This is a genomic window from Vibrio sp. 10N.239.312.C11 (assembly GCF_041466065.1).
Classification (GTDB): domain Bacteria; phylum Pseudomonadota; class Gammaproteobacteria; order Enterobacterales; family Vibrionaceae; genus Vibrio; species Vibrio tasmaniensis_A.
On record NZ_JBFSRZ010000037.1, the window covers coordinates 1 to 47,404 of the forward strand.

Consider the following 47,404-nt stretch of genomic DNA (forward strand, 5'->3'; position numbering starts at 1 on the left):
AAATACGCGAAACGGGGTTGTTCTATCTTTAAATTTAATTACGCAACAAAGCCCTGACCTGTACGTAATTTCGCCGCACTGATAGCGCGGATATTTCCGGTGTTTTCAAACGCGACAATAACGGTATAGGTATTATAATACTCAACTACTGTCACATAGCCGTGTCTATTTGTTTTGAATCTAGCTCCATTGTTCATGTCGTGTGGAGCTTCCATTTTCTTCACGTGTTTCCTCTCTTAGTCTCAATGGCTGTTATATCTAATCAGCTCTTCTCGTTTTATAGATAATGAATGGGTGAGATAATGCAAAGTATATACGCATCTAAACTTAAGATGAATCTTGAAGTCATAGTAAATGAGGGAGAACACAGAAAAGTGGTAATAATCACACAGAATTAACCGAGAGGTTACGCTCATACGCTTAAGGACTTAACATTCCAAATTCAACCTTATACAGATTGTTTACAGTTTTTGAAGAACGAAAATGACGATAAACACTGCGTTTTGTTTAATCCTTGACCGCGCGATCGTTTGCGTTGAAAAATGTGATGAAAGTCTCACTTAACTGTTTATACTTCTTTTCCGGTTTTAAGCCGGTGCTTAGCCAATACAAGCCGTCACATGGATATGTGAATGACCCCACGGACCGGACCAGCTACGTTCCACTGCTTGTATAAGGTGATTTTTACATGAACAACTCGTTGTTACATTCGCTAACCCTGTTAGTTCCTTCATCGCGTAGCGTTTTGCTTGCGGTTCTTTGTCCTATTCCTTTGATGTCATTCGTTTGGCTCATGTTCACTCTTTAAGGATTACTAGGACATATTATGAATATTCTATTTGGTTTTGTCGGTGTTCTTGCACTGATTGCTTGTGCGTACCTGCTATCTGAAAGTCGTTCTTCGATTAACTGGAAAACAGTCTCTCGTGCACTATTACTTCAAATCGGCTTCGCGGCTTTGGTGTTATATTTCCCATGGGGACAATTGGCGCTAACGAGCCTAAGTAATGGCGTTTCTAGCCTGCTTGGTTTTGCAGACGCTGGTATCGCATTCCTTTTCGGCGACCTTGCAACTGAAGGTTTCATTTTCGCGATACGCGTACTTCCAATCATTATCTTCTTCAGTGCTCTGATTTCTGCACTTTACTACCTCGGCATCATGCAAAAAGTGATTCAAATCTTGGGTGGAGCTGTGCAAAAACTGCTGGGCACCAGTAAAGCTGAATCCTTGGTAGCAACAGGTAATATCTTCCTTTCTCAGGGTGAGTCTCCTCTTCTTATTCGTCCGTTTTTAAAGTCTATGACTCGTTCGGAACTGTTTGCTGTAATGGCAGGTGGTATGGCGTCCGTAGCGGGCAGTGTGCTTGGTGGTTATGCTGGTTTAGGTGTTGAACTTAAATACCTTATCGCAGCAAGTTTCATGGCAGCTCCGGGTAGTCTGTTAATGGCGAAGATTATCGTTCCTGAGCGCAGCACACCAAGTGACTACGACCATATCGAACTCGATAAAGCTGACCAAAGCAACGTGATCGATGCACTGGCAAGCGGCGCGATGAACGGTATGAAAGTCGCGGTGGCTGTCGGTACTATGTTGATTGCATTCGTGAGTGTAATTGCGATGGTGAACACTGGCCTAGAAAGCTTAGGTGAGACGTTCGGTTTTGCCGGTATTACGCTGCAAGCTATCTTTGGTTACCTGTTCTCACCACTAGCATGGCTGATCGGTATCCCGAGTGATGAAGTATTGATGGCGGGTTCTTACATTGGTCAGAAGATCGTAATGAACGAGTTTGTTGCTTTCATCGATTTCGTTGAGAACAAAGCGCTGCTATCTGAACACAGCCAAGTCATCGTGACGTTTGCTCTATGTGGTTTTGCTAACATTGGCTCTATCGCAATTCAGCTAGGTTCAATCGGTGTTATGGCACCAGAGCGTCGTGCTGAAGTGGCAAACTTAGGCTTGAAAGCAGTCGCTGCTGGTACGCTTGCAAACCTAATGAGTGCGTGTTTAGCGGGTATCTTCATCCTGCTTTAAGCGAGATTCAGTTCAAGCGCCTAAATTCAGTTGAAGCGGGCACCTTTCTTGCGGATTTAACGTGAGAAGGGTGTCCGCTTTTTTGTGCCTGCTCGTTAAGTTGATTCAGATTTTGAACCACCACTTTTATTGCTATGCGGTGTATAAGGCTCACTCGGAAGAGTAATAGAGCAAGCCTGTTTTATCCGATATACTTGAATATCATTAGGTTGCGATTAATAGCATTCGGCTTCAATTAAGAAAATCCGGTTTCTATTAAGAACACTCGGTTCCGAATAAGAATATTCCGTTCCGACTAAGAATACGGCAACCAAGCTCAAATTTATCAAGGGTTTCTCTATGAACATGCGCGTTCTCATCGGTCTTATTGCTACCTTCATTGGCTTGTTTGCGATGGTTTATCTTATTGCTGGTGGTACTCAGTTTCCTATCTATCAGTGGCCGCAAGAAGCGTATCTCGGTTTGGTGTTTAGCGTAGTATGGGGCACTGGCGTCGCAGCATCGGTGGCTTATGTCTTTTCAGCTTTGGTGTTTGTGACTGTCGCCGTGGTTTGTTATGCGGTCGGTTATAAAATCGGTGGGCTCTTTTCTTCAAATTCTGACGTCTAAGTTTATTGAGGCGTACTTATGTTCATTGAAGTGAGATTTGTTTGAATGCACTGGCTCGATCGTTGGAAAGTGTATCGCTATCATCGCAAACAGGCTAACCGCTCGAATGGCGACAAGGCTAAAGCTTTAGGGTGGACCAGCGAAGAGAGCCAATTATGTCGCTTTGAAGTGATTGCTCGTTCGGCTGACTTCGAAAAGAAGAGTATTTTAGATTTAGGTTGTGGCTATGGCGAGCTGTTTGAGCTGCTCGATAGCATCTATCGCATTCAATCTTACACCGGCGTTGACCAACACGCAGGCTTTTTAAAGAAGGCGAAGCAGAGCTATACAGAAGATCGTTGTCGGTTTTTGTCGGGTGATATGAGCCAAATGAGCCTTGAGGTACACGATGTAGTTATCGCCAGTGGCTCATTGAATTACATCTCTCGCGACTCGGATTATCTGACTAACATGATTACTCGCATGTTTGGACTAGCGAATCAGACGGTGATTTTTAATCTGCTCAATTCAAGCCAATATCCTTCACGCAATACCTTGATGAGTTATCACCCTCAAGGCGTATATCGATTTTGTAAAATACTCTGTGACGATGTCTCCTTGATAGAAGGATACGCAGAAGGGGATTTCACGATAGTGATGAACAAAATCTGCCCCTGAACTTAAACATAAGACTAAGCTTGAGTGAAGTGATTGTTTGATAAGAGTTAAAAAGCCGCAGACCTTGAGAGGTTTGCGGCTTTTTTTTGGATCCAAAATCAACTTAAGTATTACTTCTAGTGTTTCAGCGGTTGATTTTCAACTAGTCCGTAAGGGATGTTAGTAAAGACTTTTGGGTTACCTTCATAAGTCGGTGCTTCGTTCACTTGCTGCCAATCGAGTAGCATGATAGCGAGTACGTTGCGGTGCTCTCCATACTTGAGATCAAAATCACCGGTGACCGAAGGGATCATGCCTTTTGTCTTATCGATAGATGCCTGGATTGCAAGCCTAGTTTTCTCTACAACCGGGTCATTCTCTAGACCGGCTAGTAAGAAAGTCAACCCAACCTCAGCAATCACATCCTCTTTAGCTCGTAGCAGGATCGTATCGATGTTTTCTCTGAAGTAATCGTAGACCCATTGGTGTTCTTGCTCGCTTACTTGGTGCTGGTAATACTCAGAATCTCCAAAGATCACATGTGTCATACCATAGATCTTATTGCCGTATTGCTGGCTTGAAAGCTTCTTGTCGTTATCGTCTGGGTAGGCTTTTTTGAAGGTATCGACAAATTCATCAACGACATCTTGTTCACCCAATTGGCGTAGCCAGTAAACTTGATTAGCGAGTTGGGCTGCCCACGCTTTCACCATATCTTCATTGGTCACGTATCGTGAAAAGTCATAACGACGAATAATCTCGCGCAGTTTGACATCGTTCTTGTGTTCTAAACCGTACTCATTGGCGCGCGCCATAGAGCCGAGAAGGTCAACACCAAGATATAGATATTCTGGCATGTGCTTGGTGATGTTGTAGCGTCGAACACTGCGTTCATCGCTATCGCCAACATAGGAAGCAACACGCTTTTCTGAGTACAGTACGATTTGTTCCATGGTGTGAACATCATTCGACAAGCGGCTGAGCTTACTTGCGACACGTGCCATGTCACTCCATACCGCGGCAGAATATTTGTCGTCTAATGTTTGTCGATACATACGCAAACCATAGTGACCCTCTTTGAATGCAGGCAGAGTGTAAAGTTGGCTTTCGTAGGTTGTGCGAATCAGATCGGCGGATTGTTTAAAAGATTGCTCTTGAGAGTCGAGAACACCAGCTTGTAATTGAATACTTGGTACGCTTGTTGCTTGTATGTTAACAGGCTCTTGTATAGTAACAGTCTGTTGTGTGTCAAAAGCCGTTAGCGTATCTGAAGTAGCTTGTGCGTGAACCGCAACCGCAACCGCAACTGAGATTGATAACAATGTGCACAGAGTCAGCGTTTTTAGCTTCATGTTCGTAAGGTACCAAGCTGATTAATTGTGAATATAAAATAACACTCATGAATCTTTCAATGTAAGGTTTTGGTCAATACATTGTAATCTTTAATAAGATTGATCCGATATTTGGTTCAGTAATCAATGTGTCTAATGGACTTTAAGTGATGAATGACTCAATAATGAAATGAGCACTAGGCTAAGTGTATGTATTTAAATAGCTTAACGGCATACTTAAAGAGTTAGTCTGATATGAGCAAATTTAAGAACAAAAAGGTTTAGGGGGTCTGAATGCCAAGTGGTTCTAGCAAGCAATGGCCTGCCAAATTATTATCTTTACTGTTTTTTTTAGTGGTAATGAGTGCTATCGAGTTTTTTCACTCTAAAGAGTTATCCTACCTGAAAGATGAATCCTACTCTGAGGCAAAAAAGCAGCTATCGATCATTCGTTCTCGAATCGAAGCCGCGATCGTGTCAGATATGTATATCCTCAATAATTTTTCGACCTTAGTGACCATAAACCCTGATGGTGAGGTGAAAAATTGGGACAAGATTGCTGAAAGTATTATTAAAGATGGTTTCCATATTCGTCTTATTGGGCTAGCCAAAGACGACATTCTAAACTTTGTTTACCCTATGGAAGGCAATGAGCAGATTCTCGGTATTAATTATCGTGATTATCCAGACCAATGGGAGTCTGTTGAGATAGCCCGTAATCTTGGCAACACCTTTATTGCTGGTCCTTTTGAGCTGTTTCAAGGTGGCCAAGCTATCATTACGCGAACTCCGATCTTTCGAGACCCGCCTTTTAACGAAGACTATTGGGGTGTATCCAGTGCCGTTATTAGTTTAGATGAGCTGTTTGAAGATGTCGGAATTGGGATACTCGAAAACAAGTATAAACTCGCGATTCGCGGTGTAAACAGTTCGGGTAAAGATGGCGCGGTCTTTTATGGCTCTCAGGACGTATTTGATAATGCTTTTGTGACTGAACAGGTGAGCTTTCCATACGGTGGTTGGTACCTTGCTCTCTCTGGTAATGAGCATGTGTTGATGGATGTGCAGTGGTATCGAATTCAAGCAGTAAGGTTGGTGGGTTACACCATAATGTTAGTGCTGGCGTTTGCCTTCTTTACTATTTATCGCCTGTACCGAATTGCAGATAGTCGCTCTATGCATGATGAACTCACCATGCTACCTAATCGTCGATACTTTATGTACAGCCTAAAGCAGGCGTTCAAAGTCACCCAAAAGCAGAGAGCAAGAACCTTTGCTGTGGTAAATATCGATCTTGATGGCTTTAAAGCGATCAATGATACTTTTGGGCATGCGGCTGGCGATCAGGTGCTTATTGAGTGTGCTAATCGCATTAAGAGTGAGTTACGTGGTTCAGATATCGTTGCGAGAATCGGTGGTGATGAGTTCTTAGTTTTGTTACCACGCATCATTGATGATCAACATGTCTCTTCGATTGTAGCTAAACTTCGAAGAGCGATATGTAGCACACCTGTTGTTTATGATACGCACTCGATTTATCTTCGAATTAGCGTTGGTTGGGTAATTCACAACAATAACTACAGTGGTGTCGATGCACTACTCAAAGCGGCTGATGAAAAAATGTACGAACAGAAACGACAAATTTTATAGGTTGGATTGGATCTGTTATTAGAATTTAGTTGCTGAATGTGGGGAAAAGCCTCAGAATACCGCGCTTTGCTCTTTATCAATCCTATTGATGAGCGAAAGCTGTAGCAACGACTTCTTTCTGCGCGTTGCTCATACTAAATGTTATTCAACTGAGAAAATAATCTATGAGTTTTACCTCCCTTGGCCTTTCTGAACCGATCCTTAAAGCTATTGAAGCACAAGGTTACGATAAGCCATCACCAATCCAAGAGAAAGCCGTACCAGCTGTCCTAACGGGCAAAGATGTAATGGCCGCTGCTCAAACAGGTACAGGTAAAACTGCTGGCTTCACGCTACCTATTCTTGAAATGTTATCAAAAGGCCCTCGCGTACGTCAGAACCAAGTTCGTGCATTAGTGCTAACACCTACCCGTGAACTTGCTGCGCAAGTGAATGGCAGCGTAGTTAAATACGGTATTAACTTACCGCTTACTTCTACGGTCGTGTTTGGTGGCGTGAAAATCAACCCTCAGATGCAAAAACTTCGTAAAGGCAGTGATGTGTTGGTGGCAACACCGGGTCGTCTACTTGACCTATACAACCAAAATGCAGTGCGTTTTGATCAGCTAGAGATTCTAGTATTAGATGAAGCTGATCGCATGTTAGACATGGGTTTCATCCGCGACATCCGTAAGATCTTGGCTTTTCTACCTAAGAAGCGTCAGAACTTACTGTTCTCTGCAACGTTCTCTGATGATATTCGTAGCTTGGCTAAAGGCTTAGTAAATAACCCAGTTGAAATCTCGGTAAGCCCTGCAAACTCAACAGCACCCACTGTTGAACAAAGTATTTATCCAGTAGATAAAAAGAAAAAAGCGCCAATGCTAGCTAAGCTGATCAAAGATAATGATTGGCGACAAGTGTTGGTGTTCAGCAAAACAAAACACGGTGCAAACAAGCTTGCTCGTTTCCTTGAAGAGCAAGACATCACTTCTGCTCCTATCCATGGTAACAAGAGCCAAGGCGCGCGTACTAAAGCCTTAGAGAACTTTAAAACCGGTAAGGTACGAGTACTCGTAGCGACCGATATCGCTGCTCGTGGTATTGATATCCCACAACTTCCTCAAGTGGTTAACTTCGACCTTCCAAACGTATCAGAAGATTACGTTCACCGTATTGGTCGTACTGGCCGTGCTGGTGAAGTGGGTAAAGCAATTTCATTGGTTTGTGCTGATGAAGTGGGTGAGCTATTCGGTATTGAACGCCTTATTCAACAAGTACTGGAGCGTCGTGAACTTGAAGGTTTTGCACCCGTAAACAAGTTACCAGAATCTCGCTTGGATTCGCGTCCGATTAAGCCTAAGAAACCGAAAAAGACACGCGAACACTCGGATGGCCAACGTTCTGGTGAGAATGCTCGCGGCCATAAGCCAGCAGGTAAGAACAAGCGTCATGTAGCAGGTAATGGATCTGCTCCAAAGCGTAAGCCTAACTCAGGCAACAAAGCTTCAGACAGCAACTCTGCAGCTGCTGGTGATGATAAGTCTTTAAGAAATAATGGCAGCAACTATAAGCGCGGTAATAAGCCTTCTACGAATAGTTCTGGCAAGCCAGGTGGTGCAGGTAAACCTAAAAAGTCAGGTTTCGGTGGAAGTAATGGTTCGAGCAAACCGTCTAACAAGTCAGCAGGTAATAAGCCTACAGGTAACAAACCTTCGCCATCTAGAAGCCGTTCTAAGCCTGCATCTCAGAAATAGTAGCTCTTTGGTAGACAGAACGTTGAGCAGATAGCTTTGCAAAGATTATGTAACGAGATCGCTTCGTAAGAGGGTTCTCGTTCATTGACGATTTCCTGCTATCGAACTCGAACAAGCGCGAATATTGAATTTCAATGTTCGCGTTTTTTTATGGGTGTAATTAAGCAAACAAGAAGAGGTTTCTTCAGAGTTGAAGCTATCGAATTTATTGAAAAGTAGGTATTTATAGGAAGAGAAATTAATCTTTAATGATCTATTAATAACAACATAATCACTAGCGATTTGTTGGGTTTTGCAATTTGCAATTTCAGTTTGCAAAACAAACAAGCATTTATGGCGAATACGTGTTCAGATGCGTAGTAAATACGTATATTTAAAGTTGGCACGTATAGTGCATTAGTAATAGTGACCCTTCTTAAGCCGAGGGTCACCTAGCCAACTGACGTTGTTAGTGAACCCATATTGTTCACACAAAATATATGACCAATCACCCTTTTGTGATTGGTTTTTTTTTGCCTGAATTTTGAGTTCTACTTGTTGGTATTACTTTTTATTAATTGTTATTACTACACTTATTATTAAGTGCAGTTAGCTCAAGCAAAACAAGCAGAGCACGACAATTTACTAATCATGCTCATACCATTCTTGCGCTAACACTCACCACACTTTGAGTAACAGCTTGGTTGGCGCGGGCATTCTCCACCTCGGGAGCAGATAAGCCTAGCCTCTGTCTCAATCCCACGTTCAATCCAATTTATATTTAGAATCTTGGCTATTGTCGTGAGATCTTTCTTGATGTTACGCGGGATTACCACCGAGCCACCATTGTTAACGCATGATGCTTTAAGTTGCTCTGCAATGTCTCTTGAATTACCGCCTTGTGCATCAATTGCAGGGTTAAGGTCTATGCCTGCACACAATACGCGATTGTTACCTGCAGGGTCCGTCATATTGATGGATTCACAGCAGTAGATTCTTGGTTCATCACCCACATTTAAAATAGATATTTGAGCCGAACTCCCTGCGCGAGGTTCTGACAATCGACGGAACACAGCCCAATGTTGACATGGGTCGGCAACAGTTCTCATATTTCCCCAAGGCAGTGGAATCCCGTTCCCGCGGTACACCGCCTTGAGTTTCCCTGGCCCATAAGCATCAAAGTAGTGCCAGTGAGGGTAGGGCGATACTACCGTCATTCGACGCATAGCAACAGAGGGGGAAACCCCCGCTCTTTTGTGAACGTCGATTTCGTAACCAGTGCGGTCAAGCAACTGTCTAAATGGAACTTTCGGGCAAAGAAGTGCGCCAGCAAAGAAGCTAGATTCAAAGTCTCGCCATGCTTGAAGAATATCTTGAGAATTAAGTTGCGAAGAGCCTGAAACCTGGTTGTCGTCCCATGTGTTGTTGTTGCCGACCGACAACACACTCTTTAAGCCTTCTTTGCTATGCAGAATACAATGGCCAATATAGACCGATAAATCGTATTTCAGACGAGTGGGGTACTCTTTCAGGATTTCATTTAAGAAGATTGTGCTAGGAGGTTCAAAGAACGAAGTGACTAGCTGTTTGGCATTAATTCCGAGTTCATCAACAACGTCTTTCGGTGTGCGTGTTACCCAACGGATGTTAATTCCTAGGCTTCTAGCGATGTCTATAAGGTCTTCTACGCTGAGGTTAAGACGTTTCAAGCCAACTTCTTCCGCTGCGCGCTCAAGGTCAGGGAAGTGGTTTTGATTGCTTTCTTGGTGTGCTCGAATCAAGAGGTGTGCAAACTGGCGGCCTGAGATCCCCGTTTGCGATAGCATCTCTGGAATTGCAATTTGCAGGATGTCGTTGGAGAAAAGAAAGCTAGGCTCGAGTGCCATGCCACTTATCCCACCACGATTCCCTTTATCAGGAGCAATGGCTTGTTGTTCAGATTCGTCGTCAAGGAACCAGGTTGGGTTCTTCTGAAAGACCTGCGCGATTACTTCTAGCATATCGATGCTTGGGACGCGCTTTCCACGTTCAATCATGGAAAGGTAAGAAACGGAAGGTGCGTATTCTGGGTTGATTCTAATACAACGCGCAGACAGATCTTCCATCGTTAAATGGTTACGTTTTCTTAGGTTACGTATTTTCGTACCTAGGAAATGAGACTGACGAACTAAACTTTTTGACAAGGCCATATTTGTAAAATTCACATTGTAAAATTTTTGTTGTGAAATTGTAGGCAAAAAAGCGCTAGTCTACAAACTAAGCAATTCACAAAATGACAAATAAGTTAAACGTTAGTTTGGAATAATTGCTCTAGGACACATTTTTGCTATAAAAATCGGTGAATGTTCACCGGGTTGGTCAAGAGGGAAAGACTATGAATATGCTTACATTCGATAAAACAGAAATCCAAAAACAAACAAAACCATTTATCGCTGAAGCTGTCTTTGCCGTGGAGACTATCAGTGCCAAACAGCAAACTGAGAAGCAACTCAAAGCGAAGCAACTGCTAGACAGATTGTTCCCATTAGAGAACGGCTCACATCAAGATGTAACGAGCTACGTAGTTGATTACCGCCATATCATGGCTTATTTCAAAGATGGCCAACACAGCGGTCTAAAGCATCCTAAGCAGTTTGTAGCTTACATGGGTGAGAAGTGTGACCCAGACTCAATCTTGTTCCGAGATAGCAGTGGAAGCCATTTAGAAGTGATGTTTGGTTGTCATAAAGGGACGGGGTGCATTGAATTGGTCGATATCGATGATATTCAGTTAGAGTCGTGCACCACGTTTGGCCAGTCGCCAATGGAAGCGGTACAAACGAATACTGAGCGTCAAGGAATCACTACAGCAATACGTCACTGGATCAGCCTAGTTCAAGGTGATGAGAAGGGTAAACCAAAAGCATGCAGCGAAGACAAAGAGTTCCGAGCTAAGAGCGGTGAGGATTACTGTCTTAACTATTGCTACGCCCTTTAATGTCACAGCTACATCTTTGGTATTTATGAAAGATGTAGAACCAGTGTAGTGTTAAATACTCTGAATGTATTTAGCATTAAACACTGACGACTATGCATAAACGACAAAGCCCCAACCATTAACCTACTGGTTATTGATTGGGGCTTTTTGCTTTCGATGTTAATTACGAGTCTATTTTTGAGCCTGAGCCTGAGCCTGAGCCTGAGCCTTGAGCCTAGTTAGTACGTCGTTTAACTGTAAATTTGTTTAGATGATTGCAGACTACAGCGGCATCACTCTATTTCGACCAAGTGACTTCGCTTCGTAAAGTAGCTTATCAGCGCGTTCGATCAGTGATTGTGCCGATTCACTGGGTTCAAGCTCAGCAACACCAAACGATGCGGTGATGCTACCTACCTGTTGCCCGCTACGACGATCTTTAATCGATAGCTTTTCTAGAGAGCGGCGGTTGGTGTCAGCAAGCTGGCGTGCAATGCGTAATGATTTGTTTGGCACGATTATCGCGAACTCTTCACCACCAAATCGGTAAGCAGAAATACCTTCACGGCACATTTGTTTTAATTTGCGCGCAATGCCTTTAAGAACCATGTCACCAAATAGGTGGCCATAAGTGTCGTTGAAGTTTTTAAAATGATCGATATCGAGAAGAATCAAACACAGAGGTTGTTTCGCTTCACACAGGGTTTCTATATCACGGTCGAAAGAGCGACGGTTATAGAGTGTCGTTGTGCTGTCAAAGAGTGCATCTTTCTGCACTTCTACCAGCTGAGATTTTAGCTTAGTGATTTCTGATGTTGCAGAATTCAACTGAGAATTTAAAAATTGAGTAGAGTGACGAATATGACGAGATTCAGAAACTAACTGACGAACTAAAGACATGACTTCATCGATCGATAAACTTTCATTGTCAACGCGGGCCAAATCCTCGAAGCTTTTATCAATCATCTCAGAAAAAGCAGAGGTATCGGTCAGTGTGTCATTCATCGAATTCGAAACTTCCGAGACCAACAACTCTAAATTAGCGCGGAGGTCATTGATATTCGTTTCAGACTTGCTAGCAACATAATTATTGTAAAGCTGCTCACCAACGGCTGGAGGACAAATGCCATAGTATTCCAAGATACCATCCATGTCTTTAGTCAGCTGTGGGATAGCATTGTCAACATAGGTGTACCAAAGTGCGTAATTTGCAGGTGTAGTAGACACCCGGTTCTTCATCATAAGAGGCACCGCTTTTTTTAGATTTGCGGTGGATTTTTGAAATTCGTCTTTTTTCATGATTTTTACTGCAGATACCAAACTAACTAAGCCACTGCGACCAAGATTAGCGGATTTTACCGATCTTTGCTTTAAAAATTATATAATTAATGGATGAGGATTGGGTAAACAACTCATTTTCATTATGGAAATCGATTGCATATTTATATCGAATAATAAATAGGGTGTTATTTGACCAAAGAGGAGTGGTCCGGTTGGGTGGGGGCGGCTGTTGGTGATGGGGGCTGTAATACCAATCGCGGTCAATAATGGGTTAGCCAAGCTTGTTCAAACACTGAGCTTGTTAAATTTAAAGCATTTGGTCTGTTAAAATGCCTAGTTTGTTAAAATACGCTGCCGAAAAATGGGTAATACGGGTGAGTGTGGAAGCGATAGTAACTCAGTGGAAGTTTATTTCAGGCATAAAAAAGCGCCGATAAAAATCAGCGCTTTAAAATTCTTTTTAGCTAAAAGCTAATTATTGAGCAACAACGTTTGCTGCTTGTAGGCCTTTTTGACCGTTTTCAACTTCGAAAGAAACCTTTTGGCCTTCTTTCAGAGTTTTGAAACCTTCAGAAGCGATAGCACGGAAGTGTACGAATACGTCAGCGCCGCCGTTGTCTTGAGAAATGAAACCGAAACCTTTCTCTTCGTTAAACCATTTTACAGTGCCAGTATTTGTGTTAGACATAATTTGTCCCTTATTCATAAATTTTCTAAATTGTTGATTGCATTACTGCAATGCGCTGATAATTGAATTATTTAATATTGCTAAGAAATAAGGAAAAACTACTTACAAAAACGGGTAACGATTTTACATGTCATTTTTTACTATTCATCTAACTTAAATAACTCCGGCTAACAGAGCGAGTGCATGTTAACACAGTCTTTCGGGTTGTACACTCATTGATTGATAAATCAGCGAGTTTTTTTGTCATGTTGCGCTCGTTAACAAAAACTACCTACAACAGCTGATAGGTTTATAAAGTTACACACCATGACAAAGTAAAAAGGAAGCCTAAGCCTCCTTTTCTTCGTTAGTATAGACGATATTATCGTTTGAAGTTGATATCTTCAGTCTTATCTAAATTAATTTTAGTCTTAGCTGGTTGAGTCTCTGCGATTATTTTTCCGTGGCGAATCGAGTACTGCACCGGAACTTGGCGACGTACCGCATCAAAGCCATCGTCTGCAGGAAGAATTAGTAAGCTTCCTGGCTTACCTTCTTCAATGCCGTAGTTGTCTTGGATATGCAGTGTGCGTGCTGAGTTCTTGCTGATCAAATCAAGTGAGGTGTTGATTTGGTCGTAGCCCATCACTTGCGTTACGTGCAGTCCCATGTGCAGAACTTGAAGCATATTCGCTGTACCTAGTGGGTACCATGGGTCAAACACATCATCGTGGCCGAAACACACATTGATATTTGCTGCTAGCATTTCTTTAACACGCGTTACGCCACGACGTTTCGGGTAGTCGTCAAAGCGACCCTGTAAGTGAATATTCACTAACGGGTTAGCCACGAAGTTAATACCAGACATCTTCAATAGACGGAACAAGCGAGATGCGTAAGCACCGTTATAAGACCCCATTGCTGTGGTATGGCTTGCCGTTACCTTCTCACCCATTTCGAATTTGTGCGCAAGGGCTGCCAGCGTTTCAACAAAGCGAGATTGTTCATCGTCAATCTCATCACAGTGAACATCGATCAGGCAGTCGTACTTGCGTGCAAGATCGAACACGTAATGCAGAGATTCAACACCGTATTCACGAGTGAATTCAAAGTGAGGGATAGCACCGATAACGTCAGCGCCGATCTTCACTGCTTCTTCAAGCAACTCTTTGCCGTTAGGGTATGAAAGAATGCCTTCTTGAGGGAATGCAACGATCTGGATGTCGACCCACTCTTTCATCTCTTCACGAACTTCAACCATCGCTCTTAACGCAACGAGTGTTGGGTCTGACACATCAACGTGTGTACGAACGTGTTGAACACCGTTAGCTATCTGCCATTTCAGTGTTTGCTTGGCACGAGACTTTACGTCTTCGATTGATAGCAGTTCTTTACGCTCAGCCCAACGCTCAATACCTTCAAACAAAGTGCCAGAGATGTTCCAGTTAGGCTCACCAGCAGTTTGAGTAGTATCTAGGTGGATGTGCGGTTCACAGAAAGGAGTAACTGCAATGCCACCTTCAGCATCAAGGGTGTCGCCTTGATGATTGATTTGCGCGTCATTATCGAGAATGCGAGAAAATTGACCATTTTCAATCAGAATCTGTTTCAAGCCCTCTTGGTCTTGAAGTTTCGCGTTCTTGATTAATAAGGTTGTCATAGTGTGTCCTTAAGCGGCCTGAGATTTCAGAGCGTTTTTATTCAATAGAGGGTTAAGCACGAGGTAACTGATTGCACCACCAAACACGGCATTTAAAGGAACGATGCCCGGAAGGAAGTGACCAGCGGCTACGCCTGTTGCTACTGCGATAATGCCAGCCCAGTTAACGGTTTGGAACTCTGCTTTTGCAAAATCTTTGTAACGTTTACGGTTCGCAAAGAAGTCGGCGATGATTACGCCACCAATGGGTGGAATGGCCAGCGAAAGGAAGGTTAACCAGCCGACGAAGTTGTTGTACAACCAAAGCGCGAAAATCGTACCTACGATACCGTTAATGATAGACATTGTAGTACTTGAGCGACCTGTGATGTTAGATAAACCAAGACCTGACGCATAAAGTGCATTTTCATTGGTTGTCCAGATGTTCAAGCCTAGAACGATGATGGCTGGAAGAAGTAGTCCTTGCGCAATCATCACATCTGAAATGTCAGAGAGCCCCGTCGCTGCTGCACCTGCCGCGCCAAAGATAAACATCAGTGAGTTACCGATGAAGAACGCGACCATGGTAATTAACACTGCGCTCGCTGGCTTTTTACCAAAGCGAACGAAATCGGCAGTTAAAGTACCTGCACTCACGAATGAACCGACAACCATTGCTAACGCCATGGAGAAGTCCATTGGTGTTTCCGGGTCAATCAGTTGTAGCTGTTCTAGCCCGCCAACACTGTCTACCGCGGTCAATACTGAGTAACCACCTAGAATCGCAATCGCAGGAACCGCAATCGCTGAAAGCACCATGAGTGCTTTAATACCGAAGTACACCGTACCTGTCATCAACAAGCCTGATACAACAATCAAGGTGTTGGTATCAATGCCCGTGGCTTTTTGTACCGGAATCGCAAACATGGCAACGCCCACACCAAACCAACCGACTTGTGTACCGCCAAGTAGAGCAGAAGGAAGCCATGAGCCTTTAGTACCGAAAGAGAAACGAGCAAGGAGGTGAGTAGAAAGGCCAGTAGATGAGCCGATGTAGCCAAGAAAAGAAGTGTAAATACCGAGGATTAGGTTACCGATGAGAACGGCGAGGAAGAAATCGTTGAATGAAAGACCTGTCCCGAGTGAACCACCTGTCCACATACTTGCAGAGAAGAAAGTGAGTCCAAGCATTACCATGGTGAGTGAAGCGACTCCTTTCCTAGCCGATGTAGGAACCGGCCCAAGACTGTAGTTATTATCAGCAGCCATTTTTTACCTCCGCAAATGATCAAAATTAAATTTAACGGTCGCCGTATTGCAGGCAAACGTGCGCATTATGGTGATATAAATCACGTAGTCAATGCTAATTTTGTCAATAAAAGCGGTATGGAATCAGTTATTGAACTAAAAACAATATAAAACATAAGGTTATATTTTGTATTTTTTTAATTAAAATAAATAGAAAACGTTTTCTATAACGCATCAGGTATCTGTTGTTCATAGTTGGCTATGAATGTTGATTATTATATTTATGAATGGGTGTCTGTATATTGGGCGGGCGATGTTTCTTAAATGACAGGCAAAAAAATGGCCAATCGCAATATTCGCAATTGGCCTATATATATCGTGAACAACAAAGGTTCACTAACAACGTCAGTTGGCTAGGTGACCCTCGGCTTAAGAAGGGTCAATGTATACATTGCAGTTAGTGTGCCAACTTTTAAAACGACGTAAAATGGGTGTTTTATAGCAATTTGGTGCGTATTTAAGCTAATTTTTTGCGTTTTAAAATTGTAATTTCGCAAAACGAAAATGCATTATGCAAATGTGGATGAGTTGTCTAAGCTGTGTAATAAGAACTATTTTGTATTTTATGCCGACAGCTAGTACTAACTCGTCTTTGTTCTTCCCCAAAAAAAGCCAGCATGCTTTAAGGGCATACTGGCTTTGTATTGATTGACTTGGTACTTAAGTTAGATTGAGTAAAAGAAGTACAACTGAGATTTCATTCGAATGATAATCCCGCGTATTACGTCTAGGAAGCCCATAAAGCCAATTGGCTTTTCACCGCTTACCCAAGCTAATCCAACGGAGCCGACAGGAATATCGTAACCTTCCGTTTCGTCAATTTTTAAGCGGACAAAGTGGTGTTTGTTTTGGAGGTTTCTGCCTGTGGTAACGCGAACCTGTTCATCAATACCTAATAAGCTAGCTTGTGCCTCACCCGTCGCTTCAACAATGCCTTCTACGGTTGCAGAGAATATTTTCCCCGGGTATACCGCGGTCGAAAATTCTGCTGGCTGACCCACCTTAACATTGCGAATCGCTTGGTGATTGACTCGCATCAATACGTACTTCTCTTCGGTATACATCTGGATACGAGGCATCATTGAAACGCGTTGACCCTCACGAAGGATAAAGTTCGTTACAAAGCCGTCAGTCGGTGCCGTGACTTTGGTACTGTTCAAGTCCCATTGTGCTTGTGCCAATGTTGCTTTTGCTGAATCGACCTCAGTCTGCTTCTTGCTTACATTGGTTTCAGCTTTGTGGATGTTTAATTTCGCATTCTCGGCATCGACTTCTTTCTTGCTAAGCTGAGATTCCAATGTGGTAACGTTATACGTCGCTAAGTCTACCTTTGCTGTTTGTTGGTCGATGTCAGTTTCTGTAATCGTATGTTCTACGACACTGTTTTGTTTCTGGTAACGGTCAAGGGTCTTAGATTGCAACACTAGATCGGTCTTTGCTGACTCTATCTGTGCAATAGATGTTTTGATGTCTTCTAGCGCCGACTGATAGCTAATTTTAGTAATGCTGACTTCTTGGCGAGCGGTATCTAAAGCGACTTTTGTTGACTCAAGTTGAACGCCTGCTTTGTCTCTCGCAATCACATACTTAGTGTCATCAATTTCATAAAGAAGTTGCCCTTCAACCACATCTTGGTTTGGGCTGATGTGAACCTTTGTGGTTTTTCCTGTGACCGCTGTTGAGTCCGGACGTAATTGAATATGTGGAGACTGAACAACCGATCCTCCAGATAAGTCCATCGGAGTAAAGTTGATTAATCCAACCCATACGAACATCAACCAAGATGTACCACCTAAGTAAGCAAACGCTTTGGTGCCTTTATTCCAAGGCATACCGACCAGTCTCAGTAAATAAATGAACAGCGCCCAAATAGCTAAACCTTCTAACATACTGGGTTCTCCTCATTTTTATCATTTTGTTCCGGCGGTAGATCAGACTTTGGCGGCGCTTTCCAGGTGTCTCTCAGATTGATGATGGCTTTTTCCATATCAACAAAGGCCAAGATGACGGCGAGTACCCATACCCAGTGCCAGATAAAACCAATCCAAGTTAATGCGGTGATCAAACCGAGTTGTTGGTGCTCTTTGCTGTGAGCTTTATTGATTGGTAATTCATGCACACGCCAGAACCCGTAACATGCAGCAGCGATAGTTGCGATCAATACAACGCCTGCTACAACGTGTAGAGCGGTATCGGCGCCGGTGCCGACAAATGGGACACTCACTAAACTCATTGATAAACCCTAGGTTAAATTGAGCACAGAGTGTGATTGATATCAGATTTAGAGGTTGAAAATTTACCAATTACTTTAATAATGATGCCAATATGATTTGATCAGTAATAGTGACTTCTAGGTATGGTAGCTAATGAACAATTGTAACTTCTTAAGAGCATTGGGAATTCTGGGTATTTACCAACACGCAACGACCAATAAGTTCGTGAATGTAGAGCAATTAGGTATCCCCAAGTCGGTATTTAACAACCCGATGAGCCTTATTCCCGTTAGCGAAGTGGACAAATGGTATGGCTTGCTTGAACAACAAACAGGCGATTCCGATATTATCTTGAAGCTTGCTGATAGGGTGGATATTGAAAGGCTAGGTCCTCTCTCGAACTGGTTTTTCTCTGGGCACGATCTGGCTTCTTCTATTCGTCGAGTTAACATTGGCCTGCACTGTTTGCAATCTGGTGCTTTTCTCTATGGCGCTCAAGTCGGTAAACTCATCAAGTGGTGTTACGACAACCCTGCGTATTCTGAGACTGGTAAAGTTCATGACTCGATTCGAGTTGCCATCTTTATGATGAAGATATTGAGACGATACTTGGGAGACGATTTTACCCCTGCAGCCGTATCTATCGCTGGTTATCGTGAAAATACTCAACTTTATCAGGAGTACTTTGGGTGCAATATTCAGTGGGGCCAACCACGGACTGAGATTTGGATACCTAGCCACTTGAGGTTGTCGATCAACCAATCACCTTCTGTCGGCAAGATGAGTTTGGCGATGAACTTCCATGACTTGGATAACTATCTAAACATGCCAGATGCTGGTGATGAACATAAGGTCACCTATGAGATGATCAACTACAGTCGCCACTTTGGTTTACCAACCCTTCACAAGGTTTCCAGTTTATTAGGGCTCTCTGAGCAGCAGTTTCAACGCCGTTTGCATAAATCGGGCATCAATTTTTCTACCATTATGGGGTATGCGTTAAGTAACGTGGCGGTAGAGCTACTGATGTATTCAGTGCCAGTGGAAGAGGTCTCGAAGAGGTTAGGTTATACCAACGTCGCGAGCTTTAATCGGATGTTTAAGAAACATCGAGGTTTGACGCCTAAGCAGTATATTGAGCGTTTTGATAGTCAATACTGATCATCATTAGTCTTCATCTAGCTTTTTAAAATGAGTGGATAGGTAAACGATTATCCAAGTGCTAAGGACAAAAGGCGCGGTCAGTGGTAGCAGTGACCGTTCATGAAAACCAAGTGTGATGAGACAGCTCAACAGCATGCCTAATAGGATTAACGGCCAAGGGATTCGCGGATAGAGCACCAGTGCTAGAGTGGCAAGAATGGCGTTGTACCCGTAAAGACCTTGGGCAACCAATTCGTTAGAAGCACCGATCATCTTACTAAAAATGGTGCTAATTATTACTGCTAGCACAACCCAAATGGCATGCTTTAGGTTGTTAAGTGCGATGGCGATTAAGATAACGAGCCCCGACAACGCATTTTCGATGAAGCTGACTTGGCTGATCCCTTTCAATAACGGGAGCACCGCTGTTGGTAAGCTGAACCACGAGCCTACCTCAAGACTGATTAGTGGCCTCAGTGCGGAGTCAGGTGCCGAAAACGCCGATAGCCCCAAGGTTGATTGGATAGCATAAATCAGCCAAGAGGTGAGGATAAAGGCACTTGTGTAACCGTGATACTTCTTAAAGCTAAACACGATCTTGGCGATGGGTACGGTTATCAGCGAGCCGAGGGCTACTACTATAATCAGCCACCCATTGACTTCAAAAAAATTCCCGATGAACAAAGCAATCAGTGCGCCATTTAGCGCATACATGCCATTCTCAATATCATGAGACGGTTTATTGGTCAGTAAGGCAAATCCGTAGCTGAAACTGGCGCCAAGCAAGGTAAGAAAAGCCAGCGCAAGTGACTCAATAGAAATGGCAAACAATAGCAGAAACGACGTCATGACCGACGGAGTGAAATAGACTTGCCCAATGCCATTGAGCAAGCCTTCAAATGGTAGAATATCCTTATTCGTTCTCATCGTCTGACTACATTCTTTTGCTATGTTGAATCTTTTGTAGCTCAGATTGTATGCAATTTTATTAAGTTGACCATCTTTGCGTATCAATTCTGATACCAGCGCTCACCATAGGCTTGTTGGTAATCTGGTGTTTCAATGATGCCTTCTTGCTCTGGAACGGTTTCTAATGGCCCAACGACCGTTCGATAAGGTAATACGCCAGCCCATACCGGGATATCCATATCAGCTTTATCATCATTCACTCCATGTTTACCTATCTTCACGGAGGCTTCTGTTAAAGGGATCGCCAATAGCTCGGTGGCGGTGAGCTCTTTCTCATTACTGAGCCTGACTTTGTCGGTTCTTCCCGGCGCGATTTGCTCAATGAAGATGTTCAATAAGCGATCTTTTTCTTGGTTGTCATCGATGACTGAAAATGACCCCAACACCACTGCAGAACGATAATGCGCACTGTGGTGAAATGCCGAACGAGCTAACACCCAACCATCGAACAAAGTGAACGTTAAACAGGTTGGCTCTCCTTTTTTTAAGCCTTTCAACAAGCGGCTGTTTTTAGCACCATGGATGTAGACCATATCATCCACTCGCCACGCGAGCATTGGAATAACCATTGGTCCATGTTCGCCTTGCAATGCAATGCAATGTGTGCGATTAAGCTCTCATCTATGATTTGATGAAGTTTCTCTTGTTCAAATACGGCTTTGTGAGCCCCTTTTTTAATCGTGGTTCTTTTCGTGCTAGATAACATAATCGCTCCTTAATCATTGCCTTTTGATTAATGTAGCGATTAACTGGTCTATTAAATAGAGCCACTTTTAAACACTATTTGGATCCAGTTATGCAGCCTATTGATGTCGGTGACCTACAGTTAGACGAGCAACATGACACGCGTCAAACCGCCTTGTTTCATGCGATCAGAGAAAAGATTGTTCAAGATTTATGGAGTAAGGGCAGTAAGTTACCCTCAACGCGTAAGTTGGCCGTAGAACTGTCGGTAAGTCGAAATACGGTGATTTATGCGTACGAACAACTGGTCACCGAAGGCTATATCGAGAGTAAGCAAGGCTCAGGGTTTTATGTCTCGGTTGAACAACCAGAGCACTTTCTAAGTTTGTCTCAGCCAAACAGTGTTCAGGATCCGAAGGTTAAACAAACAGTCAGTAAACCGGCTGCAAACATAGCGACACCTAACGACATTAACCGCAGCTTTGCCCCCGGAGTTCCTGACTTAGATGCGTTCCCTTTTGCGAAATGGCAGAGGCTGCTGCAACGTCACTCTACACGTCAGAACATTGCGGGCAATCAAGAGGTTCAGGGAAGCTTGGCCTTGAGGGAAGCATTGAGCGGGTATCTTGCGAGTAGTCGCTCGGTTCACTGCAGTACCGATAGAATCATCATCACCGCAGGTGCGCAGCAAGCCATCTCAATTGGTTTGATGGCGACGTTAGCTATGGGAGACAAAATCCTTGTGGAAGAGCCCGGCTATCGACAAGTGCATAAAATCATCGATCTGTTGAGGCTAGAGCTAGACGGTGTGAGTGTGCGTGAAAAGGTTGGGTTAGATATTGAAAAAGTGCTGTCCAGTAACGCCAAGGCTCTGTATGTCACGCCGAGTAACCAATACCCAATGGGCACGACCTTGAATACCGAGCAACGACTTAAACTGATCGATTGGGCCAATCAACATCAGTCATGGATCATTGAGGATGATTACGACAGTGAGTTTCAGTTTGCTCATCGCCCTTATACCAGCATGCAAGGGTTAGCGGGAAAGTTAGGGTTCGATGATCGCATCATCTATGTCGGATCGCTGAGTAAGGTGATGTTCAATGGCTTGCGACTAGGTTATTTGGTGGTGCCAGAAAGTCTGGTGGCGAAGTGTCTTGAGATTAAAGATGCGCTCACTGGAGACACGGCCTCACATACACAAGAAGCGCTGGCGGACTTTGTACGTGAAGGCGATTTATTGCGCCATATTAGAAAGATGCGTCGTTCATACAAACTCAAGCATGAAGCGATGATAGAAGCAATTAAAAGTGAGTTTCATGGCGATCTTGAAGTGATCAGTCAGGCTGCTGGGCTACATGTGACAGTGAAGTGGTATCAAGGGATATCTGAACATGAGTGGAGCCGTAGAGCAGAGTTTGAAAATATCATCATTCGTCCTTTTGACTTTTATGAATATGGATCAAGTGATGCTCGTGATTGGAGTGGTGCAGTGCTGGGGTTTGGTAATATCCGACTGGCTGACATGAAGCCGAAGATCAAACAGATCGCTCGGCTTTTTTATCAGTAATATTGGTAGGGCTTGTTTACAATTTTCTGATTCATCACTAATCGAGTTACAACTTGTCGATAGAGACGGTGGGTTTACCCAACCATTTGCGCCAAGGGAGTGACAATGTCACAAAAACAGTCACTGCATAGAGCATCGACCAACTTAGGCAGATAAACACCAAGGTACAGATGACCAGTGAAATCATGGCTGTGTATCTCGATGCGCCAGTCAGTAATTGGCAGGCCGCTAACATCGCAAGCAGATAAACTAGAACAAAAATACCATTGGCGAGTTTAAGAAAGAATTCGAGATCCAAATTAGACAGCTCGCCGATTACACACGAGATAAGCGCAATAAAGCCAATTGCTAAGGTTGGATAAAGTGGTACGCCACGGCTGTTGAGCTGCGCCATTTTACTGGTCGGAGTGTGTTGGCGAGCTTGAGCCCAAATCATGCGAGACAAGCTTTGGGTGTAAAGGTTTAGGCTAGCAAAACAAGCAAAGAAGCCAAGTACACTGATAACGGCTTTAAAGCCATTGCCAAACAATTGCTCTGTCACCCATGGGATAGAGGCAGCATCAAATTCTGGTGAACCATAAGCGCCTAACTTGATAATAACCACTGAACAAGCCCAGTACACCAAGCCTGCGACGAAACACCCGGCAATGATGGCGATGGGGAAGTCACGTTGTGGATTCTTAAATTCCTCTCCCATGTGAGCAAAGGCTTCGATTCCTACAAAGCACCAAAACATAACCGCCAGTGCTGCACCAATAGACCACATTGAATCGGATGTCATAGTCGGAACTGCGATGTCAGCTGCTGTGATGTCGGCTTTCCAGACAAAAGCGCTGACTAAAGCAAAAATCGACAAGGCAATCACGGTTTGCAAGCGGCCTGAAGACTTACTGCCCATCAAATTGACGGCAATAAGCAGAGCGATGGTAAAGGATTGAGCACCTAATGGTGTGTCGAGTGGTGCTGGTAACAGTTGTTGAGCAAAGCCTCCTGCCAATGCAATCGCCGCTGGAATACCGACAGGAATAACACTCACAAACAACCAAGCTACACTGGTTTCTAATCGCTCGCTGAATGCTTGGCGCACAAAATAGGCCGTGCCTCCTGCATTGGGGTAGCGTTTCCCTAATGCAGCGAAGGTTAGTGCAATCGGGCAAATAGCGATAAACAGGATTAACCATGCTAGTAGCGATAACTGCCCTGCAATGCCTGCCGCGATAGCTGGGATCATAAACAATCCTGTGCCAAGCAAGGTCGTAGAAAGTTGTCCAATTCCTGAAATAAGCGTGATTTCTTGTTTGAGTTGCGTCATTCGCTGTCCTTGCTATTGGCTTTGATATCGGTTTTATGGGGCAGTCTTGTGAGGCTGAGATTGAAAGCATACATTGTCGACATCAATAATACAGCTAGCGAAACGTCTTAAGACACCGTCAATTTAACGGTATTAATTTGATTAAGCGTGAAAGTGTCGGCTGTCATAATGGCTGTTATAAGTAAGAAAGTTGTGTCAAATTAGGCGGTATAAATAGAACAATAAATGGAAAGAATCAGAAGCATGGATAAATTTGATCGCCAAATTTTAGATATTCTAAAAACTAACGCTCGATGCTCAGTGAGCGATATCGCCAGAGATGTCAGCCTGTCTCGCTCTGCAGTGAACGCCAGAATCAAGAAGCTGGAAAACGATAAGATCATTACAGGATATTGTGCACAGGTGACCGAGCCTGATTTACCGAAGAACGTTGGCGCTTATATCTCTTTGAAGTTTGACATGTCGAGCAGTAACCATAATTGTGAGTCTTACGCTAAAAATATCTACGCCATTAACGGTGTGCAGTGGTGTCACTCTATCAGCGGTGAGACCGACATGATGCTTTATGTTGAAGTTGAAAGCATGGAGCGTTTGAACCAAATTCGCGACCAGCTGCAAGGCTATCCTGAACTTCGACATCTTATGACTCATACTGTCTTAACTGAATTCTTCAACAAGCAAACTTCGTCTTTTAATATGTCTTGAGTTAATACCGCTTACCTTCACCGTGTCGTCATTTGTCCGTACTTACTCAACTTATTGTTACTCACTCTATTTTTATTCGCTCTAAGGTTGCTGATGTTAGGTAATATCAATTTAAATTTACTGCGGTCGCTGCATGTGCTTCTTGAAGAGTGCCATGTCAGTCGAACAGCTCAGCGTCTGCACATCACGCAGTCGGCTGTGAGCCGTCAACTGGCTCAGCTTAGAGATCTATGTGGTGATCCTCTTCTGGTTCGCGATGGGAACAAACTGGTTCCAACCAACCGTGCTTTGTTGCTTAAAGGCAAGCTCGATGACTTGCTGGGCGAGTTTGACCACCTCTTAGATGACAAGCCATTTGATCCACAAGATTGGCAAGGTGAATTGGTGTTGGCTTCGAGTGATTATGTTGCTCAGTATATCTTGCCCATTATTGTGTCCGAGGTGTCGAAGGACGCGCCCCATATCAACTTGGCTTATCGTCTATGGCAGCCTAACTTCCTTGAAACGCTCAATGAATCAGGTATTCACTTGGCGTCGAGTATGTTCCCCAAAAAGCCGGATCATGTCTCAAGTATCAAGCTCGGAGAGGATAAATCCGTGTGTTTGATGAGAGCCTCTCATCCGTTGGCTAAGCAATCAGCCATAAGCTCGGAAGACATCGTGAGTTACTCACATATCAAAGTCACGGGTGGGGGAGACAAAGACAGTTATTCGGATATTGCGTTAAAGAAACAGGGACATAAACGCAGAATCGCGTTGCAGGTACCGTTCTTTTCATCGGCGGGAAACGTGTTAATGCAAGACGACTACTTGATGATTGTGCCGGAGCATATTGCTTATAACTTGGGTCGTCATCTCGATGTCGCTTACTTTTCTCTGCCGTTTGAGACAGAAATGCATACCTATTGGCTGATGTGGCATCCTAAGTATGACAACGACTCTGCCCATAAATGGGCTCGAGAGAAAGCGTTTAAAGCCATTCAAAAGTCGAGTTACAATATAAGTATGATTTCTAATCATACCAGTGATGATAATCTTTGATTTCAAATAATACCTACTGCGGCTTATTGTAAGCGCTAAGTATTGAGTATTAATTGTAGAGTGTTCAGCTAGAGCGCTTTGTTTTACTAGGAATGGAATGATGACAGTAACAATTTGGTTTTCTTTGTTAGCGATTTGCTTGTTGGGTGCAATGTCTCCGGGCCCAAGCTTGGCGATGATCGCTAAGCATAGTTTGGCTGGTGGCCGTATGAACGGACTTATCGCAGCTTGGTCACACGCTGCGGGCATAGGTATTTACGCGTTCGCAACCATTGTCGGTTTAGCGGTGTTACTTGAGCAATCACCAATGTTGTTCAAAGGGATCAGTTTAGCGGGTGCTGTGTATCTGCTCTATCTCGGTGTAAACGCGTTGCGCTCAAAAGGTGGAGTTGCTGCGAAATTGGAAGCGGGTGAACAGATGAGCTACATGCAGTCTGCTCGCGAGGCTTTCTTGATCTCTATCTTGAGCCCTAAGATCGCTCTGTTCTTTATCGCTCTATTTAGCCAATTTGTGGCGTTAGGTAATGAACTGAGCAATCAAGTGATTATTGTCTCAACGCCGCTGATTGTTGATGGCCTTTGGTATACCTTTATCACTTTGGTGCTCTCTAGCCCGTTGATCGTAGAGCGCATTCGAGCAAAAGCGCAGTTGATCGATCGATTATCAGGCGTGGTGTTGATTCTGCTCGCTGTGCGCGTGGTGTGGACGATATAGCGGTAGTCCATATATTGGTAAGAAACGATATCCATTAAAAAGGCTCACTAGACGTTATCTAGTGAGCCTTTTTGACTTCTATGGATTGGTTTCGAAAGACTTGAGCTTGTTAGCCTTCTGAATTCAGCACCGCATCGAGCTTTTCCATGGAATCTGAAAAGTACGGGTTGTAGGTCAAACGCGCATGGTTTTTACCTTCTTCACGATATCCCCACGCTGAGTACCACACTTCACTTGTCGCGTTGCACTGTGCTTCAAAACCTTCCTCTTGACCATTGGAGCAGATCTTCTCGCTACCATTGATCCCGTAGTAAGGATTGCTTGGCGAGAACAGTAAACCCATATGAGAGCCGTTCGAAATACGTTGCTCTGGGATCTTCATGCTGTATTGAACAGCGCGAGGATCGTCAAGTGTGGTTTCCCCTTGCCAAATCAACACGTTATTTGGGTTTGGCATGGATTCCGTAAATGCCTGCTGAACGAAGTGGGTATCAATGACACTGTCGCCTTCACTCATCATAATAAACACGGGCTTATCAAAGTGTTTGTCTTGAAGGCCCTCACGAACTACTTCTGAGGTTTGGTAGTAAACCGAAGCACCATTCATTGGCAGTGAGTTATAGCGAAGTACATTGTCTTCAGGATCTTGATCCGCCCAAGTGACAAAATAGCTTGCTAGCTCCGCATATTGAACTGCAGAAGAGCTCGGTTGAAACGCAGGAGAGAACAACATTAACCCAGAGATCTTAGGATCGTTCATCGCCTGTGAAGTCACAAGGTTCGCACCTGTTGAATAACCGCCAAGCCACACAGAATCATACTCTTGCTCCAATAGCTTCGTATGATGAGCTACAACACCTTGCCAATCTTCTAAGCTTGGTTGCATTAAGTCACCGACACGACTGCCGTGGCCCGGTAGCAATACCGTTCTCACTAGGTAGCCTTGTTCTGCTAAGTGCGTTGCGATGTCTTTAAATGAGTACGGAGAATCACCTAAACCATGTACCAATAAAACTGCCTTACCGTTAGGTGCCGCAGGTTTGTATTCGGTGGGTGAATTGAGTCGAATCTCTAGCTTCTTGTCTTTGGTCATGAATACACGGTTTTTCAATAACCAATCTTGAGTTTCATTGACGTAGGCATCAAAGCTGTCTTGCTGATATTCAGGCAAGTTTGGAGATGTTTCGTAAGCAGGTATCGTTGTCTCGTTGGAACAACCAACGAGACTTAAAGTCGTTAAGGCGAGTAGCGTTAGAATGGTATTTCTATGCATTTTTTGATGTTGTCTCTGTTGTTCTTTTACTATGTCTGAAACTGAAGTTTAGATTACTTTCTGCTTGAAAGGTCTTCGTATTCACCTTCAATAACACCGGCATCACTGGTAGATGATTGACGTGTGTTCATGTGAGCTCCGAAACCCTGTTTTTTCATTTGATTCTGAATGCGCTTGCCAGTGATTAAAGCTGCAATAGCTAAAGGAATAGCAAGAATCAAGCTCGTGAATAACGCCAATAGGCCAGTAAACAACGCAACAATCGTAACTAATATATTTTTCATATTCATTCCTCTTTTCTCTATGTTGTTACTATATCGCTTCCATTCTGAACGAAACATGAACACCGTTAATAAATATCAGAGAGTCACTATGACACAGGTGTGTGTGGATTGAGAGTTTATATGTAGTCATAATCACGCACTAAAATTATGGAATAACAGTAAGTTCCATAAAATCAATAACTTAAAAGTTGGCACGCTTGATGCTCTATAGGGGTTGGAATAAGTCACTGTAAGCAAAGTACTTACAGCTAATAAAAAATTACTGGAGCCCCTTATATGTTCTGTATTCAATGTGAACAAACAATTCAAACCCCAACCGTAAAAGGCTGTTCTTTCGCACAAGGCATGTGTGGAAAAACCTCGGAAGTATCCGACCTTCAAGACGTGTTGGTGCATTCTCTTCAAGGCGTTTCTTTTTGGGCAAGCTTAGGTCGCGCTTGCGATGTTATTGATACAGAAGTTGATGAGTGGGCGCCAAAAGCGTTCTTCGCAACACTGACTAACGTTAACTTCGACCCTGCTCGTATTATCGAATTCGCACAACAGTCTCATGAATTCAAGCAGCGTTTAGAGCAAAAAGTTCGTGCAGCAGCAACATTGATTGGTTTTGAAATTCCAGAGCTTTCAGCAGCAGCACAGTTCGATCTTCCAACAGATTCTTCAGAGCTATTGGCACTTGCGCCTCAAGCTGCTGTAAACCGTGGTCACGATTCTCAACACGAAGATGTGATTGGTCTTCGTCTTCTTTGCCTATACGGCTTAAAAGGTGCGGCAGCCTACATGGAGCACGCTCGTGTTCTTGGTCAAACTGATGACGCTATTTTTGCTGAATACCATGAAATCATGGCGTTCCTAGGTACAGATCCATCCGATCTAAAACAGTTACTTGATACATCAATGCAGATTGGCTTGATGAACTACAAAGTAATGGAAATGCTAGACAAAGGCGAGACAGATACCTTTGGTCACCCTCAACCAACAACCGTGAATGTGAAGACTAAAAAAGGTCACTGTATTCTTGTTTCTGGTCACGACTTACATGATCTAGAAAAGATTCTTCAACAAACTGAAGGCAAGGGCATCAACGTTTACACTAACGGTGAGATGCTACCAGCACACGGTTACCCAGAGCTAAACAAGTACCCACACCTTGCGGGTAACTACGGCAGCGCTTGGCAGAACCAGCAAAAAGAATTCGCTAACTTCCCTGGCGCAATTGTAATGACGTCTAACTGCCTGCTTAACCCTGATGTAGGTTCTTACGCAGACCGTCTATTTACACGCAGCATCGTGGGCTGGCCGGGTGTTGATCACCTTGAAGGCGACGATTTCAGCGCAGTAATTGATTGTGCACTAGCGCAAGAAGGTTTCAAACACGACGAGATCGAGCAAATGATCACTGTCGGTTTTGGTCGTAACGCGCTGATGGAAGCGGCACCTGCGGTTGTTGAGCAAGTGAAAGAAGGCAACATCAAACACTTCTTCCTAGTGGGTGGTTGTGACGGTGACAAATCTGAACGTAGTTACTACACAGACTTCACAGCTCAAGCGCCAGAAGATTCAGTAATCCTGACATTGGCATGTGGTAAATTCCGTTTCAACAAAAACCAATTCGGCGACATTAACGGTATCCCACGTCTGTTAGATGTTGGCCAATGTAACGATGCTTACTCTGCGATTCAGCTTGCTATCGCACTGTCTCAAGAGTTTGATTGTGGTATCAACGAACTTCCGCTAACGCTGGTTCTATCTTGGTTCGAGCAAAAAGCGATCGTTATCTTGCTTACTCTGTTCGCTCTAGGTGTGAAAGGTATCTACACAGGCCCTACAGCACCTGCGTTCCTAACTGAAAACCTACTTAAGATTATGCAAGATGAGTTCGATATGCGTTCTATTTCAACGCCAGAACAAGATCTTAAAACAATCTTAGCGGCTTAATTTAAGCCAACCTGAAGCCTCGTTGTTGTGACGTTTTGAATAAAACAAACAGCTGCGGGGCTTTTTAGATTTAAATCTTTAGTCATTTAATCATCAGTAAGGTGCGTGAACTATGTATGCATGGTCGGATAGCGATTCAATCAATTTAGTGTGTTTAAAGAAATGGCACGAGACGCCAGATACGGTCAGTTTTGAGCTTGGCAGTATTCCACAAGACTTACATTTCAATTTTAAGCCTGGGCAATTCATTACTCTGGGTTTAGATATGCCGACGAAAACCGATTATCGTGCCTATTCTGTGGCTTCTTGTCCTGAAGATAATCGCCTGAAGCTCACGGTGAAACGTGTGGAAGGTGGCTTGGTTTCGAACTTTATTGTTGATGAGCTTGATGAAGGTGATGAGGTTTCAGTATTGAAGCCTGCTGGCGCGTTTAACTGTATTGATTGCATGCCAACAGCAACGAAAAAAGTGACGCTAGTGAGTGCAGGTTGCGGTATTACACCTGTGATGGCGATGGCAAAATATTGGCTGGCTCAAGGCAGTGATATTGAGATCGACTTCGTCCACATGGCACGCAATAAGCGTGAGACCATTTACTTTCAAGAACTGCATCAATTAGATGAGGCGCACAACAACTTCAATCTTAAATTGCTGCTAAAAGACAGTGAAGGAACAGTCGCTCCTCAAGGTCGATTAGATAAGAATTGGTTAGTAAAACTAAGCCCAGATATTTTAGACCGAACTGTTTATCTGTGCGGCCCAGTTGGCTTTATGCAAAACATAGAAAGCTACCTGAAAGAACTAGAATTCAACATGGAAAATTTCTATCAAGAAAGTTTCACGCCAGCGAACCCAAACACGGATTCATTGGTCAATAGCAACACAGCTTCAGAAGAGTCACAAGCGGAAGCGTCTGCAGATTCAAATGGTGCCGTTAAGGTGTTTGTTCCTGCATTTGGCGCAGAAGTAGAAGCGGAAGCGGGTACACCATTGGCTGATTCATTAGAGAAAGCTGGTGTTCCGATTATTATTGCCTGTCGCAGTGGGATTTGTGGTTCTTGCAAGTGCAAAGTAACCAAAGGTTCAGTGGAATCAAGCAGCCAAGAGACTTTGACGCCAGAACAGATTGAGCAAGGTTATGTCCTTGCGTGTTCGAGTACGATTCAGTCAGACGTTGAGGTTGAGCTGTAACAGATGTGAAGTCGAGCTTTGTTAGAGCGAAGAAGACAAAGTTGGCGTAATAGAGACCAAAATTAAAGTAACAGATGTAAAAAGGCCACTTAGATCAGATAGAGAGAGCAGATCTAAGTGGCAACCTTCCTGTTTATACGGGGGAGTAAAACAAGAAGGGTTGCGAAGCCCATAATAGACTTCGCAGATATAATTATTATGTAGTGGAGCCGTTTGCGCTGAGTTAGTTACAAGATCGAAGTCGTTTAAACTTCAGGGTATGTCTTGTAACGAACACCCATCATCTGTTCCATACAGTGAACAACTTGGCAGCTGTAGCCAAACTCGTTGTCGTACCAAATGTAAAGAACAGCGCGGTTGTCTTGCGCGATAGTTGCAACACCGTCAACCACACCTGGGTGGCGAGAACCAACCAAATCGGTAGATACAATCTCGGTTGAGTCGGTGTAATCAATCTGTGCAGATAAAGTTGAAGATAGCGCCATTTCACGCAGGTATTCGTTCAACTCTTCTTTGTTTGTGCCTTTCTCAAGGTTTAGGTTTGCTACTGCCATTGAAACGTTTGGCGTAGGTACGCGAATCGCATTACCTGTTAGCTTACCTTCCATTTCTGGCATCGCTTTTGATACCGCTTTAGCAGCACCAGTCGATGTCAGTACCATATTCAATGAAGCAGCACGACCACGACGATCACCTGAGTGGAAGTTATCGATTAGGTTTTGGTCATTGGTAAATGAGTGAACCGTTTCGATGTGACCTGATAGGACACCAAACTTGTCGTGAACCGCTTTTAATACTGGCGTAATCGCGTTGGTTGTACAGCTTGCAGCAGAGATGATCGTGTCTTCTGGTTGAATGTCATTTTGGTTTACACCAAATACAACGTTCTTGATTTCACCTTTGCCTGGCGCAGTCAGTAGAACCTTCTTTGCGCCATTACACGCAACGTGTTGGCTTAGGCCTTCAGCGTCACGCCACACACCGGTGTTATCAACCACAAGTGCATTCTCGATACCGTAAGATGTGTAATCCACTTCTGCTGGCTTGTTTGCGTAGATAACTTGGATGAAGTTACCGTTAACGATGATCGCTTTACGTTCTTGGTCTACAACAATGCTGCCGTTGAATTGGCCATGAACAGAGTCACGACGTAGCAAGCTTGCACGTTTTTCTAAGTCACCATCTTTGCCGCCACGAACAACAATTGCACGTAAGCGCAGTGGGTAACCTGGGCCACTTTTCTCGATCAATAGACGAGTAAGCAAGCGGCCAATACGACCAAAACCGTACAATACAACATCGCGAGGTTCTGTCATCGCCTCGCCTTCAAGCGATTCTAAAAGTGCAGTTTGTAGGAAATCATCCAACCCGTGTGTGTCTTCGCGATCTTGCCAGAATGTATGAGCAAGGCGACCAACATCGATACGACATGGAGACAAGTCCATAGAGAGAAGGTGTTGAATGATGGGTTGAGTCTGTTCTGCGGTAAGCGGAGAACCTGTGTAACGTTTTGCGATGCGGTGAGCTTTGATGATGTCGATAGTTGTTGCGTTAACCAGTGTTTTACCGAAGAGGATAACTTCAACGCCTTTTTGGCGGTACAACTGACCTAAAGTAGGAGCGATTGATTCAGCAATAGTTTGACTAGTTTGCCAGTCTAGGAGGTGCTTTTCGGGACTCATCTTTACTCGGGACCTTTCACGTTAATTTCTGCAATCATAGCGAATGTAGGGTAGCCATGAGTGCATGGGGGAGTTGAGCTATCTAAGCTTTGGTGGTCTTTAACGCCACTTAAATTTGCTTGATATGCCTTGTGTGTAATTTGTAATTTTTATGTGGCAGGATTGTAAGGTACGACGAGTTATTCTGCTAGGAAAAATAAACATAGATTAATTGTCTGAAAATTGGCTTTTAATTGGTCATAAATTAAGGTTTTAGTGTCAAGAAAGGCTATTGACTTTAACAGTCTGTAGCACTTAATTTTCGCCAAAAAATACTCAGATCAAAACATGATGTGTAATAAAGGGAATTGCGATCATTGAAGATGTGATCATTCGCACTGGTTACACTTAAAAAGTAAACGACGGATAAGGTATTTAGCGAGTTTTCTTGTTCGACCTTTGAATAAGCTGAGTTTGAGTACAGAAAGTTCGTGACGCAAACGATTAGATCTCACAAATTTGACTTAACTTTGGTGTTTATTGGTTTCTAGAGCAGTGACTTGCGGTCATCTAGAGGCATAACCTTATCCTTTCACTTGTTTAAAACAGACCTTCCTCCTTAAATCCTGTGTGTGGATAACGACTGACGCGAATTCCCTATGATTAGCTAATAATGTCATTTGTTCATATTCAATTTGATCAATAACTCCTGTTAATGTCCTATTCTTATATTGGGCTAGGTAAAAATACTATCGGGAAAGGAGTCGTTATAAAAATGATAAATATGTCAATTAGATGGCGTCTTATTTTTCTTTCAACAGTTTCTGTATTCATCATGTTTGGGTTTACAGTCAATGAAGTGCTCAAGAACGATAAGAAGATGAATCACCTTGAAGCAACGCGAATTAAGGTGGAAGCACTTCAATCTTTTAATGCTGTTTCAAGTGGTGCTTATCAATGGTTAGTGCTGTCTAAAGACTCCCCAGAGAAAGGTCCATTGTTTTTAAAGCTGCAAGCGGAAGTGGATAGGCTTGCTCATTACGAAATACAACTTCAACAGTTCGACAACAGTTGGACTGTCGAGCCGCAGTTGATTGAGTTAAAGAGTGTGTTAAAGAAGCTCGCGCGGGTAACCACTAGTACTGACAGCGACGCATCACAGATTACTGTCAGCAACGCACAGCAAACAGAACGAGCCTTTGACCTGTTAAAAGGCGTGTTAATGGAGCTGTCTGAATATCGTGCCAATATAGTGGACGAAAAGATCAGCCAAACAGATGCGATGTTTATCAATCTTACTCACTACGTGTTCTGGACTCAGCGAGAAGCGTGGCTGAGTTACCGCTTGTATCGTTCTCCAGAGCTGATCGATCAATATTTATTGAGCTATGTTGGTGCTTTAGACAGGCAACAACAGCTGTTAGGTACGTTTTTACGATCAGACAGCCACTCGCTGGAAATTAGCAAACTGTTAAACATGTTCTCCCAAGATGAATTTCAAGACCGTTTTACTGCTCGGCTTCTCAAAGGTGACTTCTCGGCACCTGAAATATATGAACATGTGGAAAGTTTAGAGCGAAAGAAACTGGCGATCTCAAAGGCGGTTGGTGCTTATACCAAGCAACTTCAATTGGATTTAACGAAGAGTATTGACCGACAAAAAAAGCAAACCTTGGTAATGACGTTGTTGATACTTGCTGTCGCAGGTGTCTTATTATGGTTAAGCTCAACCACTTCTCTGCGTTTAAATAGAAATCTATCACTTATCTTAAAAGGGGTTTCGGAATGCGCTGATGGTAAGCATAAAGCCATACAAACCAACGGTAATGATGAGCTCGCTGAATTTGTAGATACTTTAAATAGAGTTATGGAGCGCAATCAACAACACAACCAAGAGTTGATAGAAGCAAAAGAAGATGCGATTTCTGCGAATAAAGCCAAGAGTGCATTTTTAGCGAACATGTCCCATGAAATACGTACGCCGCTTAACGGAATTATCGGTATGGCGGAAATTTTATCTCAGAGCCAACTGAGCGCTAACCAACAAGAGATACTTGAGGATATAGAGTCGTCTTCACATTCGTTGTTGGTGTTACTCAATGACATTCTCGATCTTTCTAAGATAGAGTCGGGTAACTTAATGTTGTCGCCGCATAATGCCGATTTGCGAGAAGCGGTTTACGACTCTGTGAGCGTAATTTTGTCGAAAGCGATCAGTAAAGACATTGAACTCGATATCAACATTGATGCTCAAACCCCAACACAGCTGTTTTTCGATGAGTACCGTGTTCGACAAGTGCTAACCAATTTGCTGTCTAATGCTATTAAATTTACCTCAAAAGGCACGATTACAACGGATATTGCTTATACACCGATGTCTTTGGGGCGAGGTAAGCTTGAATGCAGTGTGTCTGATAGCGGGATTGGGATTGAGCCAGAGAAGCTAGAGTCCATTTTTGAACCTTTCACTCAAGAAGATGGCAGTATTACTCGCCAATTCGGCGGTACAGGGCTAGGGCTTGCGATTTGTCGGCAGCTTGTTGACTTGATGGGCGGCTATATTACCGCACGCTCAGTGAAAGGAGGAGGCTCTACATTCACCTTTTGTTTGTACGTAGACACGGTCGAGGCTCACGCTCAAACGTTCGATAACCTAAGCCGTGCGACAATTATTTCGAATTCTTTCAATTACCTCGATCAATTGGTCAAAGAGTGCGAGCGCTTAAATGTTCGACCTAATGTTGTGTCATCCATTTCGGATCTTGGTGAGAGCCTGAAAGAAAGTGACTTGGTACTTTATTGTCACACGCTGCATCACTCTATGAGGAAAGATCTTGAGGCGTTAAAGGCGTTGTATCCGCTGACTCGCGTTATTGTGTGCCAGCATCACCTATTTAAAACCAATCTAATCACAGAAACGGTTCACTCGACCCATACATTACCATTTTTGGGTAGACGCTTCTTAAACAGCCTACGATCGCTTGATGCCGGTGAAGTACAATCACCGACGGTGGAAGTAAAAGATGAAGAAGTTCGTTCTCTGAATCGACGTATTCTGATTGTTGAAGACAACCTGATGAATCAGAAGATAGCGAGCTTCTTCCTTGAGCAAGCGGGCTATGAATATTTGATTGCCAGCAATGGCCAAGAGGCGGTCGATGTCATCACCCAGGGCGCTCAGTTTGATGCCATTCTAATGGACTGCATGATGCCAGTTATGGATGGTATAACGGCGACTCGTGTGATTCGAGAGTGGGAGACAGATCAACAAACCCCACCACTACCCATTATTGCTTTAACCGCTAGTGTCTTAGAAGAGGACATCAAAAATTGCTTTGAAGCAGGCATGAACGCCTACTTGCCGAAACCTTATAAATCCCACCAACTGTATGATCTTTTCAGTAGCCTTGATATTGTCTAATGGTCCCAGTATCAAGGCTAGCGCTGTGTGATTTAGCGTACTTCTTGCCCAAGGCTGTATTGTGCAACACAGCGGCCTACGTAGCTGATTTTTAGTAACCCGGCCACTAATATGGTGCTGATGTGTGCGAAAATTTGAATGGGTAGTGAGAAGTAATCGGCCATCGGATAAGCAACAATAATACTGAGTAGCATTAGCAAGGCGGTGATAGCTAAACTGAAATTTGAAACAGAAAGTAGAGTTTGAAAGCGTTGAGTCATCGTCTTCATATTGAATTCCTAATTACTATTAATAATTATGATACTTGTTATCAATAGCAATTAGCGTTCCAGTTGTATTTTTAGTTTTAAATCAATGGTTTAATTTTTCGGGATTCTATTTGTGAGTCACAATGACTCCATTGTATTATGTGTCTTTGTGACATGTTCGTATTCTTACCACTGTCTGAATCCACAAGTATCGATGTGGAATCGAACACCAGAATACAAACCCAGTCCAACGTTATTCTTTTGCCCAAATTCCGCATGAATCTTTTTAAGCTTCACGTGTAGATTTTCGCGAGTAATATCATTAGCAGGCACTAAGTCTAAAGCGCAGAACTCTAAGTGTTTACTTCGCAGTGCGCCACCCGCTTGCTTATTGTAGATATCGGTTCTTTCTCCAGACACAGGAATTACAACGCCAATCTCAGGCTCAATATATTGTTGAATGTACTTAAGGGTATTAATCATTTTTGGTACATGCTTTTTATTGGGTAGGGTAAACAGAGTGGTGTTGCTCATTGCCCAGTCGGTGCCTTGCAACAAGACTAAGTGCAGAGGCATGCTTTGGGTGATGCCGTTATCTTTGAGTTGCTGTCCGATCGCCTTGACTTGATCTTGGGCGTGGTTAAGGAGCATCCAACCTCGAAATGCTGATCTCGTGGGAACTTTGTAGCCATGAACATCGACTACGAGGTCGTCATAAGTGATTTCGGTTTCTTCGGTATAAAGTTTCTCAAATTTTTCAGGGTAAGGTTGCGTTGTTGATAGTGCCAAGGTAATCAGAATACTTCCGTACATAAAGTCTCTCCATCGCTTAGGTTCGCCTAGTTATTAACGTTCACCTAGTTACTTACGTACACTAAGGATATTACGTTCGATTAAGTATAGACGCCGGAATTTAGGCACAAAAAAACCCACTACAAAGAGTGGGTTACTAACATTGTTGCAAGTAAATTCGTTAGGTTAGATTACTTCTTACCTTGAGTTTGCTTGTCTTCTTCTGTTAGTTCACGAATACGACGGCTGATGTCGCGACGAGCTTTAGAGATCTCTGCACTCTTGATGATGTGATCATCAACGCGGTCTTCGTAGTCAGCTTTCATGTTTTTGATAATGCCTAGGATCTCGTCGTGAGTCATCTCTGGCTTGATGTAATCAAGTAGGTTATCAAGAAGGTCGACACGCTTGCGGTTGTCACGAACTTTCTTTTCGTTGTCTAAAAGTTCACGCTTAAGTTTGTTCTTACGTCGTGCTTGGTTAACAATTTCAAATACGCTGCTCATAGATTCCTTTTCCTAATCGTCAAATACGTTGTCTGGTTCTGATTAAAGCACATCAATTGATGATGTAACAGTATTTAGATCAAAGCAAAAGTAAGGTTGTTTAATTATTCGTCACTCTCTCTAACGTACGATTGTTTTTATCTTACCGTTCAAGTTAGTATCCCATTTAGATACTGCATTGATACGACATGTGAAATGAATCAACAACAATTGGAAACAGAAGATTTGGGCGACGATGTCGTTGAATCTTCGGCAGAACAAAATAAGCTTCGTGATGCGTATGTACAAGAGCGCACTAATTTGGAAGTCGTGGAAATAGAGCTAAATCGTTCTAAGATCATAATGATTGATGAACAAGGCAGAAAGAAACGAGTACCGATTTTGTCTGAGCATTAGCCATAACTGGCTGCATTGTTAAATGTTGAGATGGAATTATCAAAATAATAAAAAGGAAAAACGATGAACACAGTACTTTCCCCAATTGAAGCGAGAATTATCGGTTGTTTGATCGAGAAAGAAGTGACTACTCCAGATCATTACCCACTGACACTAAATAGCTTAACAACGGCTTGTAATCAAAAGAGTAACCGTGAACCTGTGCTCTCTCTGTCTGAGTCAGACGTTTTAGATGCGGTTGATGGTTTGATAGGACGTCGTATGGTGAGCGATGAAAGCAGCTTCAACAGCCGAGTTAATAAGTATCAGCACCGTTTCTGCAACACTGAATTTGGTGATCTGCAATTTACAGAGCAAGAGCGTGCAATCATCTGCTGCATGCTGCTTCGTGGGGCCCAAACCCCGGGTGAGCTTCGTACTCGAACTGGTCGTCTTGCAAACTTTAGCGATGTGAAAGAAGTTGAATCAATACTCGAAAAACTCGCGGCAAGAGAAGCGGGTGCGTTAGTCGTGAAGTTACCACGAGAAGCGGGTAAACGAGAATCACGCTACCAACACTTACTGAGCGGCGAAGTAGACATTGAAGCGTTTGCGACGGCATCAGTAAGCGCTGTTTCATCATCTGCATCCAGTGAAAAGTTTGAAGAACTTGAATCAGAAGTCGCGAGCCTACGTGAAGAAGTGGCAGAGCTTAAGGCTCTGGTTGAATCACTGCTTTAAATGTCGGAATCTGACAAAAATGCGGATTGGGTCGTGTATTTGATCCGCAATCGACACAATGCTCTTTATTGTGGAGTGACGAATAACTTAGAACGTCGATTCGAACAACATCAAACGGGCAAAGGTGCAAAAGCCTTAAAAGGTAAAGGCCCACTTAAGTTGGTTTGGAGTATTGGTGTTGGGTCAAAAAGTGAGGCGTTAAAAACCGAATACGCGATCAAACAATTACCCAAATCTCGTAAGGAAAAATTAGTATCACTCAAACTAATCATTGAGTGGCAACAAGACAAAATTCAGTATATTCCAGTATCGTAACTCATCGTTAGAATTCTAATTCTCGGCCGAATGTTAGTCGCGTGAATTGTTGCAAGGAGATCTTTTAAGTTATTGATTAAATAGTGGTATTTTTGTTTTTAATTGAGTTGTTTTTATCTTAGGACTCATTAATCTTAATCTCTGTTCCAAATTTACACACTGCACATTTAGAATGACATACCAATTAGTATTAGACGCTATCATTTATCCTCGTTGTCCTACATAATATCTTTCAGCCATACAAAGAGATGGTGTCATGCTAGGTTAAAAAATGAGCCAAAGTAGCTCATATAAAACGAGAAAAATATGAAACGTTTACTTATATTATTGGGAGTTGCCGTGTTTTCTGCGTCTGCTCTCTCCCACGGTACCCACGTGCTGAATGGCTATTGGGAATATCAGGATTACCTCACCAAATTTCCAGAGCAAAAAGCATTGACCGATAAAATGGTTGAAGCTGTGCAAAATCCCCCTGTGCCATTGAGGCAAGTTCAGGATGAACCTATCACCATTTCAGTTGTGTACCCGGGGCAACAGATCTCTGATTATTGGGTTCGTAATATCCAAGCCTTTGAGAAACGCCTAGATAAATTGAGAATTAATTATCAAATAAATCAGGTTTTTACTCGTGATAATGCTAACCCCTCTCAGCAGAGTATCTCTTTGCAAGAAGCGATTGAAAATAAAACGGATTATTTGATTTTTACGTTAGAGACGACGCGACACCGTAAGTTTATTGAACATGTGTTGAGCTCAACGGACACCAAGTTGATTTTGCAAAATATTACCACACCAGTACGTGCGTGGGCCGATAGGCAGCCATTCATGTACGTGGGTTTCGACCATATGACGGGGAGTTTAAAGCTAGCTGATTACTTCAAACAAGTGAGTGAACCGGACAGCAAGTATTCTGTGTTATATCGTTCTGAAGGTTATATTAGTGATGCTCGTGGAGATACCTTTATCCATGATGTGAATTCTGATACTAACTTTGCTCTTAAGTCGTCCTTTTACACTAAGTCAAATAAAGAGAGCGGTTACCAAGCAGCTAAAATCAGCCTAGCTAACGATAAGGATCTAAACTTTATTTATGCATGTGCAACTGATATTGCTCTGGGCGCAGCAGAAGCTATTCGAGAATCTGGTCGAGATGTATTAGTGAATGGCTGGGGAGGCGGCTCTGCAGAATTGGAAGCTATAGCAAGGGGTGACTTAGATGTTACGGTCATGCGCATGAATGATGATACGGGTATTGCGATGGCAGAGGCGATTAAATGGGATCTTACAGGGTTGGAAGTTCCTACCGTTTATTCAGGTGAGTTTGAAATTGTGACTAAAGAGGATTCTCCAGATCGTATTTTAGAACTTAAGCAGCGAGCATTTAGGTACTCAGACCAATAATGAAAAAAAGCTACGCCATTACACCAAAGAACACTTTAGCCAAATTAATTACGCGTATCATTATTTTAGTGATAGGCGTGATGGCACTTGGCGTGCTTATTCATAACTACGAAACAAGCAGTAGGATCGTTAAGCAAGAGACGAATAGAACGGTTAAGCAAACTTCTAGCTTGATCCAAAACATGTTCGATTATCGTTTATCAGTGCTGCAAATCCATCAAGACAGTAGCTCACACAGTGAAACTTTACGGGAGTATTTTGATACCAACAATGAAGAGGCTCTGAGCTACTTTTTTTATGGTGTTGACCAACGTGAGCCTGATCATGCTCCCGACTTACGCTTTGTTTCTACTTATAACGGTTTGGCTTGGGAAGATGGCAATGGTCAGTTCTATGGTTTGGATGAATCCAGTTTAAAACATATTTCTGATGAGGTCGCTTTTAGCAGTAACTGGCACTTCATCCAGCTGACTACGGATATCGGTAAGCGTCATTTGTTGGCTCGACGAACGCCTATTGTTGATAACAAGACTGGTGAAGTTCTAGGGCAGCTTTATGTTGCTATTGTTCTAGACAACAACTTTCCATTGGCTGAATCTATCCAGCAAGGCAGTAATTGCGAAAATATCGTCATTGAAGCGCATGGTACTCCTGTGACATCGACATTCAGTGGCGACGAAAGCTATACTATAAAAGACGTCCTCAGTTATAAAACGTATGAGCAACTACCTCGTCATTTCGTCACTATTGCAACCATTAAGATCAATGCTGTTGAAACTCCTCTAACCATTCGCGCGATCCAGAAAAACACTAACCTCATTGCACTCGAAGACAATTATGAACGTACCATCATTGTTATGATTGTGGTGATCATCATCATGTCTTTCCTTGCGCGAGCTTGGATTCAAAGAAGAGTCGCGGCAGAACTTGATAAATTAATGGAATTCACTCGCTCTGCAAGTGGCAATGAAGAATTCAGCAAGTTTGATGGTTCAAATATTTTCGAATTTCACCACATTGGCTGCACGTTGGAAGATACTTTTGAGCGCTTATCTGAGCAACACCAAAAATTTCAAGATCTGTTTAATTTTGCGCATTCTCCAATTTTGGTTTGGTCCGAAAAAGGTGACTTAATTCAGATGAACCCAGCGGCTCGTATGGCGCTATTTGATGAAGATGATAACTATGGTGCAATGGCTCGAGAGTTTGAGCTCCGTATGCTGCCGAATATCCAGATGGTGGTTCAAGGCTCGAAACTAACGGGTATTAATGTGCCAATCGGCGAGAAGGTTTTTCGCTGGAACATGTCTGCAATCCGTGTTGAACACGGCATCAGCGGTGTGGTGGTGCAAGGTCAAGATATTACTAAACTTATAGAAGCAGAAAGACAGGCAGATCGAGCGCGTGAAGAGGCAGAGCATCTTGCCAGTGTGCGTGCAGACTTCCTCGCTAAAATGAGTCACGAAATTCGTACGCCACTGAATGGTATCCTCGGTGTCTCTCAGTTGCTTAAACGTTCAATACACAGTGAAGATAACCGTGATCAGGTTGATGTACTTTGTCATAGTGCAGAACATCTATTGGCGGTACTAAACGATATTTTGGACTTCTCTAAGATAGAGCAGGGACAATTCAATATTCAGAAGAAAGATTTCTTTCTAGGAGAGTTGGTTAACACCTTAGATAGCATCTATCGCCCACTTTGTGAGGATAAATCCGTCGAGTTCACCATTGTGAATCACTTGGTTGATGACATCGAAATAAACACCGACCAGGTTCGCTTGAACCAGATCATGTTTAATTTACTGAGCAACGCCCTTAAGTTCACACATCAAGGCAGTATTTCCGTCAGTTTTGAAATCGAAAGTATCTTGAATACTGATTACGCTAGCTTGATTGTTCGAGTAAAAGACAGTGGCATCGGTATTGATGAGAGTAAGATCGATGCTATTTTTGAACCTTTTGTTCAAGCAGAAGAAACGACGACTCGGGAGTATGGTGGTACAGGACTTGGACTTACGATTGTAAAGAACCTTGTCGATATGCTGGAGGGAGACATTCAAGTCCGAAGCGTTAAAGATCAGGGGTCTGAGTTCATTGTAGAAATCCCAGTGGAGTTACACTCCAAGCCTCTGTTAGCCGACGTTAAGAAACAAGCCGACATGGAGCCTGAGGCGTTGTTTAATCGTTCGTTGAAAGTGCTGCTAGTGGAAGATAATCACACCAACGCCTTTATCGCACAGGCATTTTGCAAAAAGTATGGGATGGTGGTTACTTGGGCAAAAGGTGGCTTGGAAGCGATAGAGCTAGCAAAAAGCACGGTTTACGATCTTATCTTAATGGATAATCAACTCCCTAATCTTGGTGGGATTGAAACCACACAGCAACTAAGAGAGCAAATTGGCGTAACAGCTCCGATTTATGCGTGTACTGCCGATGCTCAAGAGTCAACAAGAGATAGATTCATGGCTGCTGGAGCAAATTACGTGATCGTAAAACCGATAAAAGAAGCGTCGTTGCACAAAGCTTTTGTTCATTTCAAACAATTGTACTGGGATGATACTCAGCATTAAGCTGAAGATTAAATGGTGCTCTTTAACTGGTTGTAAATGGCGTTATCTAATTGATAAAATTGAATAAGTTTTACGGGTTTCGAGCTGAGTAAGAGCTCTTTTTGTATCTGTATTCCCTTTAGCTTGTATTCCTGTTAGCGTGTATTTAGATAGAGCCAGTTACAAAAGCTTGTTCCAACAGAAGCGTTTTCAACTCATCACTCATATTTAGGTGTTGAGGAAACTGAATGCCTAATAGCCAGCCTTGTTTTTGCCTTTTCTTACTCACCACGGTGTAAACCAGATCGTCATCCAAATGTTCATTTAAATTGGAATTTACTTTTATCTTCCAGCCCACATCGATATCTGACTGTTGAGTAAGATAGATACCGCAGCCTGAAGCTGAAAAATCAACCAGAGTGGCATCTAGTGATAGAGTATCAACGGTGACTTCACAGCTGAGACGCATCTTATACCGTTCATGTTCACGGATCGGTTTGTTCGCAAAGCTTGAGGGAGGGCGAAGGAAGATAAGGTGTGCTGGCGAGGTGATGCGGGCCAGTACAGTCGTCTTAAACGCGACAATGTGTCCAAGTTCAGTATCGGTAATAGCACGAACAACAATATCAACGTTGATGAGCTTTCTTAGCGTTAGTGCTTCGGTCGCTTTTTTTGAAAGTTCAAGTATAAGGTACTGATCTTCTTTGTGTCCGATATAAAGTGTACTTATCTGGATTGAGTCATCTAGGCCAAACTCCAATACACCCACTGTTTTTGTACCTGGTTTAAGGTATCTGAACAGTTCTAACCTTCTGTCTTTATGCATATTCGTTACTAAACAATATTGACCGTTTGATAAAATAATATAACGCTCTGATAAAACTATGTCATTAGTTTCATTGAAGTAATTAGTCATGGACGTCAAAAAAATGAATAACGGATTAAAGGAAACAACGGCTTACTCTTGCTGAAAAACAAGATACACTGCTTCAGATATGTACTTGATGGAGAAATATTAAATGGAACTGCAAACCTTATTGAATACTCTGGCTGATACCCCAGAAAGCGTGCAATTTGAAGACACAATACAAGTGATAGAAGCTCATTATGATTTTGCTGAGAGTGAATTTCGTAATGGCGATGTAGTGAATGCCACTGGGCAGAATAATGGTTCGTGTAAGATTTTTGCTTTTGGTTTAGAGCAAGGTCTATCTGCAGAGCAAACACTTGCTTGTTTTGGTCAATTTTATCGTAATGACGTATTAGGTTTTCCCGAGAACACTGACCATCAAAATATTCGTAACTTCATGACTCATGGCTGGAGCGGAGTACAGTTTTCTCAGCCTGCGCTGATTGCAAAATCGAAGTAACCACTAACTAGATAACTATTAGTAAGTAGTAAGTAGTAAGTAGTAAGTAGTAGGTCGAAACTTAATGTCGTATCTTGAAGCGAGAGAACAACCTCTCGCTTTTTTGTATATGATGAACAGGCTCGTAAGCTGCTGAGTAGCTTTGTAAGCTATTGATTATGTTTGCAAGCTGTTGATTATGTATGAAAACTCTTGACTAGGTTCGTAAGCTACTGAATAGGCAAGGCAGACAGGCATTTACGGCACATGCACGCACCAGTTTTTGGAATGTTGCTAGTATCACGCTTCTCTAACTCAAAACACCAACACGTCTCTTTACCCGCACTAATATCGCATTGAGCTGGCTCATGACACTGCGGACATTGGTGAGTCGAACTCTCGCCACTAAGGTTATCCATGACTGACGTTCGTTCGTCTTCAGATAAGCCTTTCCAACCTATAATTTCATCCATTGTTCGAAAGCAGCCACTGCACATTCCGCCATTATTTTTACAAGCCGCTCGGCAAGGTGTTTTCATCTATCTAACCCATGATTCATTTGGGCTGAAATGTAGCATATTTGTTTCCTTTTTAAGAGTCATCAAACCAAAAACACAAGGGTCTGTTGATCTTTCGAGCTGATTTTTGCAGCACTTTGTGGGAAATTTCTACAAGGCAGAGGCTTTGAAGTGTAGCTAGCCTACATGAGAAGCCGATAACACAGTAGAAATGAACCACAAAGGCTGCCCGAAGGGTTCGGTTAGAATCGTTTTATACTTTGTTAAGATGTATTTACTTAGAATGACTAGGCTACATACATCTTGCCGCGCCTAAAACGATTCTATCTCGAACAAAAATTTAACCACGAAAGGTCAACAGACCCTAAGTAAAATCGACAAATGACCTCGTAATTTAAAGGCTTTTCATGTAGCATCTCGACCCTTTTGTTGAGTGGGGGATATTATGTTTATTGGATTTGATTATGGAACAGCGAACTGTTCTGTCGCGGCGATGGTTGATGGAGAACCAAGCCTGTTACCATTGGAAGGTAGCAACCATTATATTCCCTCAACTGTATTTGCACCTACTCGTGAGAGCGTTTCTGAGCACCTATTTCGCCATTTGAATATCAAACCGAGTGATGCGATTGGTGACCAGGTGTTGCGACGTGCTATCGCTCTGAACCGAGAAGAGAGTATCGACCTAGTGCCAGAAGACATGGCATTTGGTCAGGCTGCATTGGACCTCTATTTGGAAGACCCTCGTGACGTTTATTACGTTAAGTCCCCCAAGTCTTTCCTTGGTGCCAGTGGATTACATGATGTCCAGGTGAGTTTCTTCGAAGATTTAGTGTGTGCCATGATGGCGAATATCAAGCATCAAGCTGAAATTACGACTCAAGAGCCGATCAAACAAGCTGTTATTGGCCGACCAATTAACTTCCACGGTCGTGGTGGTGAAGAAGCAAACCGACAAGCCGAAGATATACTCTCACGTGCAGCCAAACGTGCAGGTTTCCTTGATATAGCCTTTCAATTTGAACCGGTCGCTGCAGGCCTTGATTACGAAAGTACTCTGACTGAAAACCAAACGGTATTGGTTGTCGATATTGGTGGTGGTACCACTGATTGCTCATTGTTAGAAATGGGGCCAAGTTGGTCTGGTAAAGCGAACCGCACCCAAAGCTTGTTAGCACACAGTGGACAAAGGGTAGGGGGTAATGATCTTGATATTTACCTTGCCTTCAAACAATTGATGTCACCTTTCGGTATGGGTAGTAAGGGTATTTCGGGTATCGATATGCCGTTGACTCAATTCTGGAATCCAATTGCGATAAACAATGTAGAAGCTCAAAAAAACTTCTATTCAAGGGAAAACCTAGCCGCGTTAAAGTTACTTCGTAAAGAAGCTTCAGAGCCTCAAAAGTTAGACCGTTTAATGAAGGTCTATCACGATACTTTAGGTTACAGCATTGTGCGTCGGGCGGAAGAAGCCAAGATTGCATTGGCAGAATCCTCCCAATATCGAACAGCAATCAATGTTGCATCAGATCTGATTGAAGTGGATATCTCCGTTGAGCAGATGATTGAAGCGATTGAAACGCCAAAATCTAAGATGATTGAATTGGTCAAAGAAGCGATTCAACAAGGTCAGAAAAAGCCAGATGTCATCTACATGACGGGCGGTTCTGCCCGTTCTCCTATTCTTCGAGAAGCAGTACAACAAGCCGTACCGAATGTGCCAATTGTGAGTGGTAACTATTTTGGTTCCGTAACTTCAGGCCTAGCACGTTGGGCTGAGGTTTGCTTCAAATAAGAATGTACTAACTTGTATTAGGGCAACCAGTCACGGATTGGTTGCCCTTTTTTTGTATTTTCTCTAGTGAACTTTCAATAAAGCAATAGCCAATAATTAATAAAGCAACTTATCCTAGTTCAAATTGGGAATTGTTTCACAAGGCTAAATATTTCAGTACGGTTCATTATGTTACAGGATGTTTCTAAGTTAATGGTATGTCGCAGAATGGTCTAGAAAGTCGTTTGTAGCTTAAGTGTCTAATGCTGTTTTTATGATTGGAAAATCAAAAAATCAAAGGTTTTTATATCAAAGAATACCAAAAATTAGCTTGAGGTTTGTTTTTAATGGTATTTTTTGTTTTTATAGCGAGATTTTTTTTATTTTATATATTTTAATGCAACTTTTTTGTCAGTCGTATATTAGCCCCCTCTGGCAGGATAGTTGTCACTGTTAAAATTTAACCAGTTTGGGCGATAAAGAGTAATTGTGTCTCGTATCTCAGTAGAAAGAAAAGAAGCTATATTGAAGAAGCTGTTGCCTCCCTATTCGATGTCAGTTAAAGAAGTGTCGGAAGAGGAAGGAATTAGCACTGCGACCCTGTATCATTGGCGCCAGCAACTCAGACGTTCAGGAGCCGCCGTGCCAAATAGCAACACTTCATCAGAGCAGTGGTCTGCTCAAACTAAACTCGCCATTGTTGCCGAGTCTTACTCGATGACCGAAAGTGAACTCAGCCAATATTGTCGTGAAAAAGGTCTTTTCCCTGAACAAATCCAAAGTTGGCGCAGCGAATGTATGCAAGGGTTTAAGTCGAGTAAAGAGCAGGAAGCTGAAGCAAAGAAGCAGGCTAAAGCTGACAAACTTGAAATCAAAGAGTTG

41 protein-coding genes and 1 pseudogene are annotated in these 47,404 nt (G+C 43.0%); 22 read left to right on the forward strand and 20 right to left on the reverse strand.

The window, feature by feature from the left end:
- Positions 1–38 precede the first annotated feature (38 nt).
- Positions 39–224: a hypothetical protein gene (locus AB6D07_RS15535; protein WP_372091601.1), complete on the reverse strand. Its 186-nt coding sequence runs from the start codon at positions 222–224 to the stop codon at positions 39–41.
- Between the two features lie 602 nt (positions 225–826).
- Between AB6D07_RS15535 and AB6D07_RS15540 the strand changes: the two genes are divergently transcribed.
- The 3 genes from AB6D07_RS15540 to AB6D07_RS15550 all read left to right on the forward strand — a co-directional run bounded on the left by AB6D07_RS15540 (position 827) and on the right by AB6D07_RS15550 (position 3,301).
- Positions 827–2,035, forward strand: a complete 1,209-nt coding sequence (locus tag AB6D07_RS15540) for a NupC/NupG family nucleoside CNT transporter (protein ID WP_009845705.1) — start codon at positions 827–829, stop codon at positions 2,033–2,035.
- A gap of 339 nt (positions 2,036–2,374) precedes the next feature.
- Positions 2,375–2,644 (forward strand): hypothetical protein, encoded by a 270-nt coding sequence (locus tag AB6D07_RS15545; RefSeq protein WP_012600286.1) that lies wholly within the window; start codon positions 2,375–2,377, stop codon positions 2,642–2,644.
- Between the two features lie 45 nt (positions 2,645–2,689).
- Positions 2,690–3,301, forward strand: a complete 612-nt coding sequence (locus AB6D07_RS15550; protein ID WP_017102774.1) for a trans-aconitate 2-methyltransferase — start codon at positions 2,690–2,692, stop codon at positions 3,299–3,301.
- 116 nt (positions 3,302–3,417) lie between these two features.
- Here AB6D07_RS15550 and AB6D07_RS15555 read toward each other — a convergent pair whose 3' ends face one another.
- Positions 3,418–4,632 carry a DUF3541 domain-containing protein gene (locus AB6D07_RS15555; RefSeq protein ID WP_017102775.1) on the reverse strand — a complete coding sequence of 405 codons (1,215 nt, stop codon included), beginning with the start codon at positions 4,630–4,632 and terminating at the stop codon, positions 3,418–3,420.
- 273 nt (positions 4,633–4,905) lie between these two features.
- Between AB6D07_RS15555 and AB6D07_RS15560 the strand changes: the two genes are divergently transcribed.
- Both AB6D07_RS15560 and AB6D07_RS15565 read left to right on the forward strand, forming a co-directional pair.
- A complete protein-coding gene (locus AB6D07_RS15560; protein WP_017102776.1) occupies positions 4,906–6,261 on the forward strand; it encodes a diguanylate cyclase in 1,356 nt (451 codons plus the stop codon).
- Between the two features lie 164 nt (positions 6,262–6,425).
- Complete coding sequence (locus AB6D07_RS15565; protein ID WP_012600290.1) at positions 6,426–7,997, forward strand: DEAD/DEAH box helicase; 1,572 nt, start codon at positions 6,426–6,428, stop codon at positions 7,995–7,997.
- 650 nt (positions 7,998–8,647) lie between these two features.
- Here the strand turns inward: AB6D07_RS15565 and AB6D07_RS15570 are convergent.
- A complete protein-coding gene (locus AB6D07_RS15570; protein WP_017097047.1) occupies positions 8,648–10,180 on the reverse strand; it encodes a DUF3612 domain-containing protein in 1,533 nt (510 codons plus the stop codon).
- Between the two features lie 170 nt (positions 10,181–10,350).
- Between AB6D07_RS15570 and AB6D07_RS15575 the strand changes: the two genes are divergently transcribed.
- Positions 10,351–10,953 (forward strand): malate synthase, encoded by a 603-nt coding sequence (locus tag AB6D07_RS15575; RefSeq protein WP_009845698.1) that lies wholly within the window; start codon positions 10,351–10,353, stop codon positions 10,951–10,953.
- 261 nt (positions 10,954–11,214) lie between these two features.
- Here AB6D07_RS15575 and AB6D07_RS15580 read toward each other — a convergent pair whose 3' ends face one another.
- From AB6D07_RS15580 to AB6D07_RS15605, 6 genes are all read right to left on the reverse strand, one after another.
- Entirely contained in the window at positions 11,215–12,231 is a 1,017-nt protein-coding gene (locus tag AB6D07_RS15580) for a GGDEF domain-containing protein (RefSeq protein ID WP_029222885.1), read from the reverse strand.
- A gap of 457 nt (positions 12,232–12,688) precedes the next feature.
- Positions 12,689–12,901, reverse strand: coding sequence for a cold-shock protein (locus AB6D07_RS15585; RefSeq protein ID WP_004730009.1), 213 nt, complete (start codon positions 12,899–12,901; stop codon positions 12,689–12,691).
- 361 nt (positions 12,902–13,262) lie between these two features.
- Complete coding sequence (locus tag AB6D07_RS15590) at positions 13,263–14,540, reverse strand: cytosine deaminase (protein ID WP_017102778.1); 1,278 nt, start codon at positions 14,538–14,540, stop codon at positions 13,263–13,265.
- A gap of 9 nt (positions 14,541–14,549) precedes the next feature.
- Positions 14,550–15,788: a cytosine permease gene (gene codB, locus AB6D07_RS15595; RefSeq protein WP_032500628.1), complete on the reverse strand. Its 1,239-nt coding sequence runs from the start codon at positions 15,786–15,788 to the stop codon at positions 14,550–14,552.
- 704 nt (positions 15,789–16,492) lie between these two features.
- Positions 16,493–17,716, reverse strand: a complete 1,224-nt coding sequence (locus tag AB6D07_RS15600; RefSeq protein ID WP_017102780.1) for an HlyD family secretion protein — start codon at positions 17,714–17,716, stop codon at positions 16,493–16,495.
- On the reverse strand, positions 17,710–18,060 hold the full coding sequence (locus AB6D07_RS15605) for an MFS transporter (protein WP_004730017.1): 351 nt from the start codon (positions 18,058–18,060) through the stop codon (positions 17,710–17,712). Before AB6D07_RS15605 ends, AB6D07_RS15600 begins: the two co-directional genes overlap by 7 nt.
- 133 nt (positions 18,061–18,193) lie before the next feature.
- On the opposite strand from AB6D07_RS15605, the gene AB6D07_RS15610 reads away from it, so the two are divergent.
- The gene (locus tag AB6D07_RS15610; protein WP_017102781.1) at positions 18,194–19,201 is read left to right on the forward strand and encodes an AraC family transcriptional regulator; all 1,008 of its coding nucleotides are present in this window, start codon (positions 18,194–18,196) and stop codon (positions 19,199–19,201) included.
- A gap of 6 nt (positions 19,202–19,207) precedes the next feature.
- Here the strand turns inward: AB6D07_RS15610 and AB6D07_RS15615 are convergent, their stop codons facing one another.
- Both AB6D07_RS15615 and AB6D07_RS15620 read right to left on the reverse strand, forming a co-directional pair.
- Entirely contained in the window at positions 19,208–20,110 is a 903-nt protein-coding gene (locus AB6D07_RS15615) for an urea transporter (protein WP_029222886.1), read from the reverse strand.
- Between the two features lie 83 nt (positions 20,111–20,193).
- Positions 20,194–20,858, reverse strand: a pseudogene (locus AB6D07_RS15620) (pyridoxamine 5'-phosphate oxidase family protein).
- A gap of 90 nt (positions 20,859–20,948) precedes the next feature.
- Between AB6D07_RS15620 and AB6D07_RS15625 the strand changes: the two are divergent.
- A complete protein-coding gene (locus AB6D07_RS15625) occupies positions 20,949–22,406 on the forward strand; it encodes a PLP-dependent aminotransferase family protein (protein WP_017100956.1) in 1,458 nt (485 codons plus the stop codon).
- 46 nt (positions 22,407–22,452) lie between these two features.
- Here the strand turns inward: AB6D07_RS15625 and yjeH are convergent, their stop codons facing one another.
- The gene (yjeH, locus tag AB6D07_RS15630; RefSeq protein WP_017100955.1) at positions 22,453–23,718 is read right to left on the reverse strand and encodes an L-methionine/branched-chain amino acid transporter; all 1,266 of its coding nucleotides are present in this window, start codon (positions 23,716–23,718) and stop codon (positions 22,453–22,455) included.
- A 243-nt stretch (positions 23,719–23,961) separates the two neighbouring features.
- On the opposite strand from yjeH, the gene AB6D07_RS15635 reads away from it, so the two are divergent.
- The 3 genes from AB6D07_RS15635 (at position 23,962) to AB6D07_RS15645 (ending at position 26,179) form a co-directional block, all read left to right on the forward strand.
- Positions 23,962–24,423, forward strand: a complete 462-nt coding sequence (locus AB6D07_RS15635; RefSeq protein WP_017097037.1) for an Lrp/AsnC family transcriptional regulator — start codon at positions 23,962–23,964, stop codon at positions 24,421–24,423.
- A 93-nt stretch (positions 24,424–24,516) separates the two neighbouring features.
- Positions 24,517–25,464, forward strand: a complete 948-nt coding sequence (locus tag AB6D07_RS15640; RefSeq protein ID WP_017100954.1) for a LysR family transcriptional regulator — start codon at positions 24,517–24,519, stop codon at positions 25,462–25,464.
- Positions 25,465–25,564: 100 nt separating this feature from the next.
- The gene (locus AB6D07_RS15645) at positions 25,565–26,179 is read left to right on the forward strand and encodes a LysE family translocator (RefSeq protein ID WP_029222887.1); all 615 of its coding nucleotides are present in this window, start codon (positions 25,565–25,567) and stop codon (positions 26,177–26,179) included.
- A gap of 109 nt (positions 26,180–26,288) precedes the next feature.
- On the opposite strand, the gene AB6D07_RS15650 is transcribed toward AB6D07_RS15645, so the two are convergent.
- On the reverse strand, positions 26,289–27,452 hold the full coding sequence (locus AB6D07_RS15650) for a carboxylesterase (RefSeq protein WP_017102782.1): 1,164 nt from the start codon (positions 27,450–27,452) through the stop codon (positions 26,289–26,291).
- Between the two features lie 53 nt (positions 27,453–27,505).
- Complete coding sequence (locus AB6D07_RS15655) at positions 27,506–27,736, reverse strand: hypothetical protein (RefSeq protein WP_029222888.1); 231 nt, start codon at positions 27,734–27,736, stop codon at positions 27,506–27,508.
- Positions 27,737–28,012: 276 nt separating this feature from the next.
- Between AB6D07_RS15655 and hcp the strand changes: the two genes are divergently transcribed.
- Both hcp and AB6D07_RS15665 read left to right on the forward strand, forming a co-directional pair.
- Positions 28,013–29,674 (forward strand): hydroxylamine reductase, encoded by a 1,662-nt coding sequence (gene hcp / locus AB6D07_RS15660; RefSeq protein ID WP_012600311.1) that lies wholly within the window; start codon positions 28,013–28,015, stop codon positions 29,672–29,674.
- Positions 29,675–29,786: 112 nt separating this feature from the next.
- A complete protein-coding gene (locus AB6D07_RS15665; RefSeq protein WP_017100951.1) occupies positions 29,787–30,866 on the forward strand; it encodes a hybrid-cluster NAD(P)-dependent oxidoreductase in 1,080 nt (359 codons plus the stop codon).
- A 245-nt stretch (positions 30,867–31,111) separates the two neighbouring features.
- On the opposite strand, the gene AB6D07_RS15670 is transcribed toward AB6D07_RS15665, so the two are convergent.
- Positions 31,112–32,548 (reverse strand): glyceraldehyde-3-phosphate dehydrogenase, encoded by a 1,437-nt coding sequence (locus tag AB6D07_RS15670; RefSeq protein ID WP_009845680.1) that lies wholly within the window; start codon positions 32,546–32,548, stop codon positions 31,112–31,114.
- 814 nt (positions 32,549–33,362) lie between these two features.
- On the opposite strand from AB6D07_RS15670, the gene AB6D07_RS15675 reads away from it, so the two are divergent.
- On the forward strand, positions 33,363–35,948 hold the full coding sequence (locus AB6D07_RS15675; RefSeq protein ID WP_372091600.1) for an ATP-binding protein: 2,586 nt from the start codon (positions 33,363–33,365) through the stop codon (positions 35,946–35,948).
- 32 nt (positions 35,949–35,980) lie between these two features.
- Here the strand turns inward: AB6D07_RS15675 and AB6D07_RS15680 are convergent, their stop codons facing one another.
- The 3 genes from AB6D07_RS15680 to AB6D07_RS15690 form a co-directional block, all read right to left on the reverse strand.
- Positions 35,981–36,217: a hypothetical protein gene (locus tag AB6D07_RS15680; protein ID WP_009845678.1), complete on the reverse strand. Its 237-nt coding sequence runs from the start codon at positions 36,215–36,217 to the stop codon at positions 35,981–35,983.
- Positions 36,218–36,382: 165 nt separating this feature from the next.
- Complete coding sequence (locus tag AB6D07_RS15685) at positions 36,383–37,009, reverse strand: D-Ala-D-Ala carboxypeptidase family metallohydrolase (RefSeq protein ID WP_009845677.1); 627 nt, start codon at positions 37,007–37,009, stop codon at positions 36,383–36,385.
- A gap of 170 nt (positions 37,010–37,179) precedes the next feature.
- On the reverse strand, positions 37,180–37,494 hold the full coding sequence (locus AB6D07_RS15690; RefSeq protein ID WP_004730049.1) for a DUF496 family protein: 315 nt from the start codon (positions 37,492–37,494) through the stop codon (positions 37,180–37,182).
- 195 nt (positions 37,495–37,689) lie between these two features.
- Between AB6D07_RS15690 and AB6D07_RS15695 the strand changes: the two genes are divergently transcribed.
- The 5 genes from AB6D07_RS15695 to luxQ all read left to right on the forward strand — a co-directional run bounded on the left by AB6D07_RS15695 (position 37,690) and on the right by luxQ (position 42,899).
- On the forward strand, positions 37,690–37,890 hold the full coding sequence (locus AB6D07_RS15695) for a hypothetical protein (protein ID WP_009845676.1): 201 nt from the start codon (positions 37,690–37,692) through the stop codon (positions 37,888–37,890).
- A 63-nt stretch (positions 37,891–37,953) separates the two neighbouring features.
- Positions 37,954–38,610, forward strand: coding sequence for a YceH family protein (locus AB6D07_RS15700; RefSeq protein WP_017100949.1), 657 nt, complete (start codon positions 37,954–37,956; stop codon positions 38,608–38,610).
- Positions 38,611–38,925, forward strand: a complete 315-nt coding sequence (locus AB6D07_RS15705; protein ID WP_009845674.1) for a GIY-YIG nuclease family protein — start codon at positions 38,611–38,613, stop codon at positions 38,923–38,925.
- 306 nt (positions 38,926–39,231) lie between these two features.
- Positions 39,232–40,326: a substrate-binding domain-containing protein gene (locus AB6D07_RS15710; protein ID WP_017100948.1), complete on the forward strand. Its 1,095-nt coding sequence runs from the start codon at positions 39,232–39,234 to the stop codon at positions 40,324–40,326.
- Positions 40,326–42,899, forward strand: coding sequence for a quorum-sensing autoinducer 2 sensor kinase/phosphatase LuxQ (gene luxQ, locus AB6D07_RS15715; protein ID WP_017102784.1), 2,574 nt, complete (start codon positions 40,326–40,328; stop codon positions 42,897–42,899). Before AB6D07_RS15710 ends, luxQ begins: the two co-directional genes overlap by 1 nt.
- A gap of 145 nt (positions 42,900–43,044) precedes the next feature.
- Here luxQ and AB6D07_RS15720 read toward each other — a convergent pair whose 3' ends face one another.
- Positions 43,045–43,704 (reverse strand): PilZ domain-containing protein, encoded by a 660-nt coding sequence (locus AB6D07_RS15720; RefSeq protein ID WP_017102785.1) that lies wholly within the window; start codon positions 43,702–43,704, stop codon positions 43,045–43,047.
- A gap of 193 nt (positions 43,705–43,897) precedes the next feature.
- Between AB6D07_RS15720 and AB6D07_RS15725 the strand changes: the two genes are divergently transcribed.
- Positions 43,898–44,248, forward strand: coding sequence for a HopJ type III effector protein (locus tag AB6D07_RS15725; protein WP_017100944.1), 351 nt, complete (start codon positions 43,898–43,900; stop codon positions 44,246–44,248).
- 209 nt (positions 44,249–44,457) lie between these two features.
- On the opposite strand, the gene AB6D07_RS15730 is transcribed toward AB6D07_RS15725, so the two are convergent.
- On the reverse strand, positions 44,458–44,766 hold the full coding sequence (locus tag AB6D07_RS15730; RefSeq protein WP_009845670.1) for a DUF1289 domain-containing protein: 309 nt from the start codon (positions 44,764–44,766) through the stop codon (positions 44,458–44,460).
- 424 nt (positions 44,767–45,190) lie between these two features.
- On the opposite strand from AB6D07_RS15730, the gene yegD reads away from it, so the two are divergent.
- Entirely contained in the window at positions 45,191–46,543 is a 1,353-nt protein-coding gene (gene yegD / locus AB6D07_RS15735; RefSeq protein WP_029222890.1) for a molecular chaperone, read from the forward strand.
- Positions 46,544–47,011: 468 nt separating this feature from the next.
- A partial coding sequence (locus AB6D07_RS15740; protein WP_372140729.1) for a transposase occupies positions 47,012–47,404 on the forward strand: 393 nt, incomplete at its 3' end.

Coding starts and splice junctions, on each gene's coding strand:
- AB6D07_RS15540 (WP_009845705.1), top strand. CDS start 827: ATGAATATTCTATTTGGTTTTGTCGGTGTTCTTGCACTGATTGCTTGT.
- AB6D07_RS15545 (WP_012600286.1), top strand. CDS start 2,375: ATGAACATGCGCGTTCTCATCGGTCTTATTGCTACCTTCATTGGCTTG.
- AB6D07_RS15550 (WP_017102774.1), top strand. CDS start 2,690: ATGCACTGGCTCGATCGTTGGAAAGTGTATCGCTATCATCGCAAACAG.
- AB6D07_RS15555 (WP_017102775.1), bottom strand. CDS start 4,632: ATGAAGCTAAAAACGCTGACTCTGTGCACATTGTTATCAATCTCAGTT.
- AB6D07_RS15560 (WP_017102776.1), top strand. CDS start 4,906: ATGCCAAGTGGTTCTAGCAAGCAATGGCCTGCCAAATTATTATCTTTA.
- AB6D07_RS15565 (WP_012600290.1), top strand. CDS start 6,426: ATGAGTTTTACCTCCCTTGGCCTTTCTGAACCGATCCTTAAAGCTATT.
- AB6D07_RS15575 (WP_009845698.1), top strand. CDS start 10,351: ATGAATATGCTTACATTCGATAAAACAGAAATCCAAAAACAAACAAAA.
- AB6D07_RS15580 (WP_029222885.1), bottom strand. CDS start 12,231: ATGAAAAAAGACGAATTTCAAAAATCCACCGCAAATCTAAAAAAAGCG.
- AB6D07_RS15585 (WP_004730009.1), bottom strand. CDS start 12,901: ATGTCTAACACAAATACTGGCACTGTAAAATGGTTTAACGAAGAGAAA.
- AB6D07_RS15590 (WP_017102778.1), bottom strand. CDS start 14,540: ATGACAACCTTATTAATCAAGAACGCGAAACTTCAAGACCAAGAGGGC.
- codB (WP_032500628.1), bottom strand. CDS start 15,788: ATGGCTGCTGATAATAACTACAGTCTTGGGCCGGTTCCTACATCGGCT.
- AB6D07_RS15600 (WP_017102780.1), bottom strand. CDS start 17,716: ATGTTAGAAGGTTTAGCTATTTGGGCGCTGTTCATTTATTTACTGAGA.
- AB6D07_RS15605 (WP_004730017.1), bottom strand. CDS start 18,060: ATGAGTTTAGTGAGTGTCCCATTTGTCGGCACCGGCGCCGATACCGCT.
- AB6D07_RS15610 (WP_017102781.1), top strand. CDS start 18,194: ATGAACAATTGTAACTTCTTAAGAGCATTGGGAATTCTGGGTATTTAC.
- AB6D07_RS15615 (WP_029222886.1), bottom strand. CDS start 20,110: ATGAGAACGAATAAGGATATTCTACCATTTGAAGGCTTGCTCAATGGC.
- AB6D07_RS15625 (WP_017100956.1), top strand. CDS start 20,949: ATGCAGCCTATTGATGTCGGTGACCTACAGTTAGACGAGCAACATGAC.
- yjeH (WP_017100955.1), bottom strand. CDS start 23,718: ATGACGCAACTCAAACAAGAAATCACGCTTATTTCAGGAATTGGACAA.
- AB6D07_RS15635 (WP_017097037.1), top strand. CDS start 23,962: ATGGATAAATTTGATCGCCAAATTTTAGATATTCTAAAAACTAACGCT.
- AB6D07_RS15640 (WP_017100954.1), top strand. CDS start 24,517: ATGTTAGGTAATATCAATTTAAATTTACTGCGGTCGCTGCATGTGCTT.
- AB6D07_RS15645 (WP_029222887.1), top strand. CDS start 25,565: ATGACAGTAACAATTTGGTTTTCTTTGTTAGCGATTTGCTTGTTGGGT.
- AB6D07_RS15650 (WP_017102782.1), bottom strand. CDS start 27,452: ATGCATAGAAATACCATTCTAACGCTACTCGCCTTAACGACTTTAAGT.
- AB6D07_RS15655 (WP_029222888.1), bottom strand. CDS start 27,736: ATGAAAAATATATTAGTTACGATTGTTGCGTTGTTTACTGGCCTATTG.
- hcp (WP_012600311.1), top strand. CDS start 28,013: ATGTTCTGTATTCAATGTGAACAAACAATTCAAACCCCAACCGTAAAA.
- AB6D07_RS15665 (WP_017100951.1), top strand. CDS start 29,787: ATGTATGCATGGTCGGATAGCGATTCAATCAATTTAGTGTGTTTAAAG.
- AB6D07_RS15670 (WP_009845680.1), bottom strand. CDS start 32,548: ATGAGTCCCGAAAAGCACCTCCTAGACTGGCAAACTAGTCAAACTATT.
- AB6D07_RS15675 (WP_372091600.1), top strand. CDS start 33,363: ATGTTTGGGTTTACAGTCAATGAAGTGCTCAAGAACGATAAGAAGATG.
- AB6D07_RS15680 (WP_009845678.1), bottom strand. CDS start 36,217: ATGAAGACGATGACTCAACGCTTTCAAACTCTACTTTCTGTTTCAAAT.
- AB6D07_RS15685 (WP_009845677.1), bottom strand. CDS start 37,009: ATGTACGGAAGTATTCTGATTACCTTGGCACTATCAACAACGCAACCT.
- AB6D07_RS15690 (WP_004730049.1), bottom strand. CDS start 37,494: ATGAGCAGCGTATTTGAAATTGTTAACCAAGCACGACGTAAGAACAAA.
- AB6D07_RS15695 (WP_009845676.1), top strand. CDS start 37,690: ATGAATCAACAACAATTGGAAACAGAAGATTTGGGCGACGATGTCGTT.
- AB6D07_RS15700 (WP_017100949.1), top strand. CDS start 37,954: ATGAACACAGTACTTTCCCCAATTGAAGCGAGAATTATCGGTTGTTTG.
- AB6D07_RS15705 (WP_009845674.1), top strand. CDS start 38,611: ATGTCGGAATCTGACAAAAATGCGGATTGGGTCGTGTATTTGATCCGC.
- AB6D07_RS15710 (WP_017100948.1), top strand. CDS start 39,232: ATGAAACGTTTACTTATATTATTGGGAGTTGCCGTGTTTTCTGCGTCT.
- luxQ (WP_017102784.1), top strand. CDS start 40,326: ATGAAAAAAAGCTACGCCATTACACCAAAGAACACTTTAGCCAAATTA.
- AB6D07_RS15720 (WP_017102785.1), bottom strand. CDS start 43,704: ATGCATAAAGACAGAAGGTTAGAACTGTTCAGATACCTTAAACCAGGT.
- AB6D07_RS15725 (WP_017100944.1), top strand. CDS start 43,898: ATGGAACTGCAAACCTTATTGAATACTCTGGCTGATACCCCAGAAAGC.
- AB6D07_RS15730 (WP_009845670.1), bottom strand. CDS start 44,766: ATGAAAACACCTTGCCGAGCGGCTTGTAAAAATAATGGCGGAATGTGC.
- yegD (WP_029222890.1), top strand. CDS start 45,191: ATGTTTATTGGATTTGATTATGGAACAGCGAACTGTTCTGTCGCGGCG.